General features: G+C 66.0%; 56 protein-coding genes and 2 tRNA genes (1 of these 58 only partly in view). 24 read left to right on the forward strand and 34 right to left on the reverse strand.

Going from position 1 to position 55,518, the window contains the following annotated elements:
* Positions 1–35 precede the first annotated feature (35 nt).
* The 4 genes from EAT51_RS00005 to EAT51_RS00020 all read right to left on the reverse strand — a co-directional run bounded on the left by EAT51_RS00005 (position 36) and on the right by EAT51_RS00020 (position 3,429).
* Positions 36–524 (reverse strand): VirB8/TrbF family protein, encoded by a 489-nt coding sequence (locus tag EAT51_RS00005; protein ID WP_228257771.1) that lies wholly within the window; start codon positions 522–524, stop codon positions 36–38.
* Between the two features lie 67 nt (positions 525–591).
* Positions 592–1,011, reverse strand: coding sequence for a hypothetical protein (locus EAT51_RS00010; protein ID WP_130520198.1), 420 nt, complete (start codon positions 1,009–1,011; stop codon positions 592–594).
* Between the two features lie 434 nt (positions 1,012–1,445).
* Positions 1,446–3,095 carry a type IV secretory system conjugative DNA transfer family protein gene (locus EAT51_RS00015; protein ID WP_425478181.1) on the reverse strand — a complete coding sequence of 550 codons (1,650 nt, stop codon included), beginning with the start codon at positions 3,093–3,095 and terminating at the stop codon, positions 1,446–1,448.
* A 64-nt stretch (positions 3,096–3,159) separates the two neighbouring features.
* Complete coding sequence (locus EAT51_RS00020) at positions 3,160–3,429, reverse strand: hypothetical protein (protein ID WP_228257772.1); 270 nt, start codon at positions 3,427–3,429, stop codon at positions 3,160–3,162.
* A gap of 389 nt (positions 3,430–3,818) precedes the next feature.
* Here EAT51_RS00020 and EAT51_RS00025 point away from each other — a divergent pair, with 389 nt between their 5' ends.
* A complete protein-coding gene (locus EAT51_RS00025; RefSeq protein ID WP_130561123.1) occupies positions 3,819–5,030 on the forward strand; it encodes a site-specific integrase in 1,212 nt (403 codons plus the stop codon).
* Here the strand turns inward: EAT51_RS00025 and EAT51_RS00030 are convergent.
* On the reverse strand, positions 5,027–5,473 hold the full coding sequence (locus tag EAT51_RS00030; protein ID WP_130561124.1) for an Arc family DNA-binding protein: 447 nt from the start codon (positions 5,471–5,473) through the stop codon (positions 5,027–5,029). The genes EAT51_RS00025 and EAT51_RS00030 overlap by 4 nt on opposite strands.
* 98 nt (positions 5,474–5,571) lie before the next feature.
* Between EAT51_RS00030 and EAT51_RS00035 the strand changes: the two genes are divergently transcribed.
* The 5 genes from EAT51_RS00035 (at position 5,572) to EAT51_RS00055 (ending at position 9,540) form a co-directional block, all read left to right on the forward strand.
* Complete coding sequence (locus EAT51_RS00035; RefSeq protein ID WP_130561125.1) at positions 5,572–5,781, forward strand: MerR family transcriptional regulator; 210 nt, start codon at positions 5,572–5,574, stop codon at positions 5,779–5,781.
* A gap of 433 nt (positions 5,782–6,214) precedes the next feature.
* Positions 6,215–6,445 carry a hypothetical protein gene (locus tag EAT51_RS00040; protein ID WP_130561126.1) on the forward strand — a complete coding sequence of 77 codons (231 nt, stop codon included), beginning with the start codon at positions 6,215–6,217 and terminating at the stop codon, positions 6,443–6,445.
* Entirely contained in the window at positions 6,442–6,783 is a 342-nt protein-coding gene (locus EAT51_RS00045) for a hypothetical protein (protein WP_130561127.1), read from the forward strand. The genes EAT51_RS00040 and EAT51_RS00045 overlap by 4 nt, the downstream gene beginning before the upstream one ends.
* 154 nt (positions 6,784–6,937) lie before the next feature.
* Positions 6,938–7,381: a phage major capsid protein gene (locus EAT51_RS00050; RefSeq protein ID WP_165422669.1), complete on the forward strand. Its 444-nt coding sequence runs from the start codon at positions 6,938–6,940 to the stop codon at positions 7,379–7,381.
* Positions 7,382–7,398: 17 nt separating this feature from the next.
* Positions 7,399–9,540: a phage tail tape measure protein gene (locus EAT51_RS00055; protein ID WP_130561129.1), complete on the forward strand. Its 2,142-nt coding sequence runs from the start codon at positions 7,399–7,401 to the stop codon at positions 9,538–9,540.
* A 373-nt stretch (positions 9,541–9,913) separates the two neighbouring features.
* On the opposite strand, the gene EAT51_RS00060 is transcribed toward EAT51_RS00055, so the two are convergent.
* Positions 9,914–9,988, reverse strand: a tRNA-Val gene (locus EAT51_RS00060).
* Between the two features lie 127 nt (positions 9,989–10,115).
* Positions 10,116–12,137 (reverse strand): excinuclease ABC subunit UvrB, encoded by a 2,022-nt coding sequence (uvrB, locus tag EAT51_RS00065; RefSeq protein ID WP_130519921.1) that lies wholly within the window; start codon positions 12,135–12,137, stop codon positions 10,116–10,118.
* Positions 12,138–12,294: 157 nt separating this feature from the next.
* Between uvrB and EAT51_RS00070 the strand changes: the two genes are divergently transcribed.
* A complete protein-coding gene (locus EAT51_RS00070; protein ID WP_130519919.1) occupies positions 12,295–12,846 on the forward strand; it encodes a GspH/FimT family pseudopilin in 552 nt (183 codons plus the stop codon).
* 180 nt (positions 12,847–13,026) lie between these two features.
* On the opposite strand, the gene EAT51_RS00075 is transcribed toward EAT51_RS00070, so the two are convergent.
* The 12 genes from EAT51_RS00075 to grxD form a co-directional block, all read right to left on the reverse strand.
* A tRNA-Asn gene (locus EAT51_RS00075) sits at positions 13,027–13,103 on the reverse strand.
* A 51-nt stretch (positions 13,104–13,154) separates the two neighbouring features.
* Complete coding sequence (locus tag EAT51_RS00080) at positions 13,155–13,580, reverse strand: type IV pilin protein (RefSeq protein WP_130519917.1); 426 nt, start codon at positions 13,578–13,580, stop codon at positions 13,155–13,157.
* Positions 13,577–18,775: a pilus assembly protein gene (locus EAT51_RS00085; RefSeq protein WP_130519916.1), complete on the reverse strand. Its 5,199-nt coding sequence runs from the start codon at positions 18,773–18,775 to the stop codon at positions 13,577–13,579. The genes EAT51_RS00080 and EAT51_RS00085 overlap by 4 nt, the downstream gene beginning before the upstream one ends.
* Positions 18,772–19,173, reverse strand: a complete 402-nt coding sequence (locus EAT51_RS00090) for a pilus assembly PilX family protein (protein ID WP_235871519.1) — start codon at positions 19,171–19,173, stop codon at positions 18,772–18,774. Before EAT51_RS00090 ends, EAT51_RS00085 begins: the two co-directional genes overlap by 4 nt.
* Before the next feature lie 83 nt (positions 19,174–19,256).
* The gene (locus EAT51_RS00095; protein WP_425515241.1) at positions 19,257–20,522 is read right to left on the reverse strand and encodes a PilW family protein; all 1,266 of its coding nucleotides are present in this window, start codon (positions 20,520–20,522) and stop codon (positions 19,257–19,259) included.
* A gap of 38 nt (positions 20,523–20,560) precedes the next feature.
* Positions 20,561–21,052, reverse strand: coding sequence for a type IV pilus modification protein PilV (pilV, locus tag EAT51_RS00100; protein ID WP_130553886.1), 492 nt, complete (start codon positions 21,050–21,052; stop codon positions 20,561–20,563).
* The gene (locus EAT51_RS00105; protein WP_130553887.1) at positions 21,049–21,564 is read right to left on the reverse strand and encodes a GspH/FimT family pseudopilin; all 516 of its coding nucleotides are present in this window, start codon (positions 21,562–21,564) and stop codon (positions 21,049–21,051) included. Before EAT51_RS00105 ends, pilV begins: the two co-directional genes overlap by 4 nt.
* Positions 21,565–21,721: 157 nt before the next feature.
* Positions 21,722–23,104 (reverse strand): nucleotide 5'-monophosphate nucleosidase PpnN, encoded by a 1,383-nt coding sequence (gene ppnN / locus EAT51_RS00110; protein WP_130529070.1) that lies wholly within the window; start codon positions 23,102–23,104, stop codon positions 21,722–21,724.
* A 141-nt stretch (positions 23,105–23,245) separates the two neighbouring features.
* Positions 23,246–26,521 carry a TonB-dependent receptor gene (locus EAT51_RS00115; protein ID WP_130529069.1) on the reverse strand — a complete coding sequence of 1,092 codons (3,276 nt, stop codon included), beginning with the start codon at positions 26,519–26,521 and terminating at the stop codon, positions 23,246–23,248.
* Between the two features lie 384 nt (positions 26,522–26,905).
* A complete protein-coding gene (locus EAT51_RS00120; RefSeq protein WP_130519900.1) occupies positions 26,906–27,505 on the reverse strand; it encodes a MarC family protein in 600 nt (199 codons plus the stop codon).
* Complete coding sequence (locus EAT51_RS00125; protein WP_130553888.1) at positions 27,502–28,248, reverse strand: SDR family NAD(P)-dependent oxidoreductase; 747 nt, start codon at positions 28,246–28,248, stop codon at positions 27,502–27,504. The genes EAT51_RS00120 and EAT51_RS00125 overlap by 4 nt, the downstream gene beginning before the upstream one ends.
* Positions 28,245–28,565 (reverse strand): Grx4 family monothiol glutaredoxin, encoded by a 321-nt coding sequence (gene grxD / locus EAT51_RS00130; protein WP_130519896.1) that lies wholly within the window; start codon positions 28,563–28,565, stop codon positions 28,245–28,247. The genes EAT51_RS00125 and grxD overlap by 4 nt, the downstream gene beginning before the upstream one ends.
* A gap of 158 nt (positions 28,566–28,723) precedes the next feature.
* On the opposite strand from grxD, the gene EAT51_RS00135 reads away from it, so the two are divergent.
* The gene (locus EAT51_RS00135; protein ID WP_130519894.1) at positions 28,724–29,302 is read left to right on the forward strand and encodes a superoxide dismutase; all 579 of its coding nucleotides are present in this window, start codon (positions 28,724–28,726) and stop codon (positions 29,300–29,302) included.
* 90 nt (positions 29,303–29,392) lie between these two features.
* On the opposite strand, the gene EAT51_RS00140 is transcribed toward EAT51_RS00135, so the two are convergent.
* Positions 29,393–30,538 (reverse strand): 5-(carboxyamino)imidazole ribonucleotide synthase, encoded by a 1,146-nt coding sequence (locus EAT51_RS00140; RefSeq protein WP_130553889.1) that lies wholly within the window; start codon positions 30,536–30,538, stop codon positions 29,393–29,395.
* A 34-nt stretch (positions 30,539–30,572) separates the two neighbouring features.
* Complete coding sequence (gene purE, locus EAT51_RS00145; protein WP_130519890.1) at positions 30,573–31,076, reverse strand: 5-(carboxyamino)imidazole ribonucleotide mutase; 504 nt, start codon at positions 31,074–31,076, stop codon at positions 30,573–30,575.
* A 58-nt stretch (positions 31,077–31,134) separates the two neighbouring features.
* Here purE and EAT51_RS00150 point away from each other — a divergent pair, with 58 nt between their 5' ends.
* The 4 genes from EAT51_RS00150 to EAT51_RS00165 all read left to right on the forward strand — a co-directional run bounded on the left by EAT51_RS00150 (position 31,135) and on the right by EAT51_RS00165 (position 33,786).
* Positions 31,135–31,401, forward strand: coding sequence for a Trm112 family protein (locus EAT51_RS00150; protein ID WP_130553890.1), 267 nt, complete (start codon positions 31,135–31,137; stop codon positions 31,399–31,401).
* On the forward strand, positions 31,398–32,261 hold the full coding sequence (nadC, locus tag EAT51_RS00155; RefSeq protein WP_130553891.1) for a carboxylating nicotinate-nucleotide diphosphorylase: 864 nt from the start codon (positions 31,398–31,400) through the stop codon (positions 32,259–32,261). Before EAT51_RS00150 ends, nadC begins: the two co-directional genes overlap by 4 nt.
* 84 nt (positions 32,262–32,345) lie before the next feature.
* Positions 32,346–33,410: a DUF2272 domain-containing protein gene (locus EAT51_RS00160; RefSeq protein ID WP_130553892.1), complete on the forward strand. Its 1,065-nt coding sequence runs from the start codon at positions 32,346–32,348 to the stop codon at positions 33,408–33,410.
* 43 nt (positions 33,411–33,453) lie between these two features.
* Positions 33,454–33,786 carry a DUF3301 domain-containing protein gene (locus EAT51_RS00165; RefSeq protein ID WP_130553893.1) on the forward strand — a complete coding sequence of 111 codons (333 nt, stop codon included), beginning with the start codon at positions 33,454–33,456 and terminating at the stop codon, positions 33,784–33,786.
* A 33-nt stretch (positions 33,787–33,819) separates the two neighbouring features.
* Here the strand turns inward: EAT51_RS00165 and EAT51_RS00170 are convergent, their stop codons facing one another.
* The 7 genes from EAT51_RS00170 to EAT51_RS00200 form a co-directional block, all read right to left on the reverse strand.
* Positions 33,820–34,059 (reverse strand): hypothetical protein, encoded by a 240-nt coding sequence (locus tag EAT51_RS00170; RefSeq protein ID WP_130553894.1) that lies wholly within the window; start codon positions 34,057–34,059, stop codon positions 33,820–33,822.
* Positions 34,060–34,213: 154 nt separating this feature from the next.
* Complete coding sequence (locus tag EAT51_RS00175) at positions 34,214–34,657, reverse strand: ClpXP protease specificity-enhancing factor (protein ID WP_130519878.1); 444 nt, start codon at positions 34,655–34,657, stop codon at positions 34,214–34,216.
* 100 nt (positions 34,658–34,757) lie between these two features.
* Positions 34,758–35,387, reverse strand: a complete 630-nt coding sequence (locus EAT51_RS00180; RefSeq protein ID WP_130523470.1) for a glutathione S-transferase N-terminal domain-containing protein — start codon at positions 35,385–35,387, stop codon at positions 34,758–34,760.
* A 164-nt stretch (positions 35,388–35,551) separates the two neighbouring features.
* Positions 35,552–36,298: a cytochrome c1 gene (locus tag EAT51_RS00185; protein ID WP_130519873.1), complete on the reverse strand. Its 747-nt coding sequence runs from the start codon at positions 36,296–36,298 to the stop codon at positions 35,552–35,554.
* Positions 36,291–37,556 carry a cytochrome b gene (locus tag EAT51_RS00190; RefSeq protein ID WP_130519871.1) on the reverse strand — a complete coding sequence of 422 codons (1,266 nt, stop codon included), beginning with the start codon at positions 37,554–37,556 and terminating at the stop codon, positions 36,291–36,293. The genes EAT51_RS00185 and EAT51_RS00190 overlap by 8 nt, the downstream gene beginning before the upstream one ends.
* Entirely contained in the window at positions 37,556–38,176 is a 621-nt protein-coding gene (gene petA, locus EAT51_RS00195; RefSeq protein ID WP_130519869.1) for a ubiquinol-cytochrome c reductase iron-sulfur subunit, read from the reverse strand. The genes EAT51_RS00190 and petA overlap by 1 nt, the downstream gene beginning before the upstream one ends.
* Before the next feature lie 187 nt (positions 38,177–38,363).
* Positions 38,364–39,284, reverse strand: coding sequence for a lytic transglycosylase domain-containing protein (locus EAT51_RS00200; RefSeq protein WP_130553895.1), 921 nt, complete (start codon positions 39,282–39,284; stop codon positions 38,364–38,366).
* A gap of 200 nt (positions 39,285–39,484) precedes the next feature.
* Between EAT51_RS00200 and miaB the strand changes: the two genes are divergently transcribed.
* Entirely contained in the window at positions 39,485–40,915 is a 1,431-nt protein-coding gene (gene miaB, locus EAT51_RS00205) for a tRNA (N6-isopentenyl adenosine(37)-C2)-methylthiotransferase MiaB (protein WP_130553896.1), read from the forward strand.
* On the forward strand, positions 40,912–41,730 hold the full coding sequence (locus EAT51_RS00210) for a shikimate 5-dehydrogenase (RefSeq protein WP_130561130.1): 819 nt from the start codon (positions 40,912–40,914) through the stop codon (positions 41,728–41,730). Before miaB ends, EAT51_RS00210 begins: the two co-directional genes overlap by 4 nt.
* Here EAT51_RS00210 and EAT51_RS00215 read toward each other — a convergent pair whose 3' ends face one another.
* Entirely contained in the window at positions 41,731–42,507 is a 777-nt protein-coding gene (locus EAT51_RS00215) for a helix-turn-helix domain-containing protein (RefSeq protein ID WP_130553898.1), read from the reverse strand.
* Between the two features lie 115 nt (positions 42,508–42,622).
* Here EAT51_RS00215 and EAT51_RS00220 point away from each other — a divergent pair, with 115 nt between their 5' ends.
* From EAT51_RS00220 to EAT51_RS00255, 8 genes are all read left to right on the forward strand, one after another.
* Positions 42,623–44,035 carry an FAD-binding oxidoreductase gene (locus EAT51_RS00220; protein WP_130553899.1) on the forward strand — a complete coding sequence of 471 codons (1,413 nt, stop codon included), beginning with the start codon at positions 42,623–42,625 and terminating at the stop codon, positions 44,033–44,035.
* 1 nt (position 44,036) lies between these two features.
* Entirely contained in the window at positions 44,037–44,957 is a 921-nt protein-coding gene (locus EAT51_RS00225) for a class I SAM-dependent methyltransferase (protein ID WP_130553900.1), read from the forward strand.
* Positions 44,958–44,964: 7 nt separating this feature from the next.
* On the forward strand, positions 44,965–45,939 hold the full coding sequence (locus EAT51_RS00230) for a PhoH family protein (RefSeq protein ID WP_130519856.1): 975 nt from the start codon (positions 44,965–44,967) through the stop codon (positions 45,937–45,939).
* A 12-nt stretch (positions 45,940–45,951) separates the two neighbouring features.
* On the forward strand, positions 45,952–46,449 hold the full coding sequence (ybeY, locus tag EAT51_RS00235) for an rRNA maturation RNase YbeY (protein ID WP_130523466.1): 498 nt from the start codon (positions 45,952–45,954) through the stop codon (positions 46,447–46,449).
* Positions 46,446–47,030, forward strand: coding sequence for a hypothetical protein (locus EAT51_RS00240; protein ID WP_130561131.1), 585 nt, complete (start codon positions 46,446–46,448; stop codon positions 47,028–47,030). Before ybeY ends, EAT51_RS00240 begins: the two co-directional genes overlap by 4 nt.
* A gap of 81 nt (positions 47,031–47,111) precedes the next feature.
* Positions 47,112–47,975: a CorC family transporter gene (locus EAT51_RS00245; protein ID WP_130519850.1), complete on the forward strand. Its 864-nt coding sequence runs from the start codon at positions 47,112–47,114 to the stop codon at positions 47,973–47,975.
* Positions 47,976–47,977: 2 nt separating this feature from the next.
* On the forward strand, positions 47,978–49,162 hold the full coding sequence (locus EAT51_RS00250; RefSeq protein ID WP_425599560.1) for a lipoprotein N-acyltransferase Lnb domain-containing protein: 1,185 nt from the start codon (positions 47,978–47,980) through the stop codon (positions 49,160–49,162).
* Between the two features lie 152 nt (positions 49,163–49,314).
* Positions 49,315–50,244 carry a peptidylprolyl isomerase gene (locus tag EAT51_RS00255; protein WP_130519848.1) on the forward strand — a complete coding sequence of 310 codons (930 nt, stop codon included), beginning with the start codon at positions 49,315–49,317 and terminating at the stop codon, positions 50,242–50,244.
* A gap of 60 nt (positions 50,245–50,304) precedes the next feature.
* Here EAT51_RS00255 and EAT51_RS00260 read toward each other — a convergent pair whose 3' ends face one another.
* The gene (locus EAT51_RS00260; RefSeq protein ID WP_130561132.1) at positions 50,305–50,799 is read right to left on the reverse strand and encodes a DinB family protein; all 495 of its coding nucleotides are present in this window, start codon (positions 50,797–50,799) and stop codon (positions 50,305–50,307) included.
* A gap of 34 nt (positions 50,800–50,833) precedes the next feature.
* Positions 50,834–51,745 (reverse strand): DMT family transporter, encoded by a 912-nt coding sequence (locus EAT51_RS00265; RefSeq protein WP_130561133.1) that lies wholly within the window; start codon positions 51,743–51,745, stop codon positions 50,834–50,836.
* On the opposite strand from EAT51_RS00265, the gene EAT51_RS20715 reads away from it, so the two are divergent.
* Positions 51,744–51,866: a hypothetical protein gene (locus tag EAT51_RS20715; RefSeq protein WP_265937019.1), complete on the forward strand. Its 123-nt coding sequence runs from the start codon at positions 51,744–51,746 to the stop codon at positions 51,864–51,866. The two genes, EAT51_RS00265 and EAT51_RS20715, sit on opposite strands and share 2 nt — an antisense overlap.
* Before the next feature lie 78 nt (positions 51,867–51,944).
* Positions 51,945–52,880, forward strand: a complete 936-nt coding sequence (locus EAT51_RS00270) for a LysR substrate-binding domain-containing protein (RefSeq protein ID WP_130561134.1) — start codon at positions 51,945–51,947, stop codon at positions 52,878–52,880.
* An 8-nt stretch (positions 52,881–52,888) separates the two neighbouring features.
* Here the strand turns inward: EAT51_RS00270 and EAT51_RS00275 are convergent, their stop codons facing one another.
* From EAT51_RS00275 to EAT51_RS00285, 3 genes are all read right to left on the reverse strand, one after another.
* Complete coding sequence (locus EAT51_RS00275; protein ID WP_130533697.1) at positions 52,889–53,236, reverse strand: GFA family protein; 348 nt, start codon at positions 53,234–53,236, stop codon at positions 52,889–52,891.
* 69 nt (positions 53,237–53,305) lie between these two features.
* On the reverse strand, positions 53,306–54,526 hold the full coding sequence (locus EAT51_RS00280) for a putative bifunctional diguanylate cyclase/phosphodiesterase (protein ID WP_130519839.1): 1,221 nt from the start codon (positions 54,524–54,526) through the stop codon (positions 53,306–53,308).
* Positions 54,527–54,579: 53 nt separating this feature from the next.
* Positions 54,580–55,518 carry the 3' portion of an HD-GYP domain-containing protein gene (locus tag EAT51_RS00285; protein WP_165422670.1) on the reverse strand. 336 nt of this gene lie beyond the right edge of the window, so 939 of the gene's 1,275 nt are visible here — the last part of the coding sequence; its start codon lies off the right edge, out of view; its stop codon occupies positions 54,580–54,582.

Genomic DNA, 55,518 nt, shown 5'->3' on the forward strand with positions numbered 1-55,518 from the left:
GCTCGATCACCTGCTTCACCGCTTCGGCCTGGAACTCATCCGTGTACTGCTTGCTGTTGCCCATAAACACCTCGGTCATTGCCATCAATTATGGCAACCGGATGTCTACGAAAGGCTGGCCGGTCCAAGGACATCACGTTCACCTGCCGCCAGCCGCCCAGCGGTGTGAAAGTCTGGTCTGCATCGTAGGACTCACGGGCGAGCACATAGCGTTCGACATTGGCGCGGTTGATCGCCTCGTTGGAGGTGATGGTCTTGTCCATCACATCCGGCACCAGGCGGCTGGCCTGCACATTGCCGGTGTAGGGATCGGCCATCACGATGAACGGCGTGCGCTCCTTCAGCGGCAGCAGCATGAAATAGCCGCCGGCCAGCACCAGCGACAGGACGATGGCACCCGTGGCGACCTGCCAGGCGCGCTTTTCGCTGCGCTTGGCCATGTCGGCGATGGTGAGCTCGTAGTTCACCGCCTTCTGGATGGCCGCCTTGACCTTGGGCGTTTCTTCTTTCTTTCGGGAAATCATGCAGGGACGCTGCGCCTGTCGGGGATAGAGGATGCCGGCGCCGAATGGGACACCGACGCTGGAAACGTCATGGCTTGGAAGGCGGCGCGGCCGCCGGTGCGGTCATCGCGGCGGGCGCGGCGGAAGCCGACGTCACCGTGATCCTGTTGCCCACGACCGACACCGCGATCCCGCGTGGACCGTATGCACTGGTCAGCTGCGCGGCCGCGTCGCGGATATCGGTGGTGTCGATCTGCGAGACCGGGCCATACAGGGTGAAATCCGAGCCGAAGCGATAGTCCAGCTGCATGCCGCTGTCCTTGGCCCAACGGGTGAGCATGGTCTTCAAGGTGCCGTCCATCGGCGAGGCCTGGAAGATGTAGGTGCTCGACAGCGGGATCTCGATCGGCGTCTCGGAGTAGTTGTTGATCGGACGCCACTTGCCACCGAAGTCGGGCGCCGGCGTTGTGCCGCATCCGACGAGCAGCGCGCTCGACACGACCAGCATCGAAGAAAGTTTGACGATGTTCCGCTGCAACACGGCAACTCCTGTAAAGGGCAATCCGGACGAGGCGCACAAGAAACGACGCGCCATCCGCACTCTGGAAATGACGATCGATCGTTTCTAGTATCTGAAGATGACAAGGCGACGCGCCTGATCGATACGATCAGCGAGACGCCATTGTTCGACTGGCCTGTCGATGCGACTGTGCGCACAACCTGCGCGATGCGCTCTTAGCGCCGAAGAATCTCCTGACATCCCTTGTCCGCCCCCTTGTTCGACAACCGCCGCAGCAAGCAACACCGCAGCCACCACCACCCGGAAGGACTCCGCTCCAGGTGCCCCGTGCAGTAAAGCTAACGTGCATCTGACGGGTGCGTCAAGGATTCAGCACAGCTTCATCTGTCCTTCACAAGCCATAACGGAACGCGATGCGCGCATCAAACTGTGATGCGCTCCACATCCACCTTGTCCATCACGCGCGCGGTGAAGTAGCGCTCCTTGTAGTACTTGATCTTCTCGCACTTGACCGGATGCGCGATGCCTTCGTACAGGAAGACCTCCTGATCGAATCCCATCGCCTTGAGTTCCTGCGGCAGCATCAGCGCGCGCCGCTCCTCCGAAATGCTGCGCGTCACTTCGCGCCCGCGGGTGATGTTGCGCCGCTTGAAGGTGGTGTAGCCCAGCATCTCCGAGTAATCGTTGGCGTCCTGCTGCTCGCGCGGCGCGTAGATGATCTGCAACGCATGGTTGGTGATGATGGTGCGCGAGACGTCCTTGCCATAGGTCGCATCCAGCTGCGCCATCGACTGGATGATCGGCAACAGGCGAATGTTGTAGCCGGCCATGTACGACACGGCCGAGGCGATGATGTCGACCTTGCCGATCGCCGTGAACTCGTCCATCAGCAGCAGGCACTGGTACTTGAGCTCGGGGTTGCTCTGCGGCAACTCGCGGGTGTTGAGATTGATGATCTGGCTGAAGAACAGATTCACGATCAGTCGACTTTCGGCCAGCTTGTTGGGCTGGATGCCGACGTAGATGCTCGTCTTCTTCTTGCGCAGGTCGGTGAGCAGGAAGTCGTCGCCGGACGTGGCCGCGTCCAGCACCGGATTGATCCAGGCATTCAACGGTTCCTTCAGCGTGCCCATGATCGAGGCGAAGGTCTCATCCGCCTGCGACAGCAGGTTGGAGAAAGCCGAGCGCGCGTTGTCGCTGAGGAACTTGCGCGAGGCCAGGCCGCGCAGATAGGCCTTCAGATCCGTGCCATCGCCCGAGGACAGGCGATAGATACGCCCCAGCGTCGGCGGGCCGGAAGAGAACGGGAAGCCCGTGGCGATTTCGTCGTCGTGATTCTCGAACAGGAACAGCGCGAAGGCCATGAAGGCGTTGCGGGCCTGGCTGACCCAGAACTTCTGCTCGTCCGCGCCATCGGGATACAGCATGGCCGCGATGCTCATCAGATCGGACACGCGGAAGGCCGGATCGCGCGAGACGTAGGTCAGCGGATTCCAGCGATGGGTGCGGCGGTCTTCGGCGAAGGGATTGAACAGATAGACCTCGTGTCCCTGCGATCTGCGCCAGCCGCTGGTCAGCTCGAAGTTCTCCTGCTTGATGTCCAGCACTACCACCGACTCGGCGTAATCGAGCAGGTTGGGAATCACGATGCCCACGCCCTTGCCCGAACGCGTGGGCGCGGCCAGGATCACGAACTGCTGCCCCGGCAGGCGCACCAGCTTGCCGCCGAACTTGCCGACGATGATGCCGGTGTTCGAAGGCTGCAGCATCTTGTGCTTGTTCAGGTCGCCGGCATTGGCGAAGCGCGCATCGCCATGCAGCGACTGCCGCTTTCCCTTGAACAGCAGCGCCAGGATCAGGACATAGACGATCAGCACCGCGCCGAAGCCGATCCAGCCGGCCGCCTTGATCTTGCCGGCGTAAGGCCGATAGCGCGCGTCACCGAGCGCCTGGATGTACTCGACATACGTGTTCCAGTGCAGCGGCGCATGCACCTTGAGCAGCGCCATCGTCACATAGCCGGACAGGTACAGCCCCGCCGCCGCGGCCAGCACCGTCAACACGACGGCCAACCCAAGTTTCCCCTTGCTCAAGCGCACTCCTCCTTGAAGCCGCGCCCGCGCGCGGCGCGAATCATCAACGGATCAACCGGGCCGTCTTGGGCCGCACCGACTTGCGCCGGCGCGGACGCGCATCGTCGGCGCGGATCGGCTGCTCGTCCTCGATAAGCTGTTCCATGTACAGGCGCGCCTGCTCCAGCGAGGTCTCCTCGCGCAGCTTGGCGCCCGAGTCGGTGACCACCGCGTAACCGATCACCTCGTCCGGCGCATAGGCCGGGTCCGCATCGCGCGTGAGGGCGACGACCTGATAGCCGTGCTTCTGCAGGAGGGTGTGGCGGTATTCCATCCCTGGCGCTCCTCGAAGGTCCGAGAGCGCGATCCTAAGCGATCCCGGCGTGACGAGGCCACCTTCGCCCCCCAGGGCCTTAGGTCGCGGCAGGCTGCGCCTCGCCCAGGCGGGCGCCCCAGGATCGGCACACCGTCATCTGGCAACCTGGCGCCAGACATGAAAAAACCGGGCGCTGCCCGGTCCGTTTCATCTTCACCAGCCTGCCCCTGGCAGGAGCTGGTGGGCGGTACAGGGTTCGAACCTGTGACCCCTACCATGTCAACGGAATCTCGGCCCTTTTCAAATCATCTACTTGGGCTGATATCCCTTGTTTTATCGGTTCATTGCATCCCGTTGCATCTGTCGATATTGTGCAGTTTGCACTTACAGATGCACTTACGGATACCGTGAAAGCCAAGTTGACCCCTCGCACCGTTGACGCGGCCAAGCCTGCAGCCAAGCCCTACGAGATCCACGACACGGATCTGCGCGGGCTGCTGCTGCGTGTGCAGCCGTCCGGCGTGAAGTCTTATATCGTGACGTGGGGGCGCGGGAAGCGCCGCACCCTTGGCCGGCATCCGGTGATGACCGTGACGGGCGCGCGCAATGCAGCGCTGGCCGCACTGTCGGAGTCGGCGCAGCACGGTGCACCGCTGGCAGTGGTGGAGGCATCTAAGCCCAAGCCGCTGACCCTGGGCGACTTCATCCGAGACCACTACGCGCCTTGGGCCAAGGCGAACCAGAAGGCTGGCCAGGCGACGGTGGACGCGATCGGCGCGGTGTTCGCAGACCTGCTCGACAGGGAGCTTACCAAGGTGTCCGCCTTCGATATCGAGCGGGTGAAGTCAGCAAGGCTGAAGGCAGGCATGAAGCCGGCCACAGTGAACCGCGACCTGTCCCGCATCCGTGGCGCCCTGTCTCGCGCCGTGGACTGGGGCATGGTGGCCGATCACCCCATGCGGACCGTCAAACAGGCCAAGGGCGCCGACGACAGCCGCGTGCGCTACCTGACGGCCGACGAGGAGAAGCGCCTCAGGAAAGCGCTGTCAGAGCGCGAGGGCGCGCGCAGGGCCAGCAGGGAGCGCCACAACGCGTGGCACGCTGCCCGCGGCACTGAAGGGCACAGGCAGTGGCCCCAGGACGGCTACACCGATCACCTGCTGCCGATGACGCTGTTGGCGCTCAACACCGGCATGAGGCGTGGGGAGCTCCTTGGCTTGGATTGGAAGAACGTCAACCTGCCGGCCAAGCTGGTGACAATCACCGCCGGCAACGCGAAGTCGCGCAAGGCGCGCCACCTGCCGTTGAACACCGAAGCACTGGATGTGCTCACGTGCTGGAAGCGCCAGGGCACCGGCACCGGCCTGGTATTCCCCTCGCCCAAGACCGGCGGCCGCATGGACAACATCAACAGCAGCTGGGAGGAACTGTGCGGATCGGCGGACCTGGCGGACTTCCGGTTCCACGACCTGCGCCACTCGTTCGCCTCTCGCTTGGTCATGGCCGGCGTGGACCTCAACACCGTGCGCGAACTGCTGGGGCACAGCGATATCAGGATGACATTGCGCTACGCCCACCTAGCGCCGGACAAGCTGGCTGAGGCGGTGGCGAAGCTCTAATCTCTACTGTCCAAGAGCTCGTAAATCTCAGTAGGGATGTGACCGCCCTTGGTTGCTGCAGCGAGCAAGACCGGAACGGTTTCGTTCAATCGCTTGAGGTCCTTTTCGAACAACTCTTTTATCTGCATAACCGAAGTAAGCAGATCCTGATCTGGAGCCGCATTGTCTGTCATAAACAGATACTTGAAAGGCGTTTCGTCGCCCTGCTTCACCTTTTCGATATCTGCCTCGTAGCGCGCGATCACTTTTTCTGTTTCGGCGCGCCGGTCGATTGCCTTTCTCAGCAGCTCAAATGCCGCAGCTTTGTCTGTGTGAAAAGAGCGCTCTAACCGGCGAACCACCTCGGCTGTGATCGATCGACCCGCTGCGGAAGCGGCTGAGTCAAGTCGGTCCTTGAGATCTGCAGGCAGGCGAAGCTTGAACTGGATTTCGGGTGTCGTCATGGCCGCGGATGATGGACCACAATGGTCCTTGACCGCAACGGACCATTGTGGTCCACTGAGTCTACCGGACCAATTTGGTCCATACAGAGGCTCAGCCGATGACCAACCCTAGCAACAAACTCGCCTACCCCATTGAGGAGGCGTTCGCCCTGATCGGCGTGTCCCGGACGCGCGGCTATCAGCTCATCAACTCAGGCTCACTGCGCACCTACAAGGCCGGCAAGCGCCGCCTGTGCAGCCATTCGGCGCTGGTTGACTGCCAGCGGGAGATGGAGAAGGCCTCAGCCCAGCGGACCGCAGCAGCCTGACCGGGAGGATTCGCCGTGTCAGACGCACCAAAGAAAAACGGCCCGCTCCAGGTACGAACTGGAACGAGCCGTCGAATCCATGACCTAACCCTTCGACAGGAAAGACCATGAACACCAATTTACACCATCCAGACCCCGAAGCAATCGGACAACACCCTGAGGACGTGTCAGAAAAGTCTGAGCGCCCTACCCGGCTCAGCCCACTGGCCTGCGATTGCTGTGGAAAGTCCGCCAGCTACCTCCAGCTTCGCAGGACCACTGTTGTCTTCCCCTTCGCAGAGCTGCCGTTCTGGCTGTGCTTCGAGTGCATGGCAGAGCACGAGGACGCTGACGATGCTGGGCTCGATCGCTATCAGTGGATCCTGTCCAGGGCGGGCAGATTTGGACCCGAGTGGCAAGACGCTGTTGCTGACCAGCTGATGGAGGCGCGGGCATGAACGAGTTACTGCGCGAAGAAATCGCCGACATCCTGCGCGAAGCGCCGTTCCCGGATGTCCTGGATCCGGGCATCGAGCAGTTGCTGGCAGAAGCGAAGGCCCTGCTGCAGGTCGTGCAGCCGCCCGGCTCCGAGGCCGACACCCTCGAAGCCCGCACCATCGGCGCGGTCCTCGACCGCGTGAACCGCGCGACGGAACTCCTTGCCAAGAGGAACGACAAGCAATGAACATCCAGACCCACGGGATGCTCGAAACGCATCCATCCGTGTTGTTCCCGCTGCCGGCAGGCGACTACGCCCACGTGCTGGTGCGCGATCACTGCAACGCCCCCGCCTATGTCCCCGGCGATGTGCTCTTGGTGAACCTGGCCATTCGCCGCTTTGTCGCGGATGGCCTCTATGTGGTCGAGCACGCCGGCCAACAGAAGATCCGTTACCTGCGCGATGACGGCAGCCTGCGCATGGTCTGCGGATCCCATCCGACCGTGGCAATCACAGTGACGGCTGACACCTGCCACGTGCTTGGCATGGTCGAGTCGGCGGCCAAGGTTCGGAGGGTCGGATGAGCGATCAACCAATGCGCCTGGTGCTGGGCGAACCGTCGTGGTCCCTGCACCGCGCCCTGCCCGACCTGGGCGAACGCACCGCGGCTCAGTTCCAAGAGCTGCATCGCGCGCCTACGGCAGAGCGAGCGGAACGCCTTGCCATCGAGCTGGATGGGTGTCGGCAGCACGTCCTGCGCTATCGCCAGCCTATGGCACGACCACTGCCGACATCATCGGCGAGTCGCTGATGGTCCAGGCGAACAACGGCTATAGCCCCAGCCTGGTGATCATGTCGCCCTTCGACTGGTTCAAGCTGCAGATCACGCGCAAGAACGCAACGGACGAGGAGTACGTGTTCGGCTCCCCGACCTCCCCGCTGCCGCCCTCGCTCTGGAACACGCGCGTTGTGACCCCGGCTGGCATGCCCGGCGGCACGGCCCTGACCATCGATACCAGCTTCGTCAACGTGCTGGAGCGCTGGTCGCTGGTGGTACAGATCAGCAACTCCCACGCGGACTTCTTCATCCGCAACCTGGTGGCCATCCTGGGAGAGGTGCGCGCCGGCCTTGAGGTTCTGGATACCGCGGCGGTGCAGAAGGTCACGCTGCCTACCACCTGATGAAGTGAGGCCCAGAAATGTCGCTTGGCAGCGTGACCATAGATCTGCTCCTCCGCACGGGCAGCTTCACTACCGACTCCAAGGTCGCCGAAAAGCGCCTGAAAGACATGGGCGATGCGGCTTACAAGGCCGGCGAGCAGATCGGAAAATCGATCCGCGGCGGCGCGCTGCTTGCGGCTACCGGCTTGGCAGCCGCCGGCACCGCCGCGATCGCTTGGACCGATCAGATCGTCCAGCTGAATGTAGAGATGGAGCGGCTGTCAAAGCTCTCCGGCACCAGCAGCGATACCTTCCAGCGCCTGGCGGCGGGCGCCAATGCGGTCGGCATCTCGAACGAGAAGCTGGCCGACATCCTGAAGGACGTGCAGGACAAGACGGGTGACTTCCTGCAAACCGGCGGCGGCGGCATGGCCGACTTCTTCAAGAACATCGCCCCCCAGGTGGGCCTGACTGCTGAGCAGTTCCGCAAGCTCTCCGGACCGGATGCCCTACAGGCCTACGTCAACGCCCTACAGAAGGCTGGTGTGTCGCAGAGCGAGATGACCTTCTACATGGAGGCCATCGCGTCGGATTCGTCGATGCTGGTGCCCCTGCTGCGGGACAACGGCCGGGGCTTCAGGGAGTGGGGCGACGAGGCTGCGCGCGCCGGCGCCATCATGGGCGGCGAGCTCTCCGAGAACACCAAGGCGATGCAGGAGACGACCGCTCGCCTCAAGCTGGCCTTTCAGGGGATGAAGGTCGAGGTAGCAAGCGCCCTCCTCCCCACGCTCAACGAGTTCGCCAACTCGATCTCCGGCGCGCAGATGGGCAAGGCGTTCGGCACCATGACCGGCTGGGTGGGCGGCGTGGTGACCAATCTGGCGAGCGGCACGGTCGCGTTGGTGAACTTCATCGATCAAGCCAACCAGCTGTATAAGCTGGCGAACGGCGGAAGCGTGGGGAACGCGGATTACGACGCATTGAACGCCCGCCTTGCCCAGATCAACACCGAGAAGCGCGACCTCAATAGCTGGAAGTCGAACCTGCTCGGTATTCCCCTGACCGATGGCCAGGAGAAGTTCAAGCTCGACCAGCTGAAGGCGCTCAACTCCGAAAGCGAGAAGATCATCCGTCAGATTGCCAGCCTCAACCGGAAGGCTATAGGCGACGCAATGACGATCATTGACCCCTCTGACGGCTACGAGGCCTGGAAGCTTGGCCAGGGGAACGGGAAGCCAACCGGCGGAACCAAGAAGACGGCCAAGGAAAAGGACACCACGGCACTGCGCGAGCAGATCCTGGCGATGACTGACCTGGACAAGGCCATGATGTCCGCCGACGCCTCCTCGCTGGACTGGTCCAACAGGCTGGAGGACCTTCAGGCCCAGCTGCAGGGCGGCCTAGCCCCGGCGATGCTGGAGTACAAGCGCAGCCTCGCAGAGCTGGATGCCGCCTACAAAACGGGCAAGGTCACCTCGCAGGACTACGCGACCTGGCAGCAAGCACTGAACGAGCAGCTGGAGGCAAACACATTCAAGCTGGCCGACACCACCCATGAGGCCACGCAGGCGATGACGGTCTTCGCCGACCAAGCGGCCCGGAACATGCAGGACGCGTTTGCCGACTTCCTGTTCGATCCGTTCCAGGATGGCGTGAAGGGGCTTGCAGAAAACTTTGCGAAGACGCTAAAGCGCATGGTCGCCGATGCAACTGCAGCCAACTTGCTGAAGGCGCTTTACGGCGGCGGCAGCCAGTACACGGGCACACTCTCAACTCTGTTCGGCAGCAGCTGGGGATTCGCTGAGGGTGGCCACGTCAGAGGCCCAGGCACCAGCACAAGCGATAGCATCCCCGCTTATCTCTCCAACGGCGAGTACGTGGTCAAGGCGGACGCTGTCAGCAAGTACGGCCGCGGGTTCTTCGATGCTATCAACGCGAGGCGCTATGCCAGCGGCGGCTATGTGGGCGGTCAGGGCGCCCCCGTCTCAGGTGGTGATCGAGGCGTAACGGTGCAGATCGAGAACCACGCCTCCCCCGTCTCAGCCCAGGCAACCACCAGCCAAGCGCCAGACGGGTCGATGCTCATCAAGCTGGTGCTCAACGCTGTCACAGACAGCGCCGTCAATGGATCGTTGGGAACAGCCCTGACGCGGACGTACGGGCTCAGGAAGTCGGTGTAACGAGCAGGCCGTCTCGTCTGGTGCGATGACAATCCGTAGGCTGGCGTCATGGCCTCCCACGACGAAAAAGATAGCACCCAGCCCCTCGGGCCTGATCCCTTCGGACACCTGACGTGCAGAGACACACGCACGCCGGAGGAGCGGAAGTCTGCTGAGTCGAAGGAGTGGGCCAGGCGAAAGGGCCGTGGCCGCAAGGACTGGTGGAAGAAGCACCTGCCAGATCCGCAGGACGGGCTTGGGTGAGGCGCCCAGCGGCACCGGCACGCTGTCGATGGACAGACCGCGCGCACTTACCCTGCACTTACGAAAAAGCCGACCATCTAGGCCGGCTTCCGTCTGATCCCACGAAACGACTATTTCTAAGCCATTTCAGTGGTGGGCGGTACAGGGTTCGAACCTGTGACCCCTACCATGTCAAGGTAGTGCTCTACCGCTGAGCTAACCGCCCGTTGCGACATCGTGTCGCCGCGCCCTCGGTGCGAGGGGCGCGCATCATAACATCACCTGCGTGCGGCGTGAACAGCCCTGCGCGGCTTTTCCTCCCGCCCCGCTCCCTGCCCGGCCAGCCGCCCGCCTCACACGGTCAGGCTGACGGACTTGAGCTTCTGGATCTCGTCGCGCAGGCGGGCGGCGTCCTCGAACTCCAGATCCCGCGCGTGCTGGTACATGCGTGTCTCCAGCGTCTTCAGGCGCGCCGCGATCTGCTGTGGGCTGAGCGCGCCGTAGTCCTCGGTCGGCTCGGCAACCTTGCGGCCCTTGCCACGCTTGGGTGCATCCTCGTTGGCCGCCTCGCGCGCGCCCTCCAGGATGTCCACGATCGGCCGCGCCACCGACTTGGGCACGATGCCATGCTCGGCGTTGTACTCCTCCTGCTTGGCGCGGCGGCGGTCGGTCTCGTCGATGGCGGCCTTCATCGAGGGCGTGATCCGGTCGGCGTATAGGATCGCCTTGCCGCGCAGGTTGCGCGCGGCGCGACCGATGGTCTGGATCAGCGAACCGGTGGAGCGCAGGAAGCCCTCCTTGTCCGCGTCCAGGATCGCCACCAGCGACACCTCGGGCATGTCCAGGCCCTCGCGCAGCAGGTTGATGCCGACCAGCACGTCGAACTTGCCCAGGCGCAGGTCGCGGATGATCTCGACCCGCTCGACCGTGTCCACGTCCGAGTGCAGGTAGCGCACCTTGATGCCGTGCTCGCCCAGGTACTCGGTCAGGTTCTCGGCCATGCGCTTGGTCAGCGTCGTCACCAGCACGCGGTCGCCCATCGCGATGCGATCGTTGATCTGAGAAAGCAGGTCGTCGACCTGCGTGCCGACTGGGCGGATCTCAACTTCCGGATCGGTCAAGCCCGTCGGGCGTACCACCAACTCGGTGATCTCGCCATCGGATTCGCGCAGCTCGTAAGGCCCGGGCGTTGCCGAGACATAGATGCTGCGCGGCGAACGCGCCTCCCACTCCTCGAAGCGCAGCGGGCGGTTGTCCAGCGCCGAGGGCAGCCGGAAGCCGAACTCCACCAATGTCTCCTTGCGCGAACGGTCGCCCTTGTACATCGCACCGATCTGCGGAATGGTCACGTGCGATTCGTCGATGACCACCAGCGCATCGGCCGGCAGGTAGTCGAACAAGGTCGGCGGCGGCTCGCCCGGCGCCTTGCCGGTGAGATGGCGCGAGTAGTTCTCGATGCCGCTGCAGAAGCCCACCTCGGCCATCATCTCCAGGTCGAACTGGGTGCGCTGCGCCAGGCGCTGCGCCTCGACCAGCTTGTTCTGCTGGTATAGCTGCTCCAGCCGCTCCTTCAGCTCGATCTTGATCGTGTCGACCGCGCTGAGCGTGCGCTCGCGCGTGGTGGCGTAGTGGGTCTTCGGGTAGACGGTGTAACGCAGCACCTTGCGGATGGTCTCGCCGGTGAGCGGGTCGAACAACGTCAGCCCCTCGATCTCGCCGTCGAAGAGCTCGATGCGCAGCGCCTCGACGTCGTTCTCCGCCGGATGCACGTCGATCACCTCGCCACGCACGCGGAAGGCGCCGCGCTGCAGCTCGTACTCGTTGCGCGTGTACTGCAGGTCGGTCAGGTGCCGGATCAGCTGGCGCTGGTCGATGTGCTCGCCGCGCGAGAGGATCAGGCGCAGCGACAGATAGTCCTCGGGTGCACCCAGGCCGTAGATCGCCGAGACCGTGGCCACCACCAGCGCATCGCGCCGCGACAGCAGCGTCTTGGTCGCGGCCAGGCGCATCTGCTCGATGTGCTCGTTGATCGAGCTGTCCTTCTCGATGAAGGTGTCCGAGGACGGCACATAGGCCTCGGGCTGGTAGTAGTCGTAGTAGCTGACGAAGTACTCCACCGCGTTGTGCGGGAAGAACGACTTGAACTCGCCGTACAGCTGAGCCGCCAGCGTCTTGTTCGGCGCCATCACCAGTGTGGGCTTCTGGATGCGCTCGATCACGTTGGCGATCGTGTAAGTCTTGCCCGAGCCGGTCACGCCCAGCAGCGTCTGCTTGGCCAGGCCCGCCTCGAAGTTCTCGGTCAGCCGGTCGATGGCCTGCGGCTGGTCGCCGGAAGGCGAATAAGGGGAAACGAGCTGGAAGCGGTCTTCGCTCATGGTCACGCCTTCGAAGTCGAAAAAAAGTATAGCGCCGGGGTTAGTGAGCTCCGGATGCAGACATTTCCTACCGATCGGTGCGCCCAGCGCCGATGTTGGCAGCCGGCCGCAGGAGCGAGGCTGACCCTCCCCTCCCAACTCGGACAAGGAATGCCCGATGAACATCCGCCCGTCCCGCAAGGACCGACGACATGCCCGTGGCCTCACCCTGGTCGAATCGCTCGTGGTCTTGGCCGTGGCCAGCATCGGCCTGGCCATCGGCGTGCCGTCCTACAACGCCTTGCTGCGTCACCAGCGCGAAGCGGCCACGACCAACCTGCTCAGCTCCTTCCTGGCGTCCGCACGCAGCACCGCGATCAGCTACCGCATCCCGACGGTGGTCTGCCCGTCGCTGGACAAGAAGGAATGTCGGGACGACAGCGACTGGACACAAGGCTGGATCATGTTTTTCGACGCCGACGGCAACCGTCGCCCGGACCTCAGCGAGGACCTGCTGCGCGTGGAATCGGCCCCGCGCGATCCTGACCTGCGGATCCTCTCCACCGGGGGCCGCCCCAAGGTCACCTTCCTGGCCAACGGCAGTGCCGCCGGCACCAACCTGACCATCCGGCTGTGCCGTGGCGACACGTCCCACGCGGCCGTGATCGTCAACCAGAGCGGCCGCACGCGGGTGGAACAGCCGCGGACGTCAAAGGGATGCGAAAGCTGAACAGGGCGCGCACCACCATGTCGCCTCCCCCGTCAAAGCGGCTCGTCAATGATCGTGGGCGGACTGACACGCGTGAGTCCGAGCCCCCGCCTCGGAGCGGTGGCTGCGCAGGTCGGCCCGGCGGACGGAAGCGCAAAAAAGCCACGGGCCTGCATCGCTGCAGGCCCGTGGCTTGAATCTTGGCGCCCGAAGTTGGACTCGAACCAACGACCCCCTGATTAACAGTCAAGTGCTCTAACCGGCTGAGCTATTCGGGCGGGGGCGCAAATTCTAGGGGAAGCTGCCGCAGTAACGCAAGCCTGCCGTTTTCATTGCCAGCACTGCGCGTAAGTTGCCGCACCTGACTCTGTCTTCACGTTGGCCTGATTGATGGTCAGCGTGCCGCAACGATCCTTGTTCTGGCCGCCTGTGGTGTTCGGCGCCGCAGTGATTGTAAACGTAGTAGCCGAGCCAACCGCCGTAGTCAAGGTGTAATAAGCCGTACCCGTACGCGGACTCTGAGTGAAGGGTGGCGTCATGCTCCCAGGTGAGAAGCCAGTGTAGGCGCCATGCACCGTCCGGTACCGTTCGGCAAGCTGCACCAGTTCGACAAGGTCTGCCTTGGCCTGAGCGCGGCGCGATTTCCGCACCTGCTCTTGGTAGCTCGGATAGGCGATCGCCGCAAGGATGGCAACGATCGCGACGACGATCATCAATTCGACCAAGGTGAATCCAGCGCAATCCCGTTTAATCATCGCAACTGCCTCCAGGACTGCCGCCCGCACGTGCGTTGTATTGAGAGTGACTGTGATGGATTTATGGGATCTTGAACCACTTCACTGCAGGCATTGGCAGGCGCAACAGGATTACAGGTACTGTCAGCCGGATCACAGTAAGCCGGAAGTCCCGGGGTAGGCTGTGTGATCCCGACGCCCTGACTGGGCGCCCCACTACCAGAAGAGACTCCACCTGTATTACCGTCGCCAACCGCAGTCGTGCTTGGCGGCACAACGATCTGCCCGAGGGATGCAGCTCCAGACAACGGATTGAGGCCATAGAGCCAATTGACGCCACCTGGCACGCAATCGGCTCCCACCCCCGGAATATAGGTAGGGAAATAGATCCTGCCGCTTTGGATCCTGGGATTACCGATCATGCGTTCCCCCCTCTTGATATAGTTCCCGCCATTGTCCTTAAGCGCAAGATCCATATACCACCCGCGCTGGTTTAGATAGTTGACACCATTTGTAGAAACTGATCTGGTAGGCGGCGTCGTAGCATCGTCTGACAGAATCGTCTGCTGAGCCAGGCTATTGCGGCCTGTTACTGTGGTGCCGTCAAGCTTATCCCAGATGCCGTAGACCGTCTGGAGGTCCTTGGTACTGCTATCGCCATTGGCGAAGTAACGCCCCGTTCCGAAGTACACCATGTAACCGCCGTTGGGACCTACCGACAGCTCAAGTCCACCCGTGATGGGCTGCCGATTGCCATCGGGATCCTTAGCAGTAAAAAGAGGCGTGGCTCCCACACTCCAAGAACCCTGGGTCGCGCCGCTAAGATCGAACTTCCATACGTTGCCCTGGAGATCACCGCCGTACGCCATGTCGACCAAGCCATCGCCATTGCTGTCGGCAACCACGATATTCCCCAAGCCGTTCATCGGACTCGCAACGTTACCGCTGAACTGTGCCAGCCAGTCGGTCAGCAGGTTTTTCCAGCCAGTTGGCTTGATCCGATTGAGCACTTCGCCTGTGGCCATGTCTACAACATAAAGCACCGGATCGCCATTGATGCTGTTGTATCCGTTGCCAAACAATGCGACCCACTGTTTATTCTGCAACGGCACTACGACAGGTTGGCCGAGCACGTTGCCGATGTCGCGGTCACCGCCGTCGGTACGATCGTTCACTTCCCATAACACATCGCTGGGGCCAAGTGGCGTAGGAGTTGCGGCGGTGAGTCGGGTCACATTGAGACCAAACGCGCCCTTTTGCCCTGCACCGATACCCGCCGCCAATACGGTCTGCCACGTGTTGCTGATGGGCATGTCCGCCAAGGTCAGCTTCCCATCCATGTAGTAGCGGTGCGTGTAATCGGGCCGTGCCAGATAGCCCAGACCTGTGGCACGATCGCGCTCAAGTAAGGCGTTCGGTATGTAAGCCGAAATTTCCGCGCCGTTGTCACCAAACGCGTGCAGCATCCCGTCGTTTGCGCCGACGAAAGTAATCTCTCTTCTGGACGATTTGCTATTGACGTAGGCGGTGTACGACGTCGCCAGCGTGCCGAGGCCGCTGGACGCAGACCACCCATAGTTGGCGAGTTTTGTCGCGATCACCGGATTGGAATTAATGACGTCGCCCATCACACTGCTGCGCGCGCGATATGGCGTTGAGTTCTTGATCCCACCTTGCAGGGTCCGATCGCCTCGGAGAAACGACACCAGCGAATCGGCAGACATGTTTGCGCCGAAGTCGTTATTGAAGTCGCTTTCATTGGGGTATCCCAGCCGGGCAAGCACCTGCGCCCGGCTGGAACCAAGGTTAGCCGCCGTGAAATCTCTGATCGTAGTGGCACGGACGGTTGCAGGTCCGACCGGCCCAGTCGATGTGAGGATCTTGCGAGCGGCCGCGCCAGCGGTCGTAGTCGGCAGCTGCGCCGCCGCACTCCAGAGCAGAGTACCTCGCAAACCATTCGACTCTATTCGGTAAGCCGCCACATCGCCCGTCCAGTCGGTGCCGTTGTTCGCACTACTGTAGCTTGGGAATACCGCAAACGACCCCGCCGTTACCTGCGCTCCTGCCACCGCGACTGAACCGCTGCTACCAGAGGAGCTCTCGATCTTGTCGAAGGCGTTGCCGAGCTGCTTACGCAGGTTAAGTGGATTGGTTACAAGGAAGTAATTATCTGGCACGCCGTCGCCGTTTGCGTCCCACTCCGAATTCTGAGGCACGCCATCGTTGTTGGAGTCATCGAAACCGCCGTACTTTGCGGCGTACCACAACGGATCCTGCAGACGGATCGCTGGCGAAGTCGTCGACGGCGTGAAGGTGCGGGTCGCACTCAAGCCAAGTCCATTGCTACAGGGGGCCGTATTGAGGGCACCAGAGGCCGCGCATCCGCCAGCATCGACACCGGTCGGCGTGTTGAGGGAGTACACCGAGTTCGCCACCGCACTATCGGCGTCACGGACCTCGAGATACACCCCATCCTTAGTTGTGCCGGATATCACGTAGCCAAGGTTCTGGTTAGCGCTGCCGGCCGCATACTCGGATGTAAGCGAGATGGTCACCGTTCCATTTGCATTTTCCGCAACTACATAGCGCACGATGGCGTCCATGTCGAAGTCGTTGCCCTGTTCAACGTCCTCGTAGCTAATACGGAAAGACGCGTAAGGACGGCCGCCGTTTGTATTCCTGTCCTCAACGCTGGTCATATTGACGAGCTGGTCGATATACAACGCCACGATAGTATTTGTTGGCTTGCGCTCGTTGCCGCCGAAGGTACCACTTACTGTCTTGCCAAACGGCAAGATGGTGATGTTACCGAACTGGAATTTTGGCAATGGCGAAGCTAGCGCGATCGAATAAGTGCTCAACTTCTGGGCGCCGGTCGCACCATTCAGATCATTAAGGTGAGCAAAGCGTGCCACACTGCCGGCGTAATAGGTTCCGTTCTTAGTCGGCTCTTCTGGCGACAAGCCGCGAATATTGCCGAAGCTCGATGCGGTCTTCGGTGTGGGCGCACCATCGGTCGTGCCATTGACGTCACCGATGAATACGCTTCGAGGACCACCGTACTCCTGACTCCAGATTCTGTCGCCTTCTACACTAGCCGAGAACTGAGCAACGCCGGAAGGCGTGGTTCCGGTGCTGGTCAGCGCTCCGGAAAAAGCACTGCCTGGCAAGTCACCGTCGTAGCTGGGATTGATATCGCTAATGATGGTCTGGAACGGCTTGGCGCAGAACGGGAAGCCATTCGCGCCGTACGGATCGCGCCAGGTCTCGGTAGACAATCCCATAGCCCTTTCTTCGGCGGCACCGTTTGTGCTCGTATTGGCCACAAAACGCGGTGTAGGCGCCCCTGCGCCAGCGAAGTAGCGCATCGACTCGTAGAGCATTTCGGCAATCGGATTACCCCACATCCGACAATTGCCGTTACTGATCGGATTCGGCGAACCGCCGCAATTGCCGTTCCCATTTCCCCAATTGAACGAGACGTCCGAATCCGTATTGTCGGTGACGCCGCTGCCATAGGCTCCGCCGATCATGCGCAACTTGCTGATCGTACGTGCAATGCCGTCGACATTGGTCAGGAACTGGCCTGTCTGCGAGTCTATTTCGCTGGAAAAACTGGTGACGTTGCGCCTTAGAACGCCGCCTTCAATATTATTGGGCTGCGAGCCGGTGATCAGACCGAAGTACATCCGATCACCTTCGCCATAGTCATGGAGGATGCCAGTGGGCTTGTAGCTGCCATTGGGGTACTGCTTGCAAGTGGTGTCGCGAAGCGCCTCGTTTGCGGGGCAGACCTGCACACGAACATGATAATCTTGGCGCGTTGCGGGGTTGCGTGACGGCGTCAGGTTGTAGGTGCTCAGGTTGATGCTGCCCGACCATCCAGGAGAGGTTCCGTCTGAAGGCGGCACGATTGTCCACTCGCTCCATGCCGTGCTGCTTGAGGTCCTAGAACGATAGCGCAAGATGTAGACCTCGCTTCCGGTCGCATCTTCCATTCTGAATTTGACACCGTAACTGGCCCCTCTTCTCAGTGACATAACGGAGGTGGCATATCGGCCCTGACACGCCGCATCCGTAGATCCACAGGCACCATGGCCACCGTACCACCCTGCCGAGCCTATCCTCGTATTACCATTGAAGATCTGGACGTCGACCGCGTCATCCCCGTCCACGGCGAACTGGTAATCTTCGGTGCCAGAGCCAGCAGAGGCCTGGAATGTTCCGGTCATGACCGCGAGAAAGTTGTCCTGCTGGGAGCTGTATAGATTGCAGTTGCTCGTGCAGTTGATAGTCGAGATGGAGCCATTCCCAAACTGATATGCCGCGTAGTTCGCTTCGAGCTGGTCGAAGCCGCTGGCATTAGCCGGATGGCCGGGGAAAGGATCGGCGGTGCCATTAGTGACGCAGTCCACGCGCTGATTGCTGGCGTTAAAGCACTTGTTGCCCGCCACTGGTGCCTCGATCGACAACCAGTTGAACACACGCGTCGGCGTATTCTGCAGCACACGCAGATAGGGGCCTACGTAATTGCTGTTCGCATAATCCTGCAGCGTGGTGATCGCGAACAGGTGATATCTGCCGCTGGAAGGAGCACGCAGCGGCGCGTATTTGGCGATATCGTAGCCATCGCGTGCCTGACTCTGATATTCCTTGCCCCAGCTATGTCCGTCCTGTGGAAAAAACGAACCCTCCAGCACGGTCTGGTTCGGGTCATCGACACGGCGATTGCCCCCATAAAGCACCTTGCGCAGCGCATCCAGCCGCGAGGTGGTCAGATAGTTGAGGAAATCACCGCTCCACGTGCTTCCATTGCAGGTCTTGTCGGCAGTCGCAGTTCTGGGAACAAACTTTGAGCCGTCCCAGTCGTAGCAAACGTATGAGTTGAAGTAGCCGTAGTAGTCGATCTTGTACTTGGATTCGCCTTCGTTAATTGTTCCGGCCTTAAGCACCCAACCGCGGTAACCGACATCGATGATGCCATCGCCATCCAGATCGGACGTGTCGTTGTAGGCCGAGAAGTAGATCTTGTGATCCTTGCCCATCACCAACATGTTCAGCGGGGGAATCGCGCTGCGAGTGAACAGCGGAGCTTGAGCGATCGACAAAAGCGAAGGCGCGAGCCAAGTAATGGCCGCTCGAGCCACCGCAGCGGCTACAAGCGCAAGGACAACCACGGAAAGAGCTCGCCGGATGTTCATAGTTTGTCGGCTCACGGCTTGATAAAGATGGTGTCGATGGCGGCAGCCGCAGTGGAATCGGCAGCGGATGCTTGGTCACGGCTGAAAGCCGTGGTGCGGTACATGTTGCACAACTCGCGATCCGCGCCGGCCTTCGCGCTGCATTGCGCCGTGCATATGCTGATGTTGGTAGTACGGATATCGCTACCGACAGTGCTGGCGATATTGTTGGCCCAAGCGGCCGGATCGAAGGCCGAGGCGCAGTTTTCGTAGTCGTAAGCGATGCCGCTGACGATCGCAGCCTCGCGGCCACTGATCTGAGCCTCAGCATTCTGAAAGGCCAGATTGGTGGCCATGAAGTTGCTGGTCATGCGCTCCTGCATCGTCGACACCTGCATACCAACGATCCCGAGAATGGCCAGCAGGATCAGCATGATCATCGCCACATAGAGCACCGCGCCTGACTGTCGACCAGGCGGGGAGGACGTTGCACGAGCAGGCGGACGCTTCATGATCTTCAATTCCCGAACAAGCGGTTGCGCAGCGCAATGCTTGTCTCGTACGTGTAGCGATAGTTCCCGTCAGTAGGGGCTGTGATACCGACATCGAGAACCCTCAGGCTGGGGTTCTGTTCCGCTGTGGCTCGATCACCAGTCCCGCGAATCAATAGCCCGAGTTGCACACTCCCCACGCGCCGCCAGCGTAAGGCGCTGGCCGCACCAGCGCTGCTATTCGGTAACGGATCGCCGATAGTCGCTGCAGTTGCGGTCTTGTTGATGAACCCGGTCGCCGTTGTTGCGGTGGCCGAAGCAGAGTCCTCCCCGTAGAGTAGTTGCATACTCTCCACGCCCTCAACCATTTCTTCGGAAATCTGCCCGGGCACTCCGCTTGCCGATTGCGTCCAGCGCACCCTGTAGAGCGCGGGCACCTGAGGATTGCTTGGATTGAGTGCCACGTAGTACGCCATGGTCTCCGCCCTGTACAACCATGTCTGATTCGGGGCGTAGGAATAGGTTTCCGCGACGTTGGCATTAGCGCTCGATACCGTGTAGCCAAGCGCACTCTTGTTTAAGCCGCTGATGGCCACGGACATACCGGTATTACTAACCGCCGACCCCTGGAAAACAGAGGTTGCGCCACAGTTGCCGATGGCATACAGACCGGTGTTGCCGGTGCCTGTAGCCACCTTGCTGCTCGTCGTGGCAGCTTCGGTCGGATATCCAATGGTCGATGCGCCAGTGGTTGAAACCACCATGGAACTGAGTGTCGCCTGTATCGGCGACATGTAACGCAGCACGATGATGTCGCTACCAGCGATGGGCTTGGGATCCAAATTAGTGATCAACTCCGCGGGCAGCGCGGGACTCCAATCCCCCGCACTCCCAACGGCGGGCGTTGTCGCGATCGTGCGCGTATCGCCAGGCGCCGTCCCGTTAGCTTCGTAACCTTGAATGGAAACGTCGAACCGCAAAGGGGTCGGCAACGACGACAGGTCGCCTGCCTCGCGCTGAGCCGCATTTGCGAACAGGAGCCGGATATTGCCGCCGGTGATCTTGCCGGTGGAATCCGTGGAGAGCAGGGACTGATCATTGACACAACCGGCGTGTCCCGCCATGCGTATATCGCGTTGGAGGAAGTCCATCGAGAAGCGCGCATTTTCCTGACTGCGGGCGATGCCCTGAGACAACTGATAAGCCGCGCGTGAGGCGCTGAAGATCTGGATGACACCTGCAATAAGGATCAGACCGATCGTCACCGCAATCATCAGTTCGATCAGGGACAAACCCCGCTGACCACTGCCACCTGGAGCATGGGTAGATTTCATATGCGGCTCGTAACCTGAAACGTCGTCTTCTGATTGTCTGGGTCAGCCTCCCAGAAGCTATCGCTCCAATCGATCGTGACTGTCACCGTCCCATTGGGCTGCAGCTCGACTTGGGCTGTGCCATCGGGAAATGCCCTTCGCAATTCGCATTTCCAGCGCGCGATGTTCTCTGCGGGCGTAGCCGAACCACCTATCCATGAGCAGGCATTGCCTGTCCCATCGACACCTGAAAAACTCGATGCCGTGACGCCGTTGTAATACGACGCCTGAGAGCGCTGGGTCCGCATCATGTCGATCAGCTGATAGGCCAGCATCGTGGCGACAGTCCGATCCTGGGCGCTCTTGGTGTAGCGAACATTCATCGTCTGCAACATGGCGAAGCCCAACAGGCCCACACCCAGCACCAACACGGCGATCATCACTTCGATCAGCGTGAAGCCCTGCTGCCCGGAGCGCGCCGCGCCGCAGGGCGAATGCCGCCTGCTCATGGACAAGCCCCTTTCTGCGTACGCACCTGGCCTGTGCCGGTCATCGTGATGGTGCTCCTCAACGTCTTCCCGCTCGGACAAGGATTAGAGGCGATCGTCATGTCTCCGGCGGCGGTGACGGGAACGCCGCGCGCGTCAAAGCGCAAGGGATTGATCCCGACTGTTACGGAGATCGCGGGGGACCCCGCGTAGTAATTGATCACCGTCTCACTGACGTCCAGCAAGCCGTTGCGATTGAGGTCGCCCCAGACAAGCCAGCCGGCGCCCCAATCGTTGCCACAGGCAGTCCCGTTTGCACTCGGGCAGACACCTGCAGCCAAAGTGTTCTTGATCGCTTCGCTGCGCGCCATCGCAATCGCCGCGGTGAACTGGCTAGTCGTCGTTGAAACTCGGCTGGAGCGGATGCTGTTCTGGAAGCTCGGAAACGCGATCGCCGCCAGGATCGCCATCACGGCGACCGTCACCATCAGCTCCAGCAGCGTGAAGCCCCTCGTTTGCGAGCGTCGGCCCATTCCCGGTCCCATCCCCTTTTCGGCAGATGAAGGTTACGGAAGCCGCCGCCGCCCGCCCAGCGTGGCACGATGGGCGGTCGGTTCAGGGAGACGAACGATGCGGATCGTGTCCTTGGGCGCGTTCGCGCACGGCCCAAGGTCGACAGGTGCGCAATCCTCAGGTCACGACCCGATAGCAGGGCTTGTAGTCGCCGGCGATCTTCATGCGGCGCTGGGCGACGAAGGCCTGCAGCAGGTCATCCAGCGCGGCCATGATCTGCGGGTCGCCGTGGATCTCGAAGGGCCCGAACTCCTCGATCCGCCGCATGCCGTCCTCCTTGACGTTGCCGGCGACGATGCCCGAGAAGGCGCGGCGCAGGTCGGCGGCGATGGCGTGCGGTGCGCGCCCATGGTGCAGGTCCAGCTGGGCCATGGCCTCATGGGTGGGCGCGAACGGCTGCTGGAAGGCCAGCGGGATATCGATCGACCAGTTGAAGTAATACGCATCGCGCGCCTCCTTGCGGTGCTCGCGCACCTTGGCGATGCCGGCCTTCATCGCCTGCGCCACGGCGACCGGGTCGCCGATGATGATCTGGTAGCGCGAAGCGGCGGCCTCGCCCAGCGTCAGCCGGATGAAGGTGTCGATCTGCTCGAAGTAAGGCGCGGCCACCACCGGACCGGTCAGCACCAGCGGGAACGGCAGGTGCGCATTCTCTTCGCGCAGCAGGATGCCCAGCAGATACAGGATCTCCTCGGCGGTGCCGACGCCGCCGGGGAAGACGATGATGCCGTGGCCGATGCGGACGAAGGCCTCGAGGCGCTTCTCGATGTCCGGCATGATCACCAGGTGGTTGACGATCGGGTTGGGCGACTCGGCGGCGATGATCCCCGGCTCGGTCACGCCGATGTAGCGCACCTGCTTCTGGCGCTGCTTGGCGTGGGCGATGGTGGCTCCCTTCATCGGGCCCTTCATCGCGCCAGGGCCGCAGCCGGTGCAGATGTCCATGCCGCGCAGGCCCAGCTCGTAGCCCACTTCCTTAGTGTAGAGGTATTCCTCGCGCGAGATCGAGTGGCCGCCCCAGCACACCACCAGGTTGGGCTCCTGCGGCTTGATGATGCGCGCGTTGCGCAGCTGGCCGAACACCGCATCGGTGATGCCGGCCGAGGTCTCCAGGGCGCTCGCGTATTCCTCGCCCAGTTCGATGGCCATGTAAGCCAGGTCGCGCACCACGGCGAACAGCAGCTCGGCCACGCCGCGGATGATCTCGCCATCGACGAAGGCCATCGCCGGCGCGTTGAGCAGCTCGATACGGACACCGCGGTCGCGCTGCAGCACCTGGATGTCGAAGTCGGGGTAGAGATCGCGCGCGGCGCGCGGGTCGTCGGAGGCGCTGCCGCTGGTCAGTACCGCCAGCGCGCAGCGGCGCAGCAGCTCGTGCATGCCGCCGGCCGAGGCGTCACGCAGGCGCGCCACTTCGGTGCGCGACAGGATATCCAGCCCGCCGCGCGGGTAGATGCGGGTGCTCACGACCGGCAGCGCCCGGGTTTCCACTTCACTCATTGCATGTTCCTGCTTGTTCGTCTGTCTTGTCCAGGGACTGTAGCGCAGCCGGCCGATGGCGCATATGTCATGGCCGCGCACAGGAAAACGGCCGGGTTGCCCCGGCCGCTTTCCGTTACGTATCGCTTCGAATTCGATGGATCAGAACTCGTAGCGCAGGCCCACCTGCAGCGACCACTGGGACACACCGACATTGAAGCCGTCGGCGTCGGAGTTGGCAACGGTCGGCGAGCTGGCACCGGTGAAGTTGTACACGTACTTACCGTCCCGACTGATACCCACCAGCGAGGCGACCGAGGCATCGGCGTAGAAGCCGTAATCGTAGATGTTGCCCCACTTCTTGTTCAGCAGATTGCCCACGTTCTGGATGTCCACCCAGACCTCGGCCTTGTTGCCCTTGAAGAAGCCCGGGATCTGCTGGCTCAGACGCAGATCAAAGGTATTGATGAAGCCGGTGCGGAACGCATTGGCCGGGGCGTAGCTGCCCTTGTATGCCGCCAGTTCCGGCTTCGTGGCGAGCCAGTCGTAGAACCGCTTCTCCATCGCCGAATCCACCGCAACCGTACCGTTGGCGTTGAACTTGCCGAAGTACACGTCACCGGTGCCCTTAGGCACGTAGAACAGGTCGTTATAGGTCCGGCTGTCGCCGTTGGCGTCACCGACGAAGACGTAGCTGTACGGACGTCCGCTGCGGCCTTCGTAGACCAGACCCACGCTGGTGTCGTAGTCACCGAAGAACTTGTGCTTCCAGTTCAGCGATCCGGAAATGCGATCCTTGATCTCGTAACGCGAGGTCTGCGAGATGTCCTCGCCGGAATTGAAGCTGTACTGGTAGGTGTAGCCGGAGCTGGCGGTCGAGCTGGTCAGCGGACCGACCTCGGTCGCATGGGTGTAGGTGTAGCCCAAGGTCCAGGACCAGTCGCTGCCCGGGCTCCACGGCTTGGTCAGCGAAGCGGTGAACTGCTGGCTCTTGCCCTTGCTGGTGTTGTCGATCAGGTACACATCGCCGAAGCGGGTGTCGCGGCCGTACTGGTTGTCGGACGTCGCATAGGCGGCGCCGCGCTTGGTCGGGTTCCAGTACAGCGAGCGGCCATCGGGGCCGGTGAAGCCCGGACCCAGGTTGAGGCGGCGGTAGTAGAGCGCATTCTTGACGTCGGTCATGATCAGCTCGGCCGACGCGACCACGCCGTACCACGGCAGCTCGTGGTCGAACGCCAGGTTGGCCTTCCAGATCGACGGCAGCTCGAAGTCCTTCTGCGTGAAGTTGACGCTCATCTGGCAGCCGGTCCGCGAGCTCGGATACGGATTACAGCTACCCGAGCCAGGCTGGTTGTTGCCATCGGGCGAGAAGCGCAGCGTCGGATCGTAGGCGGTCGCCTGCAGCTGAGCGTAGTTGTAGCCGTTGTTGGCGTAGCTGTTGCCGATCCACACCTGGGGCGCGTCGCCCTGGAACAGGCCCACGCCACCGCGCACCTGCATCGGGCGCTCGGAATTGAAGGTGTAGTTGAAACCGAAGCGCGGCTGCACCAGGAAGTCACCGCTGAACACCTGGCTGTTGTCATAGCCGAACACCTGATCGGCCAGCGCGTTGTAACGCGGCTCCGGGCTGACATCCGGCCGATCGCCGCGCACGCCCAGCGTCAGGGTCAGGTTGGGGCTGACGTACCAGGTGTCCTGGATGAACAGGCCCAGGTTGCTGTTCTTGTAGTCGGCGGCGAACGAGCCCGGCGAATACTCGGTGCGATGGTTGTAGGTGGCCCAGCGGCCGTTCTGGAAATTGGTCAGCGCATGGTTGCCGTTGGCATCCGCGGCGCCGGCCCAGAAGGTGTACACGCCCCAGGCCTGCGCGCTGTACAGGTTGTAGATGTCGTTGGTGGCGTAGTCCGCGCCGAACTTCAGGTCGTGGTCGCCCAGCGTCCAGGTGCCCGAGCCGGTGTAGTTCCAGGTCTTGGTGCGCAGGTAGTTGCCCTGCGAGTTGACCTCGGTGCCGAAATACAGCGAGTCGCCGCTGACCCGGGTGCCGTTGGTGGTGGAGGTGGCGTCGCCGAAGAAGATCTGGATGCTCGGCAGGTTGCTCGGCACCACGCGCTCGGCGGTGTAGTCGCGGTAGGAGGCCTTGAACTCGGTGGAGAAGTTGTCGCTCCAGTCGCTGAACAACTGGCCGGTGTAGCTCTCCACGGTCTTGTTGTGCTGGTACCAGTAGGTGCTCAGCGACACGCCGGTGCTGCTGATGCCGTTGATGCGCAGCTTGCTCTGGTCCAGCTTGCTGTAGCGGAAGCTGGCGCGATGCGCGTCGCTGATGTTCCAGTCCAGCTTCAGTGCGTACTCTTCCAGATCGGTGTTGCCGTTGCTGGCCAGCTGGCCCGCGTCGAACCCGTAGACGTTCTGCGCGATGCTCTGCGCCAGCGCCACGTCGGCGTTGGTGATGACGTGGCCGGCCTTGCCCAGCGCGCTGCCGGACAGGTCGCCGCCGGGCGCGTCCTGCTGGAACTTCTCGTAGTTGGCGAAGAAGAACAGCTTGTCCTTGACGATCGGGCCGCCGAAGGTCGCGCCGTAGGTCTTTTCCTTGGTGAAGCCGTTGAACTTGGTGCCGTCCGGGTTGTCGCCGAACCAGTCGCCATCGCGCATGTAGCCGTAGACCGAACCATGGAACTCGTTGGTACCGGACTTGGTCACCGCATTGACGGTCGCACCGGCGGCCGCGGCGATGCTGACGTCGTAGTTGGACAGGTTGACGTCGATGGCCTCGATGGCCTCCATCGACACCGGCTGGCGCCGGGTGGTCATGTTGTTGCCTTCCAGGCCGAAGGTGTCGCTGGCCGAGACGCCGTCGATGTTGATCGAGTTGTAGCGCGGATTCTGGCCGCCGGCCGAGATCGTGCCCGAGGCACGGTCGACGAAGGCCACGCGCGGATCCAGGCGCATGTAGTCCTGGATGTTGCCGTTGATCGAGGGCAGCGCCTGGATGGTCTGCTGGTTGACGCTGGTGCCCGAGCCCATCTTGGTGGCGCTGAACACGTCCGAGCCGCCGCTGTAGCCGATGGCCTGCACCGAACCCAGGTTGGTCACGTCGCCGGTCAGGGCCGCGTCGACGGTGTTGATCTTGTTGAGATCCAGGTAGACGCCGTCTTCGGTCTTGGTGCCTTCGCCGGGCTTGGTGATGGTGATGGTGTACGGGCCACCCACGCGCAGGCCGCGCGCGGTGTAGCGACCGGCGGCATCGGTGGTGGCGTGGCTGACCGTTCCGGATTCCACGTGGGTGATGGTCACCTCGGCGCCGGCGACCGGCGCACCGCCGGAACCGACGACCTGGCCGCCGACGCCGGCGGACGTGGTCTGCGCCATGGCCGGCGCAGCGGCCAGCGCGGCCAGGAGGCCAAGGGCAAGTTTGGAAGTCCGGATACGATGATGTGTCATTGCGCTGCCTCGAAGTTTTGTGGCGGTCAGAAGAAAAATCGTGCCGGCCGGCCATGCTGTGTGGCATGGCTCTCATGGACTTGCTTAGGATGTGGCCCCTGGAACACGCGGCAGGCACGGCAGCCGCGCGTTAACGACAGGTTAACACGGTAAAGGCGCGATGTGACCGGATCGTGACGACTTTTGCGCGCTGCGGCATTCGCGCGGAAGCGGGGGGAGAATCCATTTCCAATCAATGGCTTAAATGGTATTCATGCGGCTGCGCCTGCCGGTCGCCGTCACTTAAATGACATCTTTGGGCGAATAAACGCCTACGGCCCGGACTCGGGGCGGAGCATGAAATACGGACACGGGCTGGCGTCCAATCAGACGCCCCCTCAGGTCTCAACCGCCGCGAAGCGCACCCAGATACGTGCCGATCCCGTCGAGCAGCATCTGCACGGAAATGGCCACCAGCAGCATGCCCATCAGCCGCTCGATCGCGGTCAGCGCGCGCATGCCCAGCCACTTGTAGACCAGCGTGGCCGAGAACAGGATCACCGCCGTCGCCAGCCAGGCCAGCCCCAGGGCCAGGCTCCAACCGAGCAGACGCTCGGGCTCGTTGCTACCCATCAGCATCACCGCGGCCATGCCGGAGGGGCCAGCCACCAGCGGGATGGCCAGCGGCACGATGAAGGGCTCGCCGCCGGGGATCTCGCCCATCAGGCCTTCGGGCCGCGGGAAGATCATGCGGATGCCGATCAGGAACAGCACGATGCCGCCGGCGATCTGCACCGACTCCTGGCGCAGGTGCATCAGTTCCAGGAAGTACTTGCCGCCCCACAGGAACCCCATCAGCACGACCAGCGCGATCAGCAGCTCGCGGATCAGCACGATGCGCTGGCGCTGCGGCGGCAGCGGCCGCAGCACCGACAGGAACACCGGGATATTGCCCAGCGGGTCGAGGATCAGGAACAGCAGCAGCGCTGCGGACAGGATGGTCATGCCAGGGGATTCCAGACCAGGCCGCGCCGGTCGGCGCCGTCTGGAGAAAGCAGGGTCACGCAGTGTGCGGCGTAATGGTCGGCATCGGCCAGCGCCGGATCGGTGTCCTCGGCGTAGGCGCGGGCGCGCAGCATGGTGCGCATCGGCCCGGGCTGCAGCGCGCTGACCCGCACCGGGGTGCTGGCCAGCTCGGCGTGCAGCATCTGCACCAGCGCGGCCAGCCCGTGCTGGGCCACGCCGTAGCCGCCCCAGTAGGCGTGGCCGACGCGGCGCGGATTGTCCAGGGTGAACACCAGCGCGCTGTCCGCCGCACGACGCAGCAGCGGCAGGCAGGCCTGGCTCAGCCACCACGCCGCGGTGAGGTTGACATGGATGGCGCGCGCGAAGGCGGCCGGGTCGGTGTGCTCCAGCGGGGTCAGGCCGCGGAACTCGGCCGCGCAGTGCAGCACCCCGTCGAGGCGGCCGAGGTTGCCCTCGATGCGCTGGGCCAGTTCGGCGTAGTCGTCCGGTGCGGCGCCTTCCAGGTCCAGCGGATAGAGCAGCGGCTCGGGGCCCAGCTGGGCGCAGGCGTCATAGATGCGGGCGAGCTTGGCCGGCCGGCGGCCCAGGAGCACCAGGGTGGCACCGGCCTGCGCGCAGGCGCGGGCACTGGCCTCGCCCAGGCCGCCGTGCGCCCCGCTGATCAGCACCACACGCCCGGCCAGGGACTGCACGGGGCGCACGGGCAGCTGCAGCAGACTCACCGCGGCATGGCCTCGGCGACGATGCGTTCCAGTTCGCCGGACTCGTGCAGTTCCAGAGTGATGTCGCAGCCGCCGATCAGCTCGCCATGGATGAACAACTGCGGGAACGTCGGCCAGTTGGAAAAGCGCGGCAGGTTGGCCCGGATCTCGGGTTCTTCCAGCACGTTGATGGCGCGCAGGTCCACCGCGCCGGCCGATAGCAAAGCCTGGACCGCGCGGCTGGAGAAGCCGCACATCGGGTACTCCGGGGTGCCCTTCATGAAGAGCACCATGGGGTGGCGGTCCAGCTCCGCCTGGATACGTTCCAGCACCGGCATGTTGCGTTCTCCTGCGTTGCCGCACGCCCTTGACGGCATGCGCACCCTCGTCGAGTAAACTGCGCGGCGCTTTCCATCGCCGCTGGTCGGACGCAATTGTAAGCCCTGCGCCCCCGCCCCCGGCATCTGCCAGACACGCCAAGCCAAGAGGAACCGCCATGGCCATCGAGCTCCCCGCCCTGCCCTACGACCGCACCGCACTGGAACCGCACATCTCCGGCGAGACCATCGATTTCCACTACGGCAAGCATCACAAGGCCTATGTGGACAACCTCAACAAGCTGATCGAGGGCACCGAGTTCGCCGACCAGCCGCTGGAGAGCATCATCAAGAAGTCCCAGGGCGGCGTGTTCAACAACGCCGCGCAGGTGTGGAACCACACCTTCTACTGGAACTGCCTGTCGCCCAACGGCGGCGGCGCGCCGAGCGGCAAGCTGGCCGAGCTGATCAACGCGGCCTTCGGCGACTTCGAGAAGTTCAAGGAAGAGTTCACCAAGACCGCCATCGGCACCTTCGGCTCGGGCTGGGGCTGGCTGGTGCAGAAGAAGGACGGCAGCGTCGGCCTGGTGAGCACCTCCAACGCCGCCACGCCGCTGACCGGCGAGGACACCCCGCTGCTGACCATCGATGTGTGGGAGCACGCCTACTACATCGACTATCGCAATGCGCGTCCGAAGTACGTCGAGTCGTTCTGGTCGCTGGTCAACTGGGACTTCGTGGCCAAGAACCTGGCCTGATCCTTCGCTGGCTGTACGAAAAAGGCCGGGGATTCCCGGCCTTTTTCATGGGCGCGTCCAGCGGCAACCGGGACGCGGGAGGCGATCCGCTCAGCTGCGCGCCAAGCGCTCCAGCACCGGCTGCACCTGGGCCTGACGCGACAGCGCCTCACCCGCCCCGGCCAGGGCGACGGACAGGGCCTGTGCGGTATCGGCACGCAGCGTGGCGTGGCCGACCTTGCGGCCCTCGCGCGGCGACTTGCCGTAGTCGTGCCAGTGGCCTCCGGGCTGGTCGAGCACGCCGTTGGCGTCGGGCATCTGCCCCAGCCAGTTGAGCATGCAGGCGTGCCCGCGCATGACCGGTTCGCCCAGCGGCAGGCCCAGCACCGCGCGCAGGTGCGCCTCGAACTGCGAGACCTCCGCGCCTTCGATGGTCCAGTGCCCGGAGTTGTGCACGCGCGGGGCCATTTCGTTGGCCAGCAGCGTCTCGCCCTGGCAGAACAGCTCCAGCGCGAACACCCCGACGTAATCCAGGCGTTCGGCCACGCGCCGCGCATAGTCGACCGCCTGCGTCTGCAGGGCCTGGCTGGCCTGCGCCGGCGCCAGGCTGGCCGACAGCACGCCGCCGACATGCCAGTTCTGGGTCAGCGGGAAGGCCTTGAACGCACCATCGCGGCCGCGCACGGCTACCACCGACACCTCGCGGTCGAAGGCGACGAAGCCCTCCACGATCAGCCCGACGGTGCCGGCCTGCGCGCCCAGCGCGTCCCACGCGGCCTGCGCGTCGGCCGGCGACTTGATCCGGAACTGGCCCTTGCCGTCGTAGCCGAAGCGCCGCGTCTTGAGGATGCAGGGCGTGCCGATCCGTGCCAGCGCCGCCTCCAGCCCCTCGCGCGAGTCGACCGCCGCGAATGCCGGCACCGGAATGCCCAGCTCGCCGAACAGCGTCTTCTCCGACAGCCGGTCCTGCGCCACGCCCAGGGCCTGTGGATTGGGATACACCGGCACCCGCTCGGCCAGCCACTGCGCGCTGGCGGCCGGAACGTTCTCGAAATCGAAGGTCACCACATCGACCTTGGACGCGAACTGCGCCAATGCCGCCTCGTCGTCGAACGCGCCCACCTGCAGCGGCGCGCACTGGCCGGCGCAGGACTCGGCCGACGGGTCCAGGACAAGGAACTTCAGCCCGAGCGGCACGCCCGCCAGCGCGAGCATGCGGGCCAACTGCCCGCCCCCCAGGATCCCCACTGACGTCATGCGCGCCACCGCTGCGGAAGAATGCCCACCGTGCTCATCGCCGCGGATCGTCCTGATCCATGACGTCCTGGGTCTGCTTGGCCCGGAAGGCGTCCAGCGCCTGTGCCACCGCCGGCGCCTCCGGCGCCAGCATCGCCGCGGCGAACAGCGCCGCATTGGCCGCGCCGGCGTTGCCGATGGCGAAGGTCGCCACCGGGATGCCGGCCGGCATCTGCACGATGGACAGCAGCGAGTCCATCCCGTTCAGGGCCTTGGACTGCACCGGCACGCCCAGGACCGGCACGGCGGTCTTGGATGCCAGCATGCCCGGCAGGTGCGCCGCGCCGCCGGCGCCGGCGATGATCGCGCGCAGTCCGCGCGCGGCGGCCTGCTCGGCATAGGAGAACAGCACGTCGGGCGTGCGGTGGGCCGAGACGACCTTCACCTCGTAGGCCACGCCCAGCGCATCGAGCTTCTGCGCGGCGTGCTGCATGGTCTCCCAATCCGAACGCGAGCCCATCACGATGCCCACGCGCGGCGCTGCCAGATCGTCGGTCATTGGCCCTGCCCTGCGACAAAACGATATTCTAGCGATCTTGTTCGCCAACGGACCTTCCATGGACCGCAAACTGCTCGACCTGCTGTGCTGCCCCGTCTCGCGCCAACCGCTGGGCCCGCTCGAGGCCCGCGGCGTGGAGGCGCTGAACCGCGCCATCGCGGCCGGCGCGCTCAAGCGCGTGGACGGCAGCGCCCAGGCCGAACCGCTCAAGGAGGCCCTGGTCACCCGCGACCGCAAGACCGTCTACCGCGTCGAGGACGGCATCCCGGTCCTGCTGCCCGAGGAAGGCATCGCCACCGTCCAGATCGCCGACTTCCCGGCGTGAGCGCCGCCGCGCCGCTGCCGCCGCCCGAGGCGGTGGTCCTGGACGATGTGCGCCGCGCCCTGGCCGAGGACCTCGGCCCGGGCGATGTCACCGCCGCGCTGCTGCCGGACACCGACGATGTCGCCTATCTGCTGTGCAAGCAGGAAGCGGTGATCTGCGGGCGGCCGTGGTTCGACGCCTGCCATCGCCAGCTCGATCCGCAGGTCTCCATCGACTGGCGCGTGGCCGAGGGCCAGCGCATGGCCGCCGGCACCGTGCTGGCCACCCTGCGCGGGCGCGCACGCACGCTGGTCAGCGCCGAGCGCACCTCGCTCAACTTCCTGCAGACCCTGAGCGGCACGGCCACGGTCACCGCGGCCTTCGTCGAGGCCGTGCGCGGCACCGGCGCGCACATCCTGGACACGCGCAAGACCGTGCCGGGCCTGCGCCTGGCGCAGAAGTACGCAGTGCGCTGCGGCGGCGGCGACAACCACCGCATCGGCCTGTTCGACATGGTGATGCTCAAGGAGAACCACGTGCGCGCCGCCGGCGGCATCGCCGCGGCCATGCGCGCGGCCCGCGCCCTGTACCCGCAGCTGCCGCTGGTGGTCGAGGTCGAGTCGCTGGACGAGTTGCGCCAGGCGCTGGAGCAGCCCTGCACCCGGATCATGCTCGACGACTTCAGCCCCGAGCAGCGCCGCGAAGCCGTGCGCATCGCCGCCGGCCGCGTGCCGCTGGAGGTCTCCGGCATGGTCGACCTGGACACCGTGCGCGCCGTGGCGCAGGACGGCGTGGACTGCATCTCCATCGGCGCGCTGACCAAGCATGTGCACGCTGTGGACCTGTCGCTGAAGCTGGGCCCGCCGCCGCACAGCGCTTGATCGGCGTGGGGTTTCACGCGTCCTGGCCTGTGACTCTGCCAGCGTACGTAGTGAGAACTCACCTTCATCAAGGATCCGCAGACGATGCCGTTTCGCTGGACGCGCGTCCTGGCCCTGCTGCTGTTGGGCATCGGCACCCGGGCGCAGGCGATCGAGGTCTGCGACGCCCCGCCGCGCTTCGGCCTGAGCCAGGCCGCGATCGCCATCGTCCGTGCCGCCTGCGAGGAGCACCGGCAGTGGATGCGCCCCTTCATCGACCGTCAGGGCCGACTGGCCTCGTTGCGCGTCACCGAGGCCGAGAGCGGCAACCTGGCCGATCATGGCTTGGTGCCGTGGCAGCGCGTGGCCGGCTATTGGCGCGAGAGCGGCACCCTGTCGCAGGTCGCAGGCGAGCCCGGCGCGGCCAGCTGCTGGGCACCGCCGGGTAATCGCTTCACGGATAACGACTGCCGCGCTTTTCTGATCGATACGCCGTGGTCGGCGGCGTTCGTGTCCTGGGTCATGACGCGGGCCGGCGTCATGAACTTCACCCGATCGCCGCGCCACATCGACTACATCCGCGCGGCATTTCGCGACGGCGCCAGCGGTGGCCCTTATCGCTTCACTGATCCGACGACCGAGAAACCCGCGCCCGGCGATCTGTTGTGCTTCATCCGCAACCGACGGCAGGTGATGGGCTTCGCCGGCCTGAACGCCGCCCTGGCCTCCCGCGCCGGCGTGCCCAACCAATCCCATTGCGACATCGTGGTGGCGGCCAACGTCGGCGGCGACCGCACTCTGCACCTGATCGGCGGCAATGTGCTCAACGCGGTGACCATGCGCCAGCTGGACCTGGACCGCAGCGGCCGCGTGATCCTGCCGCTGCCGCGCGTGAGCGAGGACGGCGGCGATGCCACCGGCCCGGGCGCGGAGTGCACGCCCGCGCAACCCGACCAGTGCAACTTCAACCGTCAGGACTGGGCGGTGCTGCTGAAGCTGCAGGTGGCCGACCCGGCGCCCGCCGCGCCTGCTGCGCCGCCGCCCGTTGATCCGCAGCCCCTGCCGCAGGCCCCGCCTGCGCCGGAGGCGCCGGGCCAAGCCCCGGCCCCGAATGCGCCGCCGGCCGCACCGCCGGTCGAGGCCACGGCGCCCTTGAAAAGCGGCTCGTGATCCACGCCTGCCGCACGGGCCCGCGCACCGCTAAAGTCGCGCCATGACTCCGATCCTCATCCTGATCTTCGGCGCGGCCGTGTTCTTCTGGTGGAACGCCTCGCGCGCCGCGGCCGAACGCGCCACCCAGGTCGGCCGCAACGCCTGCGAGGCGGCCGGCGTGCTGTGGCTGGACCAGAGCGTGCAGGCCACCGGCGTGCGCCTGCGCCGCGGCGAGGACGGCAGGCTGGGGCTGGAGCGCAGCTTCCGCTTCGACTATTCCCACGACGGCGTCGAGCGCCATACCGGCAAGATGGTGCTGCATGGGCAGCGGCTGGTGTCCTTCGTCGGGCCTACGCGCCCGGACAACACCGCGCAGTTCCCCAGCCTGCACTGACGCCGGAACTTCATTCTGCCGGCGCTGCGCGTCTCAACCGCGGCGCGGTGGCTCGCCCTTGAGCACGCAGACCAGCACCAGCAGCGCCGTCGCCACGCCGATGACGATCAGGTGCGCCTGCGTGTGATGGCCACGGCGGAACAGCACGCTCGCGCCGACCACCACGCCCAGGTACAGGACCATCGTCAGCCAGCCCTGCCAGCGGCACGGCAGGCCCCAGCCGAAGCCGAAACGCTTGGCGGGGAACCAGTAGTCGGCGTGTGGATCGGGCATGGCGGCTTCCCGGCGGCAACGGTGCAGGCTTACGGCAAACCATAACTCCGTCATTCCCGCGAGAGCGGGAATCCAGCGCCTTTGGCCTTGCCGCGTGAAAGGCGCTGGGTTCCCGCTTTCGCGGGAACGACGGTAGAGATTTTCTCGGCGCCCCTTACTTCACCACGCGCAGATGCGGGCGCTTGGCCGGCGGCGGCGTCGGTTCGTCCGGGGCCGCGCCATCGGGCGAAGGCGGTTCGTCATCGTCGTGCGGACCCTGCCCGGCGGCGATGTCCTCGGGCAGCGCCATCCCCTGGCCGGTCTCGCGCGCATAGATCGCCAGCACCGCCGAGATCGGCACGTTGACCGGATAGCTCACCCCGCCGAAGCGTGCGCTGAAGCTGACCGTCAGGTTGTCGATGACCAGGTGCGCGACCGCACGCTGGGCGATGTTGAGCACCACCCGGCCTTCCTTGACCGCGCTGGAGGGCACCTGCACCCCGGGCTGGGTCGCATCGACCAGCAGGTGCGGGGTCATGTCGTTGTCGGCGATCCATTCGGCCAGCGCCCGCAGCAGATACGGGCGATGGCTGGTCATCGGGGGCACGTCTTCAGTCATGCCCGCAGTTTAGCCAAGAGCGAGGAACGAGGGGGAGAAGACGGCGGCGCAAGCGCCACCTGCTCATCCACGCCTCAGCGCTTCGGGCTCACTCCTGCCTTCAGGCCGGCAGATCGCGCAGCTTCTTTTCCTGCTCGGTCAGGCTGCGCACGAAGCCCGGATTGCGGAAGATGCGGTTGCCGTAATCCTCGATCGCCTTGCCGTCCTTGGGCAGGCCGACGTCCAGCGACTGCAGGCGCCAGATGATCGGGGCCATGGCGCAGTCGGCCAGGCTCATTTCCGGGTTGAGGAAGAACTTGCTGGCCTTGAACAGCGGCACCGAGGCGGTCAGCAGCTCCTTCAGGCGCTTGCGGCCGGCGTCGGCCTGGGCCTTGTTGCCCAGCTGGATGGCCTGCACCTGCGGCACCCAGTCCACCTCGATGCGCAGCATCGCCAGGCGCAGGCGCGCGCGGGAGAGCGGATCGACCGGCATCAGCGGCGGGTGCGGATAGCGCTCGTCCAGGTACTCGCTGACCACCGAGGCGGCGTACAGCGTCAGGTCGCGCTCGACCAGGGTCGGCACGGAGTGATAGGGGTTGAGGTCGATCAGGTCCTCGGGCGGATTCTGCGGATCGACCGGCACCAGGTCGTAGCTGACGCCTTTGGCGGCCAGCACCAGCCGCACGCGGTGGCACAGCACATCATCCACGGAGGAGAACAGCGTCAGGGTATTTCGCATGCGGGCACTCATCACCTTGTCGGGCTCATCCAGCGGCTGGCATCCACCAGCCACGCCTGTTTCTGCCAGGCTTCCTGCCTGGACACCGCGTCGCGGCATGCCGCGAGACGCGATGAACATGAACATAGCAGGCAGCCGCCGATTTGCGCACCCCTGCTGGAGGTCATGACCCCGCTTTAGTGGACGTCCTTCCAGAACTCCTTCTTCAGCAGGAAGGCCAGGAAGGTCAGCCCCGCCAGGAACAGGATCACCCACACGCCCATGCTCTGGCGCTTGAGCGCGGCCGGCTCGCCGGCGTACTCGAGGAAGTTGGTGATATCGCGCACGGTGCGGTCGAACTCGGCCGGACTCTCGGTCCCGGGCGAGGCCAGCACCAGCGCCTCGACCGGCTTTTCCTTGGTCTGCGGGTCTTCCGGGCCGAACTTGGCGTGCTGCAGGCCCTGCAGCTCCCACAACGGGTTGGGCATGGAGGCGTTGGGGAACAGCTTGTTGTTCCAGCCCAGCGGCCGGCTCTCGTCCAGGTAGAAGGACTTGAGGTAGGTGTAGACCCAGTCCGGGCCGCGCACCCGGGCGATCAGACTCAGGTCCGGCGGCATCTTGCCGAACCACTTGGTCGCCCCGTCGTGCGGCATGGCCACCTGCACCTGCTGCCCCACCGGCGCGCCGGTAAAGTTGAGGTTGGCCATCACCTGGTCCTCGGTCAGGCCCAGGTCCTGGGCCATGCGCGAATAGCGCAGGTACTTGAGCGAGTGGCAGCCCGAGCAGTAGCCCATGAACAGCTTGGCGCCGCGCTGCAGCGAGGCCTTGTCGCTCAGGTCGTTGCCGGCCTGCAGCGTCGCGCCGCCCTCGGCGGCCAGCAGGCCGGTGCTCAGCAGCAGGCCAGCGGCGAAGGCCGCCAGCCGCGGGAGAAGGCGCTTAGTCATGCGTGCTCACCCGGTCGGGCACCGGCTTGGTGCGTTCAAGGCCGAAGAACGTGTACACCCACAGGAAGATGAAGAAGCCGAAGTAGCAGCAGGTCAGTACCCGGCCGATGTAGGTTTCGGTGATGTCCGTGCCGGGGCCCGACCCGATCTTGCCCAGGTAGACGAAGCTGAAGGCGAAGATGCCCAGCGCGATCTTGTAGGCCAGGCCGCGGTAGCGGATCGAGCGCACCTTGCCGCGGTCCAGCCAGGGCACCGTGAACAGGATGGCGATGGCCGAGAACATCACCAGCACGCCGCCGAGCTTGTTGGGCACCACGCGCAACATCGCGTAGTAGGGCGTGTAGTACCAGACCGGCTTGATGTGCTCGGGCGTCACCAGGCGGTTGGCCTCGGTGAAGTTGTCGTGCTCCAGGAACAGGCCACCGAAGGCCGGCGCGAAGAAGATGATGAACGCACCGATCACCAGCAGGAAGCCCACGCCGACCAGGTCCTTGACCGTGTAGTACGGGTGGAACGGGATCGTGTCGATCGGCGCGGTCTTGCTCCAGCGGTTGCCCTTGGGCCCGTGCTTGGTGTCCACGCCCTGCGGGTTGTTGGAGCCGACCTCATGCAGCGCGCCCAGGTGCAGCACCACCAGCAGCAGCAGCACCAGCGGCAGCGCGATCACGTGCAGGGCGAAGAAGCGGTTGAGCGTGGCATCGCTGGGCAGGTAGTCGCCCATGATCCATTCGGTCAGGCCCTGCCCGATCACCGGGATGGCGCCGAACAGCGAGATGATCACCTTGGCGCCCCAGAACGACATCTGGCCCCAGGGCAGCACGTAGCCCATGAAGGCCTCGGCCATCAGCACCAGGTAGATCAGCATGCCTAAGATCCACACCAGCTCGCGCGGCTTCTGGTAGCTGCCGTACATCAGCCCGCGGAACATGTGCAGGTAGACCACAATGAAGAACAGCGAGGCGCCGGTGGAATGCATGTACCGGATCAGCCAGCCCCACTCGACGTCGCGCATGATGTACTCGACCGAGGCAAAGGCCTCGGCCGCGCTGGTCTTGTAGTTCATCGTCAGGAAGATGCCGGTGACGATCTGGTTGACCAGGATCAACAGGGCCAGCGAGCCCATGTAGTACCAGAAGTTGAAGTTCTTCGGCGCGTAGTACTCACTCATGTGCTTGCGGTACATGGGCATCAGCCCGGGCGCCCGCGCCGTGACCCAGTCGAAGACTCCGTTGGCCGCTCGCGTGATGACGTTGGACATCAGGCAGCTCCCTGCGGATCGACGCCGATGATGATGGTGTTGTCGTCCTGGTAGTGATGCGGCGGCACCAGCAGGTTGATCGGCGCCGGCACGCCCTGGAACACGCGCCCGGACATGTCGAAGCGCGACTTGTGGCAGGGGCAGAAGTAGCCGCCCTTCCACTGCGGATCGAACGGCTCGGGCCGGATCTCGGCGATGATCTCCGGCGAGCAGCCCAGGTGCGTGCACAGGCCGACCAGCACCGAGATCTCGGGCTTGATCGACCGGAACTCGGGATTGCCCTTGAGCACGTAGGCCGGCTGCTGGTCCTTGTTGGTGCTCTCCGGATCGCGCAGGCGATCGTCTAGGCTCGGCAGCGCGTCCAGGATCGCCTTGGAGCGCTTGACCACCCAGATCGGCTGGCCGCGCCATTCCAGCACCATGCGCTGGCCTTCCTGCAACCCGGTGATGTCGGCGGTCACCGGTGCGCCGGCGAGCTTGGCCCGGGCGCTTGGATTCCATGACTTGATGAACGGGACGGCCAGAAAGCCCGCACCCACGGCACCGACGACTGCGGTGGTGGCCGTCAGGAACCGGCGGCGCCCCGCATCCACGGGCATTGTGACCTCGTCGTTGGCCATCCCTTACTCCGCGAAAACATCTTGAGGTAGCTGTCTGGCTGCCAGTGATGGGGCCGATGGAACGGCCTCATCGCAAGAGCGCGTCGGAGTCTAACTGAATAAAAAATTTCGCCACAACAATCCCTTTCCGATCAATCAGTTGGAAAAGGAAAACCCGGCCATTCCGGTACTGCAGCGCAACATCCGTTCAGCGAAGACCGACCGTCCCCAGGTTGGCCCGGTAGCGCTCGGCCAGCACGCCCACGCGCTGCACGTAGCGCTGGGTCTCGGCATAGGGCGGCACGCCGCCGTTGCGGTCCACCGCGCCTTCGCCGGCGTTGTAGCCGGCCGCGGCCAGAGTCAGATTGCCCTGGTAGCGCTTGAGCAGCCAGGCCAGGTACTGCACGCCGCCGCGGATGTTCTGCGTGGCGTTGTAGGCATCGTCCACGCCGAAACGGCGCGCGGTGGCCGGCATCAGCTGCATCAGCCCCATCGCGCCGGCGCGCGAGAGCGCCAGCGGGTTGTAGGAGGATTCGGCATGGATGATGGCGCGCACGATCGCCTCTTCCACGCCGAATTCGCGCGCGGCCGAGGCGATCTCGCTCTCGTAGGCGACCGTGTTCAGTCGCACCGCGCCGAAGTTGAGGTTGGGATTGCCGCAGGCGTAGCAGGTCTCGATGAAGCTGTACTTGATCGTGCGGATGTCGGCGCTGGCCAGCCCGCGCGGACGGGCGCTGGTGTAGTTGCGCACCCCGTCCTTGATGAAGGAATACACCTGGCCGCTGACCACGCGGCGCGGCGGCACGGCGGCGGGCTTGGCCACGGCGGCAGTCGGCGGCGGCGGTGCGGCCGGGACGATGGCCGTCGAAGGCCGCGACTCGACGCTGGGCGGCACGATGGCGGCAGGCGCGGCAGGCGCAGGAGGTCTGTGCGCCGGCGCGCTGGTCTGGGCGCGGCGCGCCGGCTCGGCCCGGTATTGGCTCACCACCGTGCAGGTGGCGCCGGAGACGCGCTTGCTGACGTAGGCCGGGATCCCGTCGGCGCCGACGCACTTATACAACGTGCCGGCGCTGGCCGGCAGCGCGACCAGCGCGGCAGCGATCATCCCCAGTCGCAGCAGCCCCCTCATGGGCGCGAGTGTCCCAGCTTATCAATGACTTAACAAGCATTCAGCGCGCGGTCGGCAGGGCGACGCGCCGGTGGGACGCGGCACAGCGTTTGCACTCCTCGGCCCCCGCGCGCGACTGCCCGGTGCGCCTGCCGTCCGGCGCAAGCCGCCAAGCCGCTAAACTAACCGGCTTCCCCGCCCACCCGCCTGGATTAAGCGCCATGACCGGGACGCCAGACGTCACCCTGCCCACCTCGGGCGACACCTCGCTCATCCCGCTGCCCTTCGTCGCCACCCGGCCGGCGCAGGCGCGCGGCAAGCTGTACATCAAGACCCACGGTTGCCAGATGAACGAGTACGACTCGGCCAAGATGGCCGACGTGCTCGCCCAGGCCGAAGGGCTGGAGCTGACCGACCGGCCTGAGGAGGCCGACGTCATCCTGGTCAACACCTGCTCGATCCGCGAGAAGGCGCAGGAGAAGGTCTTCAGCCAGCTGGGCCGCTGGAAGGAATTCAAGACCGGCGGCCGCGAGGTCATCATCGGTGTCGGCGGCTGCGTGGCGTCCCAGGAAGGCGAGGCCATCGTCAAGCGCGCGCCCTACGTGGATCTGGTGTTCGGCCCGCAGACCCTGCACCGCCTGCCCGAGCTGATCCGCGCGCGGCGCGAACAGAACCGCCCGCAGGTGGACATCAGCTTCCCGGAGATCGAGAAGTTCGACGCCCTGCCCGAACCGCGGGCCGAGGGCCCGAGCGCCTTCGTGTCGATCATGGAGGGGTGCAGCAAGTACTGCAGCTTCTGCGTGGTGCCCTATACCCGCGGCACCGAGGTGAGCCGGCCGTTCGAGGACGTGCTGGTCGAGGTGGCGCAGTTGGCCGCCCAGGGCGTGCGCGAGATCAACCTGCTCGGCCAGAACGTCAACGCCTACCGCGGCCCGTACGGCGAAGGCGAGATCGCGGATCTGGGCATGCTGATCCGCACCATCGCCCAGATCGAGGGCGTGGGCCGCATCCGCTTCACCACCTCCCATCCGCTGGAGTTCTCCGACACACTCATCGATGCGTATCGCGACGTGCCGCAGCTGGCCAACTACCTGCACCTGCCGGTGCAGGCGGGCAGCGACCGCATCCTCAGCGCGATGAAGCGCGGCTACACCGCGCTGGAGTTCAAGTCCAAGATCCGCAAGCTGCGCGCGGTGCGGCCGGACATCTCGATCAGCTCGGACTTCATCGTCGGCTTCCCCGGCGAGACCGATGCGGACTTCGAGAAGACCATGAAGCTGATCGAGGACGTGGGCTTCGACCAGAGCTTCTCCTTCATCTACTCGCGCCGTCCAGGCACGCCGGCGGCCGACCTGGCCGACGACACGCCCAGCCAGATCAAGCACGCGCGCCTGGAGCGCCTGCAGGCGCGCATCAACGCCTTCGCCGCGGAGATCTCGCAGAAGATGGTCGGCAGCGTGCAGACCGTGCTGGTCGAGGGCCCGTCGAAGAAGAATCCCAACGAGCTCACCGGCAAGACCGAGAACATGCGCTCGGTGAACTTCCCCGCGCCGCAGCGCCTGATCGGCCAGTTCGTCGATGTGCTGATCACCGAGGCGCTGACCAACTCGCTGCGCGGCCGCGTGGTCACCGACACGGAGCGGGCCGCATGACCGCGCGCATCAGCCGCGACACCCAGCTGTGCATGTCGCTGTCCGGACGGCCGGGCAACTTCGGCACGCGCTTCCAGAACTACCTCTACGACGCGCTGGGGCTGGACTACCTGTACAAGGCGTTCACCACGACCGACCTGGAGGGCGCGATCGCCGGCATCCGCGCGCTGGGCATCCGCGGCTGCGCGGTGTCGATGCCCTTCAAGGAGGCGGTGATCCCGCTGCTGGATGGCCTGCAGCCGTCGGCCAAGGCGATCGATTCGGTCAACACCGTCCTCAACACCGAGGGCGTGCTGCGCGGCTACAACACCGACTACACCGCGGTGGCCACGCTGATCGCCGACAGTGGGCTGTCGCCGGACACACCGGTGGCGCTGCGCGGCAGCGGCGGCATGGCCAAGGCCACCGCCTGCGCGCTGCGCGACGGCGGATTCGCCCGGGGCTGGGTGGTGGCGCGCAACGCGGTGGCCGGCCAGCGCCTGGCGCGCACCGCCGGCTGGCAGTGGTCCGAGGACATGCGCGGCGTGACCGCCGGGCTGCTGGTCAACGTGACCCCGATCGGCATGGAAGGCAGTTCCGATGCGCAGTCGCTGGCCTTCACCGAAGCGGAAGTCGCCGCGGCGCAGCTGGTCTTCGACGTGGTCGCCATCCCGGTGGAAACCCCGATGATCCGGCTGGCGCGCGCCCTGGGCAAGCCGGTGATCACCGGCGGCGAGGTGATCGTGCTGCAGGCGGTGGAGCAGTTCGTCCTGTACACCGGCGTGCGGCCCGAGCCCGAGCTGGTCGCCCGCGCCGCCGCGCACGCGCTGGGCTGATCAGCGCCGCGCGCGCCTGCGCGGATCGCGGGCAGGCGGCGCGCTTTCCGCACGCAGGCTGTCGACCAGCGAAAACACCCACGGCCTCAGCGCGACCAGCATGCCGACGCTGCGCCGCCGCTCCGGCGGTAGGCTGATGTCGAGCTCGGCCGCCTCCTTGAAGTCGACCACCAGCTTGTCCAGCTTGCGCCGCAGCGTGGCGACCGACGCCTCGCCGAGTTCGCCGATTTCCAGGGCCAGGTGCGCCTCGGCCGCGGCGAAGTCGTCCTTGAGGAATTCATGGCTGGCCATCTGCAGGTAGCGGGCGCGCACCGGCCCGTCGTCGCGCCATGAGAAATCGCGCGGCACGCGCAGGCGCACGTGGTTACCCGGCAGCATGTCGAGCAGGCGCAGACGATCGAGCTGGGCCAGCAGCCGCACCAGCTCGGGCGGCCTGAGTCCGAAGCCTTCGCCGATCGCCGCGGTACGCCAGCCTTGGCATAGCAGGTGGAAGACGGTCATCAGCCGCGGCTCGGCCGCCAACGACCGCTCCTGGTGCAGGGTGAGATGGCGGCGCGATTCGCGTGCGCCGCGGGCCGTGCGCGCCAGCTCGAAGAAGTCGATGTCCAGCACTTCGCAGATCTGCTCCAGGCGCGCCAGGTCCATGCGCCCGCTGGACAGCACGCGCTTGATCGTCGGCTCGGACACCCCCAGCGCCGCGGCCAGGTCGGCATAGCGCCAGCCGCGTTCCTTGAGTAGGCGCTTGAGCGCGGTGAGCAGGCGTTCGCGGTCGGCCATGGCGATGGAAGCGCGTCACAGGAGGATGGAAGGGATCATATTCCGATACTTGTCCTAACTTGATTGCGGATCTTGATCCGCAGCGCGCAGGGTGCGCTCACCTCTCCAGCCAAGCATGCGCATGCCCGCCCTGCCCGCTCCAGCCTGTCGGCCCGCCGAACTGCTCAACGATGTCCATGCCCGCCTCAATCCCACGCGGGCGCACGTGCTGCGGCCCGGCTCGGTGGCCGAGGCCTGCGCCGCGATCCGCGCCAGCGCGCGGGCCGGATCGCCGCTGATCGCCGCCGGCGCGCGGCATGCGATGGGCGGCCAGCAGTTTCTCGCCGATGGCCAGGTGCTGGACACCGCCGCGCTGGACCGCGTCGTGGACTTCGACCCGGCGCGCGGCCTGATCACGGTCGAAGCCGGCATCCGCTGGCCTGCGCTGCTGGCCTGGCTGGCAGCGTGCCCGGACAACACGGCGGGCTGGACGATCCGCCAGAAGCAGACCGGCGCCGACGACTTCAGCCTGGGCGGCGCACTGGCCGCCAACATTCATGGGCGCGGGCTGTGCCTGGCCCCGTTCGTGGAGGACGTGGAGGCGCTGGTGCTGATCGATGCGCAGGGCCAGCGGTTACAGGCCAGCCGCGGCGAGGGGGCCGAGTTGTTCGCCCTGGTGGCCGGCGGCTACGGGCTCTTCGGCCTGGTGGTGGAGATGACGTTGCGGCTAATGCCCCGGCGGACGCTGCGCCGCCAGGTGTCGCTGGCCCGCATCGGCGGCGTGCAGCGCGCATTCGAGGACGCGATCGCCCAAGGCTGCACGTATGGCGATTTCCAGTTCGCGATCGATCCGCGTAGCGAGGACTTCCTCGATCTGGGCGTGCTGTCCTGCTATCGCCCGGTCGATGGCGTCGAACCCGACGCGCCGCGCCATCTGCAGGCCGAGGACTTCGGCCGGCTGCTGTGGCTGGCCCACCAAGCGCCCTCGCGCGCCTTTCAGGAATACGCCGATTTCTATCTGTCTACCGACGGCCAGCACTACGCCAGCGATGCGCAGCAGACCGGCGTGTATCTGGAGGACTATCACGCGGCGGTCGATCGCAGCCTGGGCCACTGTGGCTCGGAGATGATCACCGAGTTGTACGTGCCGCGCGGCGCGCTGGCGGGCTTCATGGGCCGCGCCGCCGACAGCCTGCGTCGCGATCACGCCCAGCCGGTCTACGGCACGGTGCGCCTGATCGAACGCGAAACGACCAGCGTGCTGGCGTGGGCACGGCAGGACTGGGCCTGCGTGGTGTTCAACCTGCACGTGCAGCACGGCCCGGCCGGCGTGCAGGCCGCGGCCGTGGCCTTCCGCGCGCTGATCGACGATGCGCTGTGGTTCGGCGGCAGCTACTACCTGACCTATCACCGCTGGGCCACGCGCGAGCAGGTGCAGGCGGCGCATCCGCGCTTCGCCGAATTCCTCCGCGCCAAGCGCGCGCTCGATCCGCAGGGCCGCTGGCAGAGCGACTGGTATCGCCACCACGCCGCGCTGGTGACGCGCTGACATGGCCGGCATCAGCACCTCGATGCTGCTCGCCGCCGCCGCGGTACGCGAGGCGCGGACGGATCGCACGCCGCCCGCGCAGCGCAACGCCGCCATCGCCCGTGCCTGCCTGCAGCGCGCCGGGAGCGGCGGCGATCGCCTGCTGCGCGCAGTCGATACGCGGCCTGGACGCGGCCTGCTGCGGCTGCTCGAGGCCGCCTGCCTGCCTGGCATCGGCGCGCACTACACCTGGCGCAAGCGTCGGATCCGGCGATGGGCGCAACAGGCCTGCGCCGAGGGCGTACAGCAGGTGCTGATCCTGGGCGCCGGCTTCGACGGGCTGGCGCAGGCGTTGCTGGACCAGGCGCCGGCGCTGCGCGTGTTCGAGGTCGATCGCGAGGCCACGCTGGCGATCAAACAGGCCGCGCTGCGCGCGCTGTGCCTCGACGATCCGCGCCTGCGGCTATGTCCTGGCGAACTCGGGACGGTGCCGCTGGTGCGCTGGCTGCGCGGATTGCCCGGCTTCGCGCCGGAACTGCCCACGCTGATTGTCGCCGAGGGCCTGCTGATGTACCTGCCACTGGACACGGCGCAGGCGCTGCTGCGGCAGCTGGCCCGCGCCCTGCCCGATGCACGCCTGATCGCCACCGCGATGGCGCTGTGCCACGACGGCGCGCCCGGCTTCGTCCGGCAGCGCCCCTGGGTGCGGCGCTGGCTGGGGCGGCGCGGCGAACCGTTCCGCTGGGGCGCGACGCGCCAGGCCCTGCCGACGCTGCTCGGCCAAGGCGGCGTACGGATGGACGGAATCGCCGACGCCGACGATGCGGATGATCCCGACCCTGCGCCTGGGGAATGGCTGTTCCACGGCCGCCTGCTGCATCCGGACCACAGCGTTGCGGCCGCCTCTCCACACAGCCGACTCAGGGCCGCCGCGCTACCCTAGGCGGCCTATGACGACCCACCATCACGATTTCACCCTCGACCCCTACGACGCCGAGCAGCTGGCCAACCTGGCCGGGCCGTTCGATGCGCATCTGCGCCAGATCGAACTGAAGCTGGGCGTGGAGATCTCCAACCGCGGCAACGTGTTCCGCGTGCAGGGCCCTGACCGGGCCGTGGCGGCGACCGAGCAGCTGTTGCATACGCTGTACGCGGAAGCCGCGACGGAGACCTTCGACGCCGATGCGATCCACCTGCGCCTCAACGAGGCCAATTTGGAGCATGTCGCCGCAGGTGGCTACGCGCCGCAGGACGTGGCGATCAAGGTCAAGCGCGGCACGGTGCGCGGCCGCGGCCCCAACCAGGCCGCCTATCTGCACGCCATCGCCACCCATGACATCAACTTCGGCATCGGTCCGGCCGGCACCGGCAAGACCTTCCTGGCCGTGGCCATGGCGGTGGAGGCGCTGAACGAGGCGCGCGTGCAACGCCTAGTGCTGGTGCGCCCGGCGGTGGAGGCCGGCGAGAAGCTCGGCTTCCTGCCCGGCGACCTGAGCCAGAAGGTGGACCCCTACCTGCGCCCGCTCTACGACGCCCTGTACGAGATGCTGGGCGTGGAGAAGGTGGCCAAGCTGCTCGAGAAGAACGTCATCGAGATCGCACCGCTGGCCTACATGCGCGGACGCACGCTCAACGATGCCTTCGTGATCCTGGACGAGGCGCAGAACACCACCGTCGAGCAGATGAAGATGTTCCTGACCCGCATCGGCTTCGGCAGCACCGCGGTGGTGACCGGCGACATGAGCCAGACCGACCTGCCCAAGCACATCCGCTCCGGGCTCAAGGACGCGCTGGAGGTGCTGCGCGGCGTGGACGGGATCTCCTTCAGCTTCTTCGGCGCGCGCGATGTGGTGCGCCATCCGCTGGTGGCGCGCATCGTGCGGGCTTACGATGCGCGCGACGACAAGGCCGCCGATCCGGCGTGAGTTGAAACCGACATGACCCAGGGTCCGATCCATCTGCAGGTCGCGGTTAGCTATGCGCTGCCGCGCGCCGGCCTTCCGTCCGCGGTGAGCTTCCGCAAGTGGGTCGCCGCGGCGCTGAAGGGCCGCATCCGCGAGGCCGACCTGGCCATCCGCCTGGTCGATGCCAAGGAAGGCCGCGCGCTCAACCGGCATTACCGTGGCAAGGACTACGCGACCAACGTGCTGTCCTTCCCGGGCGAGCTGGACGAGACGATCAAGCTGCCCAAGGGCGTGACCATGCCGCTGCTGGGCGACCTGGTGATCTGCGCGCCGGTCGTGGCGCGCGAGGCGCGCGAGCAGGACAAGGCGCTGCTGGCGCACTACGCGCACCTGACCGTGCACGGCACCCTGCACCTGCTGGGCTGGGATCACGAGGACGACACGGAGGCCGAGGCGATGGAGCAGCTGGAACGCGAGATCCTGGCCGAGCTGGGCATCGACGATCCCTACGCGGCGGACGGCGCCGCATGAGCCGGCGCGCGCTCGCCACCGCGCTGCTGCTGTGCGCGCCGTTCGCCCTGCCGCGCGCGCATGCGGCCGAGGCCACGCCGATCGCCAAGCCAGATCTGGCCGCGCTGATCGAATGCCGCAAGGAGGTGCCGGACTTCCTCGCGCTGGCCCCGGCCGTGAGCGACCCGCTCAAGGCCGTGGCGCTGGGCTGGAAGCCGCTGCCGCAGGTCAACCCGTTCATGACCGAATTCCAGCTGGCCGCGCCGATCACCGTCTTCGGCCATGCCACCGACCGGATCGCCTTCGCCGGCGACAGCATCATGGCGATCCTGGACCTGCCCGATCCACGCCCGCTGGCGCACCAGCTAGAGCTGGAGACCGGCATCGACACGCCGGAGAAGGCCATTTTCGGCAAGCAGCTGCGCGCGACGACACGGACCGATCCGGCCAGCGGCCAGACCCTGATCCAGGCCATCATCCTCAATGTCTCCAACGTCGCCTCGCACCCGGGCAAGACGCTGGCCGGCTGCAGCTACAACCTGGACACCGAAGGCCCCGATCCGGCCCCGGCGGCGCCCGCCGCCCAGGCCCAGGCCCACTGAACGCGGCGTCAGCCGGCGCCCGAAACCGTTCTGCTAGACTGCCGGCCACGCCCGCGATTGCCGGGTGCCGTCCACCCCCCAATGTCTGAAGACGACAGTACAACCGCGTCGGAAATCCCTGAAAAACGACGCAGCTGGCTCGAACGCCTGAGCCAGGCGTTCTCCGGCGAACCGGAATCCCGCGAAGACCTGCTCGCGCTGCTGCGCGACGCCCAGCACAACGGCCTGCTCGAGGCCGACACCGTGACGATGATGGAAGGCGCCATGTCGGTGGCCGAACTCACCGTGGGCGATGTGATGGTCTCGCGCTCGCAGATGGTCTCCCTGGCCGTGGACACGCCCTTCCTGCAGCTGATGCAGCAGGTGGTCGAATCGGGCCACTCGCGCTTCCCGGTGCACGGCGAGAACAAGGACGAGATCCTGGGCATCCTGCTGGCCAAGGACCTGCTGCGCGGCGTGGTCGCCGACAACGGCCCGGGCACGGTGCGCGAGCTGCTGCGCCCGGCGGTGCTGATCCCCGAATCGAAGAAGCTCAACCTGTTGCTCAAGGAGTTCCGCCTCTCGCGCAACCACATGGCGCTGGTGGTGGACGAATACGGCGGCGTGGCGGGCCTGGTCACCATCGAGGACGTGCTGGAGCAGATCGTCGGCGAGATCGACGACGAGCACGACGAGGCCGAGGACGAGGCCTCGCGCATCGCCGCGCAGGCCGATGGCCAGTACGTGGTCGACGCGCTGACGCCGATCGAGGACTTCAACGAGCGCTTCGGCGCGGACTTCCCCGACGACGAGTACGACACCGTCGGCGGCCTGGTCACCGACGCCATCGGCCACCTGCCCGAGACCGGCGAGGAGCTGACGCTGGGGCGCTTCGCCTTCCGCGTGGCCAAGGCCGATGCGCGCCGCGTACACGCCTTCCACGTCGGCGTATTGCCCGAGGATTGAGCTTGAAGACCACCGGCCTGCTGGCGCGCCTGCTGTGCGCGCTCGTGTTCGCGCTGCTGGCCTGTGCCGCGCCGGCCGCGCCGCGCATCGGGGTGATGACCATGCAGCCGGGCGAGGTGTTCTTCGAGCGCTTCGGCCATGACGCGCTGGTGGTGGCCGACCCGCAGACCGGCCAGGCCACCTCTTACAACTTCGGCTTCTTCGATCCGGACGAGCCGGGCTTCGTGCGCCGCTTCATCGACGGCAAGATGCTGTACTACCTGGTCGCGCTGCCGCTGCAGGAGGACCTGCAGAGTTACCAGGCCGAGGGCCGCGGCGTGTCGATCCAGTGGCTGGACCTGACCCCGCAGCAGGCGCAGGCGCTGGCCGATTCGCTGGCTTGGCGCGCGCGTCCGGAAAATGCGCGCTATCCCTACGACTACTTCACCAGCAACTGCGCCACGCAGGTGCGCGATGCGCTCGATGCGGCCATGGGCGGGGCGCTGAAGAAGCAGCTGGCCGGCCGTTCGCGCGGCAACACCTACCGCAGCGAGTCGGTACGCCTGGCCTCGCCCGCCTGGTGGATGTGGATCGGCTTCGACCTGGGCTTCGGCCCCTACGCCGACCGGCAGCTCTCGCGCTGGGACGAGGCCTTCGTGCCGATGCGCCTGGCCGATGCGCTGACCCAGGTGAAGAACACCCAGGGCCGCCCGCTGGTGCAGTCGACCCAGCAGCTGCTGCCGCACCGCATCGCGCCCGAGCCGCCGGAGAGCGCGCGCAGCTGGTGGCCGTGGCTGCTGGCCGGCGCGCTGGTGGCGTTCGCGCTGGTGTGGCTGGGCACGCGCGCGCGGCGCGTGGTCGGCGGCGTGGCGCTGGTGTTCTGGCTGGTGTGCACGCTGGCCGGCGCGCTGATGCTGTTCATCTGGTTCGGCAGCGGCCACGTCGCCGGCTGGGCCAACCGCAACCTGCTGCTGCTCGATCCGCTGTGCGTGCTATTGCTGCCCGCGGCGGTGCAGGTGCTGCGCGGCCGCGCGCTGGCGGCGTGGTCGCGCTGGCTGCTGCGTCTGGTGGCGGCGCTGTCGGTGCTGGCGTGGATGCTGCACTGGTTCCCGTTCAACGTGCAGGCCAACATCGCCTGGGTCGCGCTGCTGGTGCCGGTGCATCTGACGCTGGCGTATGTGCTGACCGCTCAGCGCGCGACGCGCTGATTCCACGCGCTTGCAGGCCCGCGCGGGCCTGCGCCAGCGTCGGGTTCCGCTTCCCGCCTGTCTTGCCGGAGCGCGCAGGCGCGCGCCTCGCTGGCGTGGCGCGGGGCGCCCGGTCAGAATCGGCCCATCCTTTCCATGCCACGAGTCGCCACATGCCCGCTCCCGCCCGCCTCACCGCCGCGCTGCTGCTCGCGCTGTTGCCCGCCATGGCCGCGGGCGCGGCCGCGCAGGCCAAGAAGCCGTACCGCAGCGGGCAGCAGATCCTCGACGCTTCGCCGGCCAGCGACTGGCGTACGCTCGACCCGGCGCGCACGCTCTACCTGGAGCTGGCCAGCGGCCGGGTGGTGATCGAACTGGCGCCGGCGTTCGCGCCCGAGCATGTGGCCAACATCACGACCCTGGCCCACGAGCACTTCTGGGACGGCACCAGCATCTACCGCTCGCAGGACAACTTCGTGGTGCAGTTCGGCGACGTGGATGGCGAGGACCCGGCCAAGGCCAAGTCGCTGGGCAGCGCGAAGACGCATCTGCCGGCCGAGTTCCACCGCAGCGCCAAGGGCCTGGACTTCCAGCCGCTGCCTGACCGCGATGGCTGGGCCAGGCAGGTGGGCTTCGTCGACGGCTTCCCGGCCGCGCGCGACGGCGCCGACGGCAAGGCCTGGCTGGCGCACTGCTACGGCACGCTGGGCGCGGGCCGCAACAACGCCGACGACAGCAGCATCGGCGCCGAGCTGTACGTGGTCATCGGCCAGTCGCCGCGCCAGCTGGACGACAACATCACCGTGGTCGGCCGCGTGGTGAAGGGCATGGAGCTGCTGAGCACGATCCAGCGCGGCCCGGAGCCGATGGGCTTCTACACCGACCCGGCGCAACGCACACCGATCAAGTCGATCCGCCTGGCCAGCGAGGTGCCCGCCGCCGAGCGCACGCCGCTGGAGCTGCTGCGCACCGACAGCCAGACCTTCCGCGACGTGGTCGAAGCCAAGCGCAACCGCGTGGACGACTTCTACAAGCGTCCGGCCGGCCACATCGACCTGTGCAACGTGCCGCTGCCGGTGCGGACGCCGGGCGGCAAGAAGTAAGCCAGGCGCGGAGAGCCCCCGCGTCAGCGCCGCGGGACGTGCCGACGCGATCCGCGCGTCCTAGACAATCCCTTGGCGCCGCCCCGGTTCGCTGGCATGCAGATAGCGGGTGAAGGTGTCGCTGGGGCGATCGCAGCCGCACTCGGCCAGCACCATTCCCACGTTGCCGCGATGGTAGGCGCCGTGCGCCAGCACGTGGAACAGGATCTCCGCGCGGGTCATGGTGCCCGCTTTGCCATCGGTGAAGGAGAAGGAGACCGGCGCGTGCAGCGCGCCGGCTTCCAGCGTCGCCACGTACTGCCGGTACCAGGCGTCGGATACGGCGACGTCTTCGCGCAAGGCTTCGAGGGTCGGCGTGTCCGGCGTGTTGGTCGCCTGGTAGTCGTGAGCCGTCCCCTGCAGATGGGCGGCGAAGATCCGGTCCACCACGTAGGCGTGATTCATCAGCCGCACCGCACGCTTCCATTGCGCCGGATGCTGCTGCGGATCGATCGCGGCAAGCGCCTCGAACATCTCCGCGTTGGCCCATGCCTTGTAGCCGAACTGCTTATCCATCCGCTTGCTCCTGAAGGTCAGGTCCGAGTGGCTGTCAGCGCGGGCGCCTGGCCGCGGCGCGTTGGCTGACCGCGACGCTGCCCAGGATCAGCACCGCCGCCAGCAGCATCGTCCAGGTCAGCGGTTCGCCCAGGATGGCCCAGGCCAGCAGCGCGCCGAACACCGGAATCAGATAGGTCACCGTGGCCGCGCGGGCCGGCCCGATGCGCTGGATCAGGCGGTAGTACACGCGGTAGGCCAGGCCGGTGCACAGGATGCCCAGCGCGCCGGCGCAGGCCCAGGCCACGCCGGGCACCGGCGCGGCGGGCCAGTGGGTCACCGCCAGCGGCGAGAGCAGCAGGGCCGCGCAGCCCAGCGTCGCCGCCGCCGAGCTGGCCGGCGGCAGATCGGCCATGTGCCGCTTCACCAGGTTGTAGCCGATCCCGTACAGCAGCGACGCGGTCGCGCCGGCCAGCGCCGCCGGACCCACGCTCAGGCCGCCGGCCTTGCCGGTGGCCAGCACCAGCACGCCGACGAAGCCGACCAGCAGGGCGACGGCGCGGCGCGCGCCGATCTTCTCGCCGAAGAACAGGAAGGCGATCAGCGCGGTGAACAGCACCGTCATCGCATTGGTGATGGCGCCGATCGCCGCCGGCGCGTGCTGCGCGCCCCAGGCGAACAGCAGGAAGGGCAAGGCCGAGTTCAGCACGCCGATGCCGGCCAGCACCGGCCAGCGCCTGGCCGGAAACTGCGCCCGGTCGCGCCACAGGAAGGGCAGCAGCACCAGCGCGCCCAGGCACAGGCGCAGCTCGACCAGGGCATAGGCGCCGAAATGCGGCGCGGCCACGCGCATGAAGAGGAAGGAGCTGCCCCAGATCACGCCCAGCACGGCCAGCTCGATGGGCGTGCGCCAGTCGCGGGTGGTGTCGGTGGGCGGACAGGCGGCCGAAGGCGAGGCATGGGACATGGCGCGGTTCCACATGGAAATCGTGAGGGAAGGTGCGGACGGCAGCGCGCCGTCGGCAGGCGCCGCCAGCCTGCGCGATGCGGCGGCGGCGCGCTGGCCGGTTCCGGACATCGCAGCTTGATTGCATGGTCCAGCGCGCGGCCCGGCCCTACAAGCGCGTAGTATCGGCGCCTGCCACAAATCTGATTTGTGCCTCGCCATGCACTTGCGCCCGACCCTGTTGCCCTCCCTCGGCGTGTTCGCCGCGGCCGCCCGACACCAGAACCTGGCCCACGCCGCCGAGGAGCTGCACGTGACCGCCAGCGCGGTCAGCCATCATGTGCGCAAGCTCGAGGCGCTGCTGGGCGTGAGCCTGTTCCAGCGTCACGCGCGCGGGGTCAAGCTCACTCCGGAAGGCCGCCAGCTGGCCGATGCCGCCACCGCCGCGCTGGCCGACGTGGCCGCGGTCGCCGGCGCGCTGCATCCGCAGTCCGAGGTGGTGCCGCTGAAGGTGACCACGCTGCACTCGCTGGCCTACTGCTGGCTGCTGCCGCGCCTGCCGCGCTTCTGCGCCGCCTATCCGCGGGTGCGGGTGGAACTGGACTCCAGCCCGGCGATGGCGCGCTTCGACGACAACGGCCCGGAGGTCGGCATCCGCTACGGCAGCGGCGACTGGCCGGGCATCACCGCCCATCACCTGATGGACGACGAGCTGTTCCCGGTCGCCTCCCCTGCGCTGCACGGCATCGGCGAGGTGACCACGCCGGCCCAGATCGCCCGGCTGCCGCTACTGGCCGACCTGGGCCTGCAGGGCTGGCGGGAGTGGTTCCGCGAAGTCGGCGTGCACGGCGCGCAGCTGCCGATCGCGCATGTGTTCAGCGACAGCACCGACGTGATGCGCGCTGCGGTCTACGGCCTGGGCGCGGCGCTGGCGCGCAAGCACATCGCCCTGCCCTATCTGCAGCGCTATGAGCTGGTGCGTCTGCCCGGCCCGGCCATCCGCGCGCGCTTCGCCTATTACGCCGTGCACGCTACGCATCGCCCGCTGTCGCCGGCCGTGCGGCTGTTCATGGACTGGCTCAAGGAACAGGCCAAGGACACGCGCACGCCGATGCCGGCGGTGCCCGACGAACTGCTCGGCCGCGCACCGGCTTGAAAGCCGCGTCAGCGGCCGGCGCCGTCGTAAGGAAGGATAGTCAGCGAGGCCAGATCCAGCTGCGGCAGGCAGCGCACGTTGATCGCGACCATCGCCGCGCCGTCCGGCCCGGTGCCTTCGCTGTAGGGCGCGATCCCGCAGGTCGCGCAGAAGTGGTGGCGCAACGTGTGCGAGTGAAAGGTGTAGGTCTGGACCGCGCCTGGATCGCTGCGCAGCGAAAACGCCGCGCGCGGCGCGAACCAGAGCAGGCCGCCGCGGCGCCGGCACAGCGAGCAGTTGCAGTCGATCACCTCGCGTACCTCACCGGTCACGGTGAAGTCGATGGCGCCGCAGTGGCAACTTCCGGCATGGTGCATGGCGAGCGCTCCGCGCGTTGGAAGCGCCAGTCTAGGACATCGCCCGGCGCGTGCGGGCCGGTGGCGCCTTCAGTCGACGAACTGCGCCAGGGCCTCTTCCGCCGGCGCCGGGCGCCCCGGGTAGTAGCCCTGGCCCAGGTCGCAACCGATCTCGCGCAGGCGGCTCCAGACCGCCGAGCTCTCGATGCCTTCGGCCACCACCACCGCTTCCATGCTGTGGCCCATGTTGACGATCGATTCGACCAGGCGGCACATGCGCCGGCTGTCGATGACGTCGCGCACGAAGCTCATGTCGATCTTCAGCTCGTCCACATGGAAGTGGCGGAAGTAAGACAGCGAGGAGTAGCCCACGCCGAAATCGTCCACCGCGATGCGCAGGCCCATCTCGCGCAGACGCGTGAGCGCCTGGCCGATCTGCTGCGGGTTGTCGACGAAGGCGGTCTCGGTGACTTCCAGCATCACCTGGGCGGGGTTGACGTTCCAGATGCGCAGGGCCGAGGCCATCTGTTCGACGAAGCCACCGGCGGTCAGCGCGATCGGCGACACGTTCAAGCCGCACTGCAGGTCCGGATGCTCGGCGAACACCGGCGCGCAGTGGCGCAGCGTGGCGTTGATGCTCCAGCGGGTCAGGCCGTCGATCAGGCCGGTCTGCTCGGCGGCGACGACGAACAGGTCCGGCCGCACCGGACCCAGCACGGGGTCGTGCCAGCGCGCCAGCGATTCGAAGCCGCGCAGGGCACCGCTGTCCAGGGCGAAGATGGGCTGCAGGTGGACCTGCAGCGCATTGTGGTGGATCGCGCGGTGCAGGTCTTCGTAGCCCACGCTGGCCGGCATCTGCCCCGCATACAGCGCGTGGTGCTCAGGCCGCTGGGCGGCGCTCGCGCAGGCCACGTCGGCGTGCCGGCACAGCTGCTCGGCGTCGGCTGCATTGACGGCCATGGCCACGCCCACGGCCACGGTCACCCGGGAGGGACGGCCGCCGGCTTCCAGCGGATAGCGGAAGGCGCGCGCGATCTTGCCCGCGGCCAGCATGGCCAGGTTCTGGTCGCGCACGCCGGGCAGCAGCACGGCGAAATCGCACTCGCCGATGCGCACCAGCGCATCGACCTCGCGCAGGCAGTCGCCCAGGCGCGCGGTGAAGGCGGCGATGAGCGCATCGCTGGCACCGTAGCCGAACACCGCCTCGTACTCGCGCAGCCGCTGCATGCGCACCACCAGCAGCGCGCCGCCCGCGGCCGGCTCGGGGACGAGGCGCGCGATGGTGTCGAACAGGATTTCGCGGTTGAGCATCTGGCCGTCCTAGCGCCCTGCCTGGCGCAGCGTCATGCTGGCCCGCGCGCATCTCACAGATAGAGTTCCTTGGGATCGAGCCCGTAACTGCCGGGCTTGAGCCCCTTGCGGATGCTGATCTGGCGGTTGTCGTGCGCGCCCCAGGTGTCGCGCAGGTCCAGCGGCTCGAAGGCCTCGCGCCGCTGCTTGTCGGCATCGGTCAGCAGCATGACCTGCGGGAACAGCCGGCGCACCGGGTTCTGCTCGACCACGATGGCGACCTCGCCGGTGGACAGTTCCACCAGGCTGCCGGTCGGATACACGCCCAGGCACTGCACGAACTGCTCGACCAGGTCGGGCTGATAGGACGCGCCGCGCTGGCGGTAGAGCGCCTGCATGGCCTCGTAGCGCGACAGCGGCTCGCGGTAGGGCCGCGGGCTGGTCATGGCGTCGAACGAGTCGACGATCGCCGCGATCCGCCCGAACAGCGGGATCTGCGAGCCGGTCAGGCCGGCGGGATAGCCCGAGCCGTCCTCGCGCTCGTGGTGGGTCAGGATCATCTCGCGCACGACGCTGTTGGAGGCACCTGAGGCGTCGTACAGGCGCAGGCTGTGGCCGAGGTGGCTGCGCAGCAGCTCCAGCTCTTCGTCGGACAGGGCGCCATCGTGTTCCAGCAGCGACTCGGGCAAGGCGGTCTTGCCGATGTCCAGCAGCAGCCCGGCGGTGGCCAGGTCGTGCAGGGCCTCATCGGGGAATCCCAGATGCCGGCCGAAGGCGGCCATGAAGCCGCAGCAGTTCACCGCGTGGCTATAGGTGTAGCCGTCGTGCTGACGCAGCGCCTCCAGCCAGAAGAACGCATCGGGATTGCGCACGATGCTGTCCACCACCGGCGTCACCGCCTCCTCGACCGCCTCAACGTCCAGCCGGCCGCCGTTGCGCAGCTCGGCGATGATGCCGCCGGCGGCACGGTCCACCGATTCCAGCGCCTGGCTGGCACGCGGCACCTCGTCCTG

The sequence above is a fragment of the Pseudoxanthomonas winnipegensis genome, from assembly GCF_004283755.1.
Lineage (GTDB): Bacteria > Pseudomonadota > Gammaproteobacteria > Xanthomonadales > Xanthomonadaceae > Pseudoxanthomonas_A > Pseudoxanthomonas_A winnipegensis.

Coding starts and splice junctions, on each gene's coding strand:
- EAT51_RS00200 (WP_130553895.1), bottom strand. CDS start 39,284: ATGAGGGGGCTGCTGCGACTGGGGATGATCGCTGCCGCGCTGGTCGCG.
- ppnN (WP_130529070.1), bottom strand. CDS start 23,104: ATGAGTGAAGTGGAAACCCGGGCGCTGCCGGTCGTGAGCACCCGCATC.
- EAT51_RS00070 (WP_130519919.1), top strand. CDS start 12,295: ATGAACATCCGCCCGTCCCGCAAGGACCGACGACATGCCCGTGGCCTC.
- EAT51_RS00010 (WP_130520198.1), bottom strand. CDS start 1,011: ATGCTGGTCGTGTCGAGCGCGCTGCTCGTCGGATGCGGCACAACGCCG.
- EAT51_RS00165 (WP_130553893.1), top strand. CDS start 33,454: ATGACTCCGATCCTCATCCTGATCTTCGGCGCGGCCGTGTTCTTCTGG.
- EAT51_RS00255 (WP_130519848.1), top strand. CDS start 49,315: ATGCCCGCTCCCGCCCGCCTCACCGCCGCGCTGCTGCTCGCGCTGTTG.
- EAT51_RS00020 (WP_228257772.1), bottom strand. CDS start 3,429: ATGGAATACCGCCACACCCTCCTGCAGAAGCACGGCTATCAGGTCGTC.
- EAT51_RS00245 (WP_130519850.1), top strand. CDS start 47,112: ATGTCTGAAGACGACAGTACAACCGCGTCGGAAATCCCTGAAAAACGA.
- EAT51_RS20715 (WP_265937019.1), top strand. CDS start 51,744: ATGGCGCGGTTCCACATGGAAATCGTGAGGGAAGGTGCGGACGGCAGC.
- EAT51_RS00185 (WP_130519873.1), bottom strand. CDS start 36,298: ATGACTAAGCGCCTTCTCCCGCGGCTGGCGGCCTTCGCCGCTGGCCTG.
- EAT51_RS00035 (WP_130561125.1), top strand. CDS start 5,572: ATGACCAACCCTAGCAACAAACTCGCCTACCCCATTGAGGAGGCGTTC.
- EAT51_RS00230 (WP_130519856.1), top strand. CDS start 44,965: ATGACGACCCACCATCACGATTTCACCCTCGACCCCTACGACGCCGAG.
- purE (WP_130519890.1), bottom strand. CDS start 31,076: ATGACCGACGATCTGGCAGCGCCGCGCGTGGGCATCGTGATGGGCTCG.
- EAT51_RS00005 (WP_228257771.1), bottom strand. CDS start 524: ATGATTTCCCGAAAGAAAGAAGAAACGCCCAAGGTCAAGGCGGCCATC.
- EAT51_RS00260 (WP_130561132.1), bottom strand. CDS start 50,799: ATGGATAAGCAGTTCGGCTACAAGGCATGGGCCAACGCGGAGATGTTC.
- EAT51_RS00055 (WP_130561129.1), top strand. CDS start 7,399: ATGTCGCTTGGCAGCGTGACCATAGATCTGCTCCTCCGCACGGGCAGC.
- pilV (WP_130553886.1), bottom strand. CDS start 21,052: ATGAGCAGGCGGCATTCGCCCTGCGGCGCGGCGCGCTCCGGGCAGCAG.
- EAT51_RS00280 (WP_130519839.1), bottom strand. CDS start 54,526: ATGCTCAACCGCGAAATCCTGTTCGACACCATCGCGCGCCTCGTCCCC.
- EAT51_RS00120 (WP_130519900.1), bottom strand. CDS start 27,505: ATGACCATCCTGTCCGCAGCGCTGCTGCTGTTCCTGATCCTCGACCCG.
- EAT51_RS00140 (WP_130553889.1), bottom strand. CDS start 30,538: ATGACGTCAGTGGGGATCCTGGGGGGCGGGCAGTTGGCCCGCATGCTC.
- EAT51_RS00030 (WP_130561124.1), bottom strand. CDS start 5,473: ATGACGACACCCGAAATCCAGTTCAAGCTTCGCCTGCCTGCAGATCTC.
- EAT51_RS00135 (WP_130519894.1), top strand. CDS start 28,724: ATGGCCATCGAGCTCCCCGCCCTGCCCTACGACCGCACCGCACTGGAA.
- EAT51_RS00170 (WP_130553894.1), bottom strand. CDS start 34,059: ATGCCCGATCCACACGCCGACTACTGGTTCCCCGCCAAGCGTTTCGGC.
- EAT51_RS00215 (WP_130553898.1), bottom strand. CDS start 42,507: ATGGCCGACCGCGAACGCCTGCTCACCGCGCTCAAGCGCCTACTCAAG.
- EAT51_RS00275 (WP_130533697.1), bottom strand. CDS start 53,236: ATGCACCATGCCGGAAGTTGCCACTGCGGCGCCATCGACTTCACCGTG.
- EAT51_RS00265 (WP_130561133.1), bottom strand. CDS start 51,745: ATGTCCCATGCCTCGCCTTCGGCCGCCTGTCCGCCCACCGACACCACC.
- EAT51_RS00210 (WP_130561130.1), top strand. CDS start 40,912: ATGACCGCGCGCATCAGCCGCGACACCCAGCTGTGCATGTCGCTGTCC.
- miaB (WP_130553896.1), top strand. CDS start 39,485: ATGACCGGGACGCCAGACGTCACCCTGCCCACCTCGGGCGACACCTCG.
- EAT51_RS00220 (WP_130553899.1), top strand. CDS start 42,623: ATGCGCATGCCCGCCCTGCCCGCTCCAGCCTGTCGGCCCGCCGAACTG.
- EAT51_RS00225 (WP_130553900.1), top strand. CDS start 44,037: ATGGCCGGCATCAGCACCTCGATGCTGCTCGCCGCCGCCGCGGTACGC.
- EAT51_RS00240 (WP_130561131.1), top strand. CDS start 46,446: ATGAGCCGGCGCGCGCTCGCCACCGCGCTGCTGCTGTGCGCGCCGTTC.
- EAT51_RS00090 (WP_235871519.1), bottom strand. CDS start 19,173: ATGCTGATCCTGCTGGCCATTCTCGGGATCGTTGGTATGCAGGTGTCG.
- grxD (WP_130519896.1), bottom strand. CDS start 28,565: ATGCCGGTGCTGGAACGTATCCAGGCGGAGCTGGACCGCCACCCCATG.
- EAT51_RS00270 (WP_130561134.1), top strand. CDS start 51,945: ATGCACTTGCGCCCGACCCTGTTGCCCTCCCTCGGCGTGTTCGCCGCG.
- EAT51_RS00040 (WP_130561126.1), top strand. CDS start 6,215: ATGAACGAGTTACTGCGCGAAGAAATCGCCGACATCCTGCGCGAAGCG.
- uvrB (WP_130519921.1), bottom strand. CDS start 12,137: ATGAGCGAAGACCGCTTCCAGCTCGTTTCCCCTTATTCGCCTTCCGGC.
- EAT51_RS00115 (WP_130529069.1), bottom strand. CDS start 26,521: ATGACACATCATCGTATCCGGACTTCCAAACTTGCCCTTGGCCTCCTG.
- EAT51_RS00045 (WP_130561127.1), top strand. CDS start 6,442: ATGAACATCCAGACCCACGGGATGCTCGAAACGCATCCATCCGTGTTG.
- EAT51_RS00160 (WP_130553892.1), top strand. CDS start 32,346: ATGCCGTTTCGCTGGACGCGCGTCCTGGCCCTGCTGCTGTTGGGCATC.
- EAT51_RS00180 (WP_130523470.1), bottom strand. CDS start 35,387: ATGAGTGCCCGCATGCGAAATACCCTGACGCTGTTCTCCTCCGTGGAT.
- ybeY (WP_130523466.1), top strand. CDS start 45,952: ATGACCCAGGGTCCGATCCATCTGCAGGTCGCGGTTAGCTATGCGCTG.
- EAT51_RS00190 (WP_130519871.1), bottom strand. CDS start 37,556: ATGTCCAACGTCATCACGCGAGCGGCCAACGGAGTCTTCGACTGGGTC.
- EAT51_RS00175 (WP_130519878.1), bottom strand. CDS start 34,657: ATGACTGAAGACGTGCCCCCGATGACCAGCCATCGCCCGTATCTGCTG.
- EAT51_RS00080 (WP_130519917.1), bottom strand. CDS start 13,580: ATGATTAAACGGGATTGCGCTGGATTCACCTTGGTCGAATTGATGATC.
- EAT51_RS00150 (WP_130553890.1), top strand. CDS start 31,135: ATGGACCGCAAACTGCTCGACCTGCTGTGCTGCCCCGTCTCGCGCCAA.
- petA (WP_130519869.1), bottom strand. CDS start 38,176: ATGGCCAACGACGAGGTCACAATGCCCGTGGATGCGGGGCGCCGCCGG.
- EAT51_RS00105 (WP_130553887.1), bottom strand. CDS start 21,564: ATGGGCCGACGCTCGCAAACGAGGGGCTTCACGCTGCTGGAGCTGATG.